Source organism: Paenibacillus tepidiphilus (genome assembly GCF_008635795.1).
In the GTDB taxonomy this organism is placed as follows: Bacteria; Bacillota; Bacilli; order Paenibacillales; family Paenibacillaceae; genus Paenibacillus_AQ; species Paenibacillus_AQ tepidiphilus.
The window spans coordinates 1-57671 of record NZ_VWRQ01000008.1 but is presented as its reverse complement, the minus strand read 5'-3'; the positions used below and the strand labels follow the sequence as shown (position 1 = coordinate 57671).

The following is a 57671-nucleotide window of genomic DNA, read 5'->3' as shown; positions in this document are numbered from 1 at the left end:
GAAATAGGAATGGAAGATCAGCTGATTGGCTTTGGACATAATGGATTCAACATGCGTATGCAGTAATTCCCCGCGCGAGTAGCCCATCATATCCAGAAATGTCTGATTGACACTGGTCATTATTCCTTCGTGGGTCAGGGAAAAATACCCGCACGGGGCATAATCCAACCGTTCATCCATACTGCCGATACCTCTCAATACTAATAATCATCCGGATATTCCTTATTGCAAAAACTCGCAGATCAGCGAAACCGTCTCCTCCGGATGGCTGATATGCGGATAGTGGCCCTTCGCCTTCATCAGGCGGAGTGTGCTGTTCTTCAGCTGCCGGTGCAGATACTCGCCCACCTCCATCGGCACAATGCTGTCATCGGAGCATTGCATGATCAGCGTGGGAATGGCCGCGTTCGGCAGCTCCTGCCGGTGATCCGACAGGAAGGTGACCTCGGCGAATTCCCGCGCAATCGCCGGATCGGCGGCAATAAAGCTCCGCTCCAGCTCCTGCGTCAAATGGGGAAGCTCCGGATTGTTCATGGCCAGCGGCGCCATGAAGCTGGCCCAGCCGCTGAAGTTCATCTCCATCATCTCCAGCAGCTCCAGAATATCACTGCGCTCGAACCCGCCGTAATAATCCCCATCATTCAAGTATCGCGGCGACGGGCCGATCATGACCAGCTTGTGGAACAGCTCCGGCCGTTCTATGGAAGCCAGCATCCCGATCATCGAGCTGACGGAATGACCGACGAAGATCATATCGGTCAGGTCCACCGCGTCCGCAATATCGAACACATCCTGCACATAGCCGCGGAACGTGCCGTACTTCTCCAGACTGTATGCAGTCAGGTCCGAGCCGCCCGAGCCTACGTAATCAAACAGCACCAGACGGTAGTCCTTCATAAAGGCAGGTGTGATCATGCTCCACATGGTTTGATCGCAGCCGAACCCATGGGCGAACATCATCACACGACTGCCTTCCCCTATTACCTTAACCTTGTTCCTTGCCAATACATCGCTCATTCTCTTATACTCCCTTACTTACGTATCCTAACAATTCTGAGTGTTTCCCTGAAAAATAGCAAGGAAATCGCTATAGCAATCCCCTTGTTCATTCCAGAATCGTGTCAACTTGCAGGCAGGCGGGGCCCCCGGCTGGAAGGCCTGGGGTACGCTTCGTCGGCTACAGCTTTTGTGCGTATTCATTCAGCTTTCCGGACATTTGCCGGATCTCCTCAATGAACGCGGAGATCTCCTGGGAGGACGCCGCCTGGCTCTGGACGATGGCGGCAATGCGCTCAATGGACTCCCCCATTTGCGCCGTGGCCTCCCGGAACGTAACCAGGGTGCCCTGGATGACCTTGGTGGAGTCCACCGTTTCACTGGACAGCTTACGGATCTCACCCGCCACGACGCCGAATCCTCTGCCCTTGTCTCCGGCATGGGCAGCTTCAATTGCTGCGTTGATGCCGAGCAGGTTCGTCTGGCTTGCCACATTCTTGATAATGGACACCACCTGGTCGGTCTCCTTCACCTGCTCCCCCGTGCGCTGCGCCAGCGCCAACAGCCGGCCGGTAAAATCGGCCAGCTCGCCGGAGCCGCCGGCGACTTCCGCCAGTCTTTCACTGGCGGAGGCCAGTGAGCTGGTAATTTGGTCGGAGATGGACCGCAGCTCACTTTGCCGTCTCAGTTGTACTGCAATGCCGCCGATAACCCGGCCCTCTGCATCGTGCAGCGGTGTGGCCGTCCCCGTAAATTCGAACCCGTAGAACTCGGCAGGCACCTCCGCCTTCAAGGCTGCATTGGTGCGGATCGCCTGGGTCAGCGGCTCCTCCGGATGCAGGAGCTGCCCCTTGCGGATATCAAGCTGTATATTTTCACCCGGCCAGTAAGCAATGAACTTTTCCAGATCGCATACGGCGATGGACAGGTCTGCTGGAACCGCCGCCTTAAGTACCGGAATTGCGGCGATAATATTCTCTAGCGATCCGACATGATTCATCTGGTTTCCCCCTATGCGCGTTGACGCTTCTGCTTCAATTCTGTATTCTTGCACGGCTGCTTCCCGCAGCCGTTAATTTATCTATAGTTAATATATCGAATTTTCATTGATAAATTTTTAATTGTGCCGGCGACTATATCAGTTGAACTTAAGATTGGGCTGGATAAGGCCGGAAAATGAATTCGATAAAGCTATGGACTTCCGTCCGCTGCCCGTTCCCCGATATCCGGATAAATAACGCTAATTGCTGTGGAATTTGCTGGAAGCTGGCTCTGTATGGTTATGATGAACGCAATACAATCCCTGTTTGCAGACTGTAGTTGGAAAATCGCCACTTAATTTGTCCTGTATGGTGGATGATTACAGACTTAGTTGGATATTCGCCACTTAATATAGGCGAAAAATAGTAATTCCCTCTATATCGACCAATTTAAGTGGCGATAATCTAATTAGATGGCTGAAATTCGTAAAACAGGCTGAAATAGAGTGCGAAAATCAAACTAATGGCAGTGAACGATCTTCTTTTCAGCATTATAACGATGACAGCTCGCGCTTTGGCTATCAGCTTTACAGAGGAAAGCAATCAGGCGGAGGCCGGAACCGCATCTAGTGGTATGAATCAAGAAATCTGTGGAAGGGAAGCGACCGGAAGTCCAAATATTCTCTGGCGTCACGGCTACTCCCAGCACAGAATCTTTAGTTCAATCTATATAGCTTATTCTCCCTTGCCGCTGGCCGGAGGTAAAGACGCTCACCCGCACAGGTTTAAGGCAAAAACCCGCGTGGTAATATATTGGGAAGTGCGGATGTAACGTAAATTCGTTTAGGAGGGTACCGGTTATGCATGATTCCGATCTGCCTGATTCCGAGATACCGAATAGATCTGCTCTGTCCGCAGCAGACTCTGCTGCGGTCTGCGGACCGTCCGGATTGGCTGCCCAGGGAGTGGACGCCATTGAACGATTATCCGGGGTTCACCCGGGTCACCGCCGGGCGCATGCCAGAGGCATCTGCTGCCGCGCCGTCTTCCGCCCGAACGGCCTTGCCTCAGCCTTCACCGGGGCGCCCCATCTGCAGACGCAGGAGACTGAAGCGGTGGTTCGCTTCTCCGGCAGCTCTACCGATCCGGCGCTGGCCGATCTGCTGTCCCCGGCGAAAGGGATGGGCGTGCAATTCATGCTGCCGGATGGAACGAAGCCGAGTCTGGTGGGAACGACGGTGCCGGTCTTTTTTGCCCGTACACCGGAATCCTTCATTGACATCATCGGCGCCGTGCATCGGGCGCGTTCGGGCAATCTCGGCCCAATCGACCTGGTCAAGGAGGTCATCAGCCATTTCTCCGAGAGCAGAGAAAGCCTGATGGCCGCCAAACGGCTGAAGCCCCCGGCCAGTTATGCCGAGAGCCATTATTTCTGTATTCATGCTTATTACCTTGTCGATGCAGCGGGACAATCCCGTCCAGTGAAATTCGAATGGGTACCGGATACCGGAGTGCGTACATTGGCTGCAGACGCGGCGGCGCAGCAGCCGGATGATTATCTGGAGGAAGAGCTGAAGCTGCGGCTGCAGGCAGAGGAGGCCGTATTCCAGCTGGTGGCTGTGTTTGGCGAGGATGGTGATCCTACCGATGACCCTACCCGCGCCTGGCCGGAAGACCGGCGGCGGATTGATTTCGGGCGGCTGCATCTGACGGAGATCATGCCCGAGCCCGAAGGACTGCTGATGGACCCGGCGGCCATTACCAGAGGGATGGCTCTGACGGAGGACCCGATTCTGCACTACCGCAGCGCCGCCTATGCAGAATCGTACCAACGGCGCCGGAAGGAGCTTTGACAGGTAATAGCTCTCCGCACAGCTTAAATAGGCAGGTTGCCCGCTCCAGGGGCATCCTGCCTTACACCTCTATGTCTGCAGCTTACGGAGCAGCATGATTTGCCCGATATGGTAAGCATTGTGCGTGGTTACGTTGCTGATAATCTCCCACCACGCCGCCGGTTCAGGGAAGCCGCCGACACTCTCCTCCAGGCGTTCTTCCGCCAGCAGCTCCTGCCAATGCAGCAGCACCTCCTCCAGCTCTGCACGTAACCCGGCAAAGGAGGACTCCGCCGGAACCGCAAAACTGAGGTCATTGTCGCCAATCGGCGGCACGGCATCCACATGCCCCTTACGGTACCTGGCTTGCCAGGTCTTATTCCAGTATATTAAGTGCCAGGTTAACTCGGCGATGCTGTTCATGGCAGCACCCGGCTTCCAGCAAGCCTGCTTCTCCGTAATCCCCTCAGTCGCCTGAAGGAAAGGGATATACCAGCTCGGATCATTGGCATTGGCCAGAAGCTGATTGCCAAGCACCTCTTTGGCCTGAATCATCCATCATCACTTCCAATCTCTTATTAATAGGTAAACACAGGAGGAATCTGTCCATGCAGCTCGCGATGATTATCGTAAATCCCTCTTCCGGGAAAGAGGAAGCGCCAAGGTACGCCGGTGCAGCGGAAGCCTCCCTGAAGGCCGCTGGTTATACCGTCACCGTACAGGAGACGGCAGGGGAGGGCGATGCAACCGAATACTGCAAAACAGCCTGCGAGAACGGGTATCACCTGGTCGTATCCATCGGCGGTGACGGCACGCTGCACGAAGTGATCAACGGACTGGAGCATCAGCCGCACCGTCCGCAGCTGGGCATCGTGCCGCTGGGAACGGTCAATGATTTCGCCCGGGCGCTGCGGATTCCGCTGGACCCGGAGCAGGCGGTTGCCGCTCTGACCTCATCTACCGCCCATAAGGTCGATGTCGGCCGGCTCAATAGCCGCCTGTTCATCAACGTCGTCGCCGCAGGCCCCCTGGCGGAATCGTTATCCGGGGTCACTGCGGAAGACAAGACCAGGCTGGGTGCACTCGCCTACCTTAAAGAAGGGGTCACTGCACTCACCGGTAATGCCCGCTCCGCCCATCCCTTGTCCATCGCTTACGACGGGCAGGTATGGGAGGGACATGCCCCGCTGTTCGTCGCTGCGCTGACGAACTCCGTCGGCGGCTTTGAGAAGCTGGCGCCGGAAGCTGCTGTGGACGACGGCCTGCTGCACTGCTATATCTTTCAGGATCTTACGCTGTTCAGCACACTCACCGCCGGCCTGTCGCTGCTGCTAGGCAACTTGCAGAACCATAAGGATGTCATATACTTCAAGGCAAAGCAGGTCAGCCTCTCCTCGCTGGATACGGTAAGGACCAATGTGGACGGCGAAGAGGGGCCGCCGCTGCCTGTCACCCTCAGCACTATTCCCCGTTATATTGAAATTATTGTACCGGATGACAGCAGCGATGTCCTCTGAAACTATAATTTATAGCTGTTCTATGCTTGTATGAACAAAGAAGCAGCGCGTCTTCCGTATACCGGAAACGCGCTGCTTCATGCTGCTTATTGTTACGTTATTCGTTTAGCGCAAATGGCTTACATTGTGCTTTCGCCGGTGCTGCCGGAGGTGCCGGTGCTTCCTGTACCGCCGGTGCTGCCAGTGCTTCCCGTACCGCCAGTACTGCCGGTACTGCCAGTGCCGCCTTGCGTACCGCGTCCCGGCCGGCCGCCTCCGCCACCCATACCGCCGCCCATGCCGCGTCCGGTATTGGCTGTGGTTACTCCGGATTCATTCACCCACGTCGTCACGCTCTCCTGCTCGAAGGTTACAACCTCAGTGCCGCCGCTGTATGCACCGCCGGTGTAACCCCCATCCTTCGCTGTACCTGTTGATGCACCGCCGGTAGAGAGGGTGTAAGAAGCGCCCTTCTGAATATCGGGCGAGCTGATGACAACGAACCGGAAGTCCTTGTCCGGTGCAAAGGCTGCAATTGTATTGCCCTCGCTGTCCTGCAGATGGACCAGCGTGCCTGCTGCCTGCGAATCGGTAAAGGTCATGTTGACCGAAGCCTGTGCGGAGCTATCCGACGGGCCTTGGGCCATGCCGGCGCTTCCTGCCGCAAGCAGCACACCGCCGCTCAGGTCGAAGGTACCGTCGTAATCCAGTGTACCGTTGCCGTCCCCCGTCGGGCCATTCACGATGACTGTACCGCCGCTCATCGTCACGGAACCGTTGGAATCGAGTCCGTCACCGCCCGCATCCACATAGAGGTAGCCGCCGCTGATGGTAAGCAGATGATTGCCGGAGCTGCTGAACTGATCCTGCTGCGCTGTACCAGCCGCCGCATTGCTGTCGTTGCCGCCGGCCACATTCACGCCGTCATCGGAAGCAACCACATGGATCTCGCCGCCGGATATAGTAATATTGCCGCCCTCCACGCCTTCATAGCTCTTCGTAATGTTGATGGTACCGCCTGAGATGGAGGTCAGCGCGTCGGCATGAACGCCATCGTCGCCTGCCGCAATCTCCAGCTCGCCGCCGGTAACCGACACATTGCTGTTGCTGTGCAGCGCATCATCCATCGTGTCCAGTATATAGGTGCCGCCACCCACGGTCAGATCACCGCCGGCCTTAAGCCCCTTGGCGCTCACCGACTCGGTTTCTTCCGCGCTCGTGCCTGCTGCGGCATCGGCTGCTGCCGTGCTTTCCGCAGCTTTCCCGCCGTTCGCAGCTGCCGTGCCGGTGCTGTTGCCCGCAGCCGTGCCTGCAGCTCCCGGCGCTTGGCCTGCGGCAGCCCCGTCCGGCAATGCCGGCGGTGCTTCTCCCGCAACCGCCCCGTCCGGCAGCGCCGGAGGCTCCTCTCCTGCAACCGCCCCGTCCGGCAGCGCCGGTGGTGCTTCTCCCGCAGCCATGCCATCCGGCAGCGCCGGTGGTCCATCCTGCGTCGTGCCGTCCGCCGATGTCTGGCCATCGGCTGACCACCCTCCCCGGCCTCCGCCGCCGAACATTCCGCCGCCTCCAAAGTCATCGCCGGTCTTTACTTCGGCACTTTCGCTGCCGCCGCCGGTCACAATGGTGTAGGTGCCGCTGTCGGTAACCAGCTGTGTCTCCGCCTGGATGCCGTCATTTCCGGCTACAATATCGAACGTGCCTGCCGCAATGGCGATGAAGCCCTTCTCGGCATCCTCATCATTGGTCGATTTCAGGCCGTCTCCTTCGGCGTTAATAGAGAAGCTGCCGTCAGCGATAGCAATCAGATCCTTGCCGACAATGCCGTCATCCGCCGCCTGCACTTCAAGCGTGCCGGAGACAATCTTCACGTCATCCTTGCCCGTGATGCCGTCCTTGTAGCTGGCGGTCACCGACAGCTTGCCGGTGCCGTTAATGGTCAAGTCGGCCTTGCTGAAGATGGCCGCACTCGGTTCATCGGTCGTCTCATCGGCATAGACGTAGGTATTACCGTCGGTAACGGTATTCTCCGTCCCTTTCTGCAGCGTCATAATGACCTTGCCCGCTTCTTTGATATAGACAGGTGCGCTGGTGCTGCTCGACAGCTCCACTCCGTTCAGCACCAGGTGCACATTGCTGTCGTCCTGAACATCAACGACGATCTGTCCTTCGCTGAGGCTTCCGCTCAGCACATAGGTCCCGCCGGCGGTAATATTTACGGTGCCGCCAGAAGCGGTGGCGCCTGTGCCTGTAACGGTGGCCGCCGTGCCGCTGAGGGCGATCATCGTTGCGCTGTCCGCGCTCCAGGCGGTATTGGTATCGTCTTCATCGAAGCTGACCAGATCAGCCGTCTTCACACTTGCCAGCTGTACAGCAGCAGTCGTGCCGCTCTGCGCCGCCGCCGTGGTCACTGCCGCGCTGCTTACGGCGGTAGAGGCGGCATTTCCTGCACCGCAGGCGGTCAGGGCCGCAGCCAGTAACAGTACAAGTCCTGCTTTACTTCCCAGTATCCATTTATTCATATAAGGTCAATCCCTTCGATTAATATTCTGTGGTGGTCGGGCTCATCGTCAGCGACAGGTCCAAATTGCCGTTGCGGGTGCGGATGGCATCCAGGAACTCTTTTTGACTCGTGCTTTCGTTCAGTCTGACCGTGTAGACCAGCTCATACAGACTGCCCAGCTCAGTAGTGCGGATCTTCTTCAGCTCATAACCGACTCCAAATCTGGCGAACACTTCGGCAAAAGCCTCTTCATATCCCAGGTTCTCGGGAATCGTCACTTTAAGCGTCTTCTCCTGCGTCTTCTTGACCCCGAACCCGGTGCGATTCAAGACAACCATGATGATGCAGAGAATAACGGTGAATAGAGCAGCGTAACCGAAGGCGCCTACGCCGCAGGCCAGCCCGGAGGCCATGGTGAACAGGACGAAGGTGATATCCTTTGGGTCGCCGGGCGCGCTGCGGAAGCGGATGATCGAGAATGCACCGGCAAGGCTGAAGGCTCTCGCGACATTGCTGCCGATCAGCAGGATGATAATGGCTACAATCACCGGCAGCAGCACCATCGTCAGCGTGAAGCTCTGCGTATATCCCGGACTGGTCTTCATGTAAGTGAAGCTGATAACTGCACCCAGCAGGAGCGCCAGCAGAATCGTTGTAACGGCGGTGCCGAAGGATAAGGTCGTATCGGTGGAAACCGCGGAAAAGATGGAATCAAGCATACAGGACACGCTCACTTTCTGTTGTCTCTATTTGACTGTTGCGGATCATTTTCTTATATTCGTTGCCGTATTTGGAGAAGCTGGTCCGGTACATCCGGTGCTCGGAGAGCATCTTCGACAGCCAGACCGGAATGGTCTTCTCGGCCTTCACTTCCATCAGCCACTGGCCGGGCTCAAGCAGCAGTTCACCGTAAGTGCCGTGCTCCATCTGCAGGTCGCATCTGCGGCTGCGGATATTGGTGTCGAAGGTGATACGGAGATCACGGTTATTTTTGCAAAAGAGCGCCTTGCGGTCATATGACAGATATACCTTCGGCTCCAGGTCATAACAGGTCAGGAAGTACTTGATTTCCTCAATCACCTGCTTGTTCATGTAGTCCCTGTACTCCGGCGGCTGGCCGGTGCGGACAAAGTCATACGCTTCATGCAGCTTGAGTGTCGTTCTGCGTTTGTTGACGAGTCCGAACACCTTTTTCTTAATTTCAAGGTAGACCTTCGTATCCTGGTTCGGCACGCCGTAAGCTCTCAGTCTGAGCTTCTCCTTATATTTCGGTTTGGAGAGGCTGTTGCGGATCAGCGAGTTATGCGGCGTATCGTAGTACAGATTGGTGATGGAGTAGAACTCATGCTGCTTGTTGTGATCATCGGGCTCCATATACTCCAGAAGCTCCGCATACAGCTTGCGGTAGGCTGCATCATCGAACACATATTTATTTTCATAACGGTTGAAGACCTCAATCGCCATGGGATCAAATCCTTTCGGGTCTAAATTTGTTCGCTCTTGCTCATGCCTGTATCTTAGCGCCCCAACCTTTAGCGAAGCTTAAATGGTTTTACACTGGCTTGATTTTTTTACATCCGGTTTACAAACGGGCCGGCGGCTTGCGTGTGCTATAGATGAAGAGACAGAGGCTGGACGGGGTTTGACCGAAATCTTTTCCGCACAAAATAGATCATTAAGGCTCATTAAAGGTAATCTTGCTATAATGGCATCAGCATAAAGAAGTCCACCAAGGAAGCAGAGGATGAACAGCCATGCGTATACTAATCGTGGAAGATGAAATTCATCTGGCCGAGGCCGTCACACAAATACTCAAGAAACACAATTATTCGGTCGATGCCGTCCATGACGGAAGCACCGGCCTTGATTACGCCCTGAGCGGGATTTATGATCTGCTGCTGCTCGATATTATGATGCCGGAGATGGATGGAATCAGCGTACTGCGGAAGCTGCGCACCAAGGGCGTGGCAACTCCCGTTATTTTCCTGACTGCCAAGGGGGAGATTACCGATATGGTGACCGGGCTCGATTACGGGGCCGACGATTACATCGCCAAGCCGTTCTCCACCGAGGAATTGCTGGCCCGGATGCGGGCGGTGCTGCGGCGCAAGGGCGAGGTACTGCCGGATGACGCGCTGAAGCTCGGGGATCTGGAGCTGAACACCACCAATTTGCGCCTGAGTGTAGGCGGCAAGGAAATGAAGCTGAACCTGAAGGAAAGCGAGCTGCTGGAGCTGCTGATGACCCGCAAGAGCGCCGCCACCTCCAAAGAGCAGATTATCGAGAAGCTTTGGGGCTTCGATTCCGAGGCCGAGCATAACAATGTGGAAGTGTACATCTCGTTTCTCCGCAAAAAGCTTACGTTCCTCGGCTCCACCGTCCGCATCAGCACCATCCGCAACGTCGGATATGTATTAGAGGTGAACGGCTGATGTTCAAGCAGCTCAGAAACCGGTTCCTGATCGTGAACCTGGCGACAACTTCGATCATTATGCTGGTCGCCTTCGCCGCGATCTACATCATTAACTACATTGATGTGCGGAGCGATATCGGCATGGATCTGCGGCGGGTCGTGGAGAACTATGAGAAGCCCGGCTTCGGGGGCGGTGGCGGCGGGGACCGCCAGCCTGGCGGAATGGGCGACGGCATAGAAGACGGAATGCCGCCCCTGCAGGACGGAGGCAGGAATACGATCGGGACGCCGCCTGAACGCTCGGTGTCCTTCATGATCCGCACGGATGCGGACTGGAACATGACCGGAACACCGGAGTCCAAGTTTACAATGGACGATGAGTTCTATGCGGAGGCGCTGCAGGAAGCAGCGGCTGAAGGCAGAACCAGCGGGCAGTTCACGCTTGACGGCAGCCACTGGATTTATGAGGTGCACTCGACCAGTGAGGGCCATATGCTGGTGTTCCTGGACATTACCGCCCGGCAGGAAATATTGACCGATCTGATCTATACCTTCACTGTCGTCGGTGTGGTGATGCTGATTATCCTGTACTTCTCCAGCCGTTATTTCGCCAACCGTTCAATCCGGCCTGTCCAGGAAGCCTTCACCAAGCAGAAGCAGTTCATCGCCGACGCCTCCCATGAGCTGAAGACGCCGCTGGCGGTGATAGGCACGAATACGGAGGTACTGCTGGGCAACCCGGACGATACCATCCGCCAGCAGTCGAAATGGCTGCATTACATCAGGTCCGAGACCCAGCGCATGGCCAAGCTGACCAGCGACCTGCTCTACCTGACCGAGATGGACGATTCACGCACCAGCATGATTCATGCTCCGTTCGATATCAGTGAAGCGGTGGAGAATATTATGCTGACCATGGAGGCTGTCATCTTCGAGAAGAATGTGGCGCTCGACTACGACATTCAGCCGCATCTGAGCGTGCACGGCAGCAGCGAGCAGATCAAGCAGGTCGTGATGATTCTGCTCGACAATGCCGTGAAGTATTCCGGCCCCGGCGGCAAGGTGACGCTGTCGCTTGATAAGCAGCATAACGAAGTGGTGCTGGCCGTGTCGAATACCGGCGAGGGCATCGCTCCCGAGCATCTTACGCGGATCTTCGACCGCTTCTACCGCACCGACACCTCCAGATCGCGCAAGCAGGGCGGGCATGGCCTGGGACTGGCGATTGCCAGGTCGATTGTCGAGCAGCACCGGGGGCGGATTTATGCGAAGAGCGTGCCGGGGGAATCAGCTACTTTTTATGTGCATCTGACTTAAATTATCAAGTAAGCCGGGGGCAGGCAGCGAGGTTATAAGGCTTAAGCTTTAATAATGGAGTAAAGACGCCCGGCATCCGCCGGGCTTTTTTATAACTCTGCCGGTTTGTATAGCGCTCGCTCCCGTCAGACTTAGTGGAATTATGCAGCATAACCTTGTTTTTTAAGCCTTTTATTTGGTTTTATACAGGATTTTTGCAGAAGATTGTAGAATGATTCAATGCGGTACATCGCAAAAGAATACATAGTAGAAAGTAGTGGTCGGAATGTCGGAGAAATTGCAGGAGTTGCAGCAGAGAAACAAACTGATGGTGTGGCTGTTCTGGGGTACGATGATCCTGGGAATTGTCCTGGCCTCGGGGCAGGTAAGGCAAACGATTGCCATGACCAGTATTCCTGTAGCTGTCTTATGCACCATCTTGGTATGGAGAAAAGTCCTGATCCCGTATACCATGTACATTGTAACGGCCGGACTGAATCTCGACGCTTTTTTCTACATATCGGAAAGCTCCGCCTTCAGCAGTATTTTATTTCTGTTCTTTGCCCTGGCTCTGGTTTCCATTTATCATGATTACCGCCCGCTCGTGCTTAGCGGAGTGCTCGGGCTTGTCATGCTGGTTTATTTCTCACAGACCAAGGAAATATTTCAGGCTGAGAAGACTATTATTTATTGCGCCTACCTTGTAATCACCCTGGCCTCTCTGATTACCCAGAGTGTGATCGGCTCACGGATGCTGAACAGGGTCGAGAGCAGCGCGGCGGAATCGGCAGCCGCCAAGATTCACACGGAGCAGGTACTGGAGAAGGTGCGGGATTCGTCGGATATTCTTGGCCATTCGGTTGCCAGCCTGCAGACGAATGCGGCGAGCACCGGCGAGATTACTGGACAGGTCGTCAGTGCCTTCAACGAAATCGCCACCGGCATTGAGACGCAGGCGGTCAGCGTCGCCGACATTTCCGAAGCGATCCACCGCGTGGATGCGCATGTCGGCGCCGCAGCGGAAACCGCCGTCCTCATGAGCGGCAAATCCAGAGCCACCACCGAGCTGACACAGCACGGCAAAGCCGGCATGGCCGAGCTGACCGGCAAGATCAATGAGATGGATTCCATTGTATCGGGAACCTCTGCAGTCATGGGCGAGGTCACCGCCGAGAATGAGAAGATCGGCAGCATCGTGGACTTCCTGCAGAACATTGCCGGCCAGACGAATTTGCTGTCCCTGAACGCTTCCATTGAAGCGGCCAAGGCCGGCGATCACGGCCGGGGCTTTGCTGTTGTCGCCACAGAGATCCGCAAGCTGGCGCAGAACGCCCAGGATGCGTCGACCAACATCTCGGCCATTCTGACGGCGATCCAGCAGAAGGTCGGCCAGGCTGCCGAGCTGGTCGAGCGCGGCCGGAACATCGCCAAGGCCGGGAAGGAATCCTCTATCATTGCAGAGCAGCTCTTTACCGAGATTCACTTGAACACCGCCGAGGTGCTGGAGCATGCCGAGCAGGTGCGCGGGGTGACCGAGAATCTGCAGGCTGCCTCGCTGACCGTAGTGCAGGAAGTATCGACCGTAGCCGCCTTCACGGAAGAATCGGCGGCCTCCGTGCAGCAGGTGCTCGCCAGCTCGCAGGAGCAGCAGCGGCATGTAGAGGACATTGCCGATTCTATCAAGCAGCTGCAACAGCTGATGGATCAGTTGGAGGAGATTGTGGCTTAGGCGGCCGGTGTTGTACGGCATACATAAGAAATGCCCTGAATGGATCATTCCATCCAGGGCATTGTTATATTACCGTATTACCGGGCTATCCATTCCCGGCAGATTTGCAGGTTGATTTACCCGCTCGAATTAAGATATGCGAAGGAGCAGGCCATTTATGAAGAAGGTTATTTATGTAGTCGTTGATCTCTGCATATTAGGTCTCTATTCACTAGTCACTCTATTCTGGGTCAGGATAGAACGAGTTGATGCTTCGTCCTATTACCCGGGCGATATCACTGACTCTGGCAAGCTGGACAGACTGCTGGCATATCCGGCTGTTTTGATCATCGTACTGGTTTTGTTTCTCGCTTCTATGATCAGACATCAACCCCACTGGATTAGATGGGTCGTTATTACGGTGCTGATCAATTTGCTGGTGTACATCCCGCTCTTATATCATTCGTTATATTTGTTTTGATGATTATAGAGATTTAACCGGCAATATCGTGTTCCGCCGGAAGTGCGGCGCCGCTGCTGTCCCTCTCCCCGGCGAACCGCAGTGTCACCACCGTACCCTTCCCCACGGTGCTCTCCAGGGTAACCGAGCCGCCGTAGCGCTCCATCAGCGCCTTGACGATCGCCAGGCCAAGTCCGGAGCCGCCCCCGGCGCGGTTGCGGGAGCCCTCCGCCCGGTAGAAGCGGTCGAAGATATGCGGCAGATGTGCAGGCGGAATGCCGATGCCCGTATCGGCAACGACCACCTCAACCTGCCCGCCGTCCGCATGCAGGTCAACGCTGACCTTTCCGCCGTCCGGCGTATACTTCAGCGCATTCTCGATAATATTGCGCAGCACACGGCGGCAGGCTGCTTCGTTCATCTGTACCGGCAGCGCGGCCGTCTGCGCTCCAGGCTCCGCCTGCAGGGTTACGCCGGGATTGATCCGGGCCAGCTGCGGCAGCAGCTCCGCCAGGATTTCATCCGGGAAGCAGTACCCGGCGCCCGTCTCGGGCAGCGCCTGCTCCGCTTCTGCCAGCAGCAGCAGCTGGGAGATCAGCTCCTTCATCCTGCCGGTCTCCTCCGTCATGAAGCCAAGCGATTCCGCCAGCACCTCCGGGGAGCTTCTCCCCCAGCGCTGGATCATATTCGCATGCCCTTCGATGATGGCCAGCGGTGTCTTCAGCTCGTGGGACGCATCGGCGATGAATCGGCGCTGCTGCTCGAAGGACACCTCCAGCCGCTGCAGCAGCCCATTGAAGGTCTCCGCGAGCTGATGCAGCTCGTCTTCCGCCGCCGGCACCTGCAGCCGCTGCGACAGATTACCCGCACCGATGCCGCGCGCTTCCCCGATCATGCTGCGGATCGGCCGCAAGGCCGAGCGGGCGACCAGCCAGCCCGTAGCAATCGCCACTACGGCGGCGAGGATTAGCCCGAATAACAAGATGCGGCCGATCTCGCCAGCGGCGGCGGCATTGGCGGAGGTCCCGCTGTCGGTAAGCCGCAGGGTGACATTGCCGAACACCAGCAGCGAGAACTCCCGCTCGGCCTGATGGACAATGTTCTGCGGGTCCGCTTCCGCAGCTCCCGTCTTGGCCAGCACCCTGCCGCCGCTATCGAGCAACTGCAGCGTCTGCCCGTCTTCAAGCTCAGCGGACAGCACCGACAGGTCGGGATTGAATACCGCTGCCGCCCCTTTGCCCTTCCCCAGACCCGGTGTTAGCAGAGAAGGCAGGAACCCGACCTCCTTGATCCGCAGCTCAAACTGCTTCAGCTTGGCGTCCAGCAGGTCCGTCTGCTGCCGGTCGCTCCAGTGCCGGAAGGTAATATAGACGAAGCCGCTGAGCACCAGCGCAACGATCAGGGAAGAGAGCGCAATGCTGGCGCTGACCTTCCGGGAGAATGTCCAGCTCTTCATAGATCCTCCACCCTCAGTCCTTCAAGATATAGCCGCTGCCGCGGATCGTATGAATCAGCTTCTCGTCAAACCCTTCATCCACCTTCATCCGCACATAGCGGATATACACATCAACTACGTTCGTCTCGCCGGCATACGAATAGCCCCAGACAAGATTCAGCAGCGCCTCGCGGTTCATCAGCCGGTTCTTATGGGTCAGCAGGCAGTGCAGCAGCTCATATTCCCGCTGCGACAGCTCAATCTCCCGGCCGCCGCGGCTGACCTGATGCGATGCCGTGTTCAGCGTCAGGTCCCTGGCGGACAGCACCTCCCCCGCTTCCGGCGCCTGCAGCCTGCGCCGCAGGGAACGCATGCGGGCCAGCAGCTCTTCAATGGCAAAGGGCTTCGGCACGTAATCATCCGCGCCGGTGTCGAGTCCGCGTACCCGGTCGCTGACCGTATCGCGGGCAGTCAGCATAATGATCGGCGTCTGCTTGGATGCACGGATTCTTTTGCACACTTCAATACCGTTGATGCCGGGCAGATTCAGATCCAGCAATATAAGATCATAGCTCTCCCCGAGAGCCATGGCCGCGCCCTCCAGTCCATCGCGGGCCACCGCAGTTTCATATCCCTCGTAGGCAAGCTCCAGCTCAAGCAGCCGGATCATGGCTATCTCGTCTTCAATGATCAAGACGCGTTCCTTCAATGCCCTCGTCACCTCTCTGCTGTTCAGTCCATCTTCATTAATGATAACCCGGCCATCGACGCCGCATCTATAAGATAGGTCCCTTTCCCCAGCTTCCCGGAAATCCGGTTAAGGCTGACCGTCAGCGGCAGGTCCGTCTTCGGCTTGGCAAACATCGTCTTCCCGTCCACCTGCACATTGGCCTTCTCCGGCAGTGCCAGATCGACATTGCCCACGGTTGTGGACACCTTCCAGTCTCCGCCGACCTTGGCGCTTTCCACCTCCACATTACCTGTAACCGTATGAGCTTCAATCGAGGATGCGGCTTCTTCAACGGACAAATTGCCGTTGGTCGCCTCCAGCTCAAGGGCTCCTCCGATCCGCCCGGCTTCAATATTTCCGTTCACCAGACTGGCGCGAACAGCGCCCTTGGCCTCCGACACGCTGATCTCACCGTTATTCGTCTCCAGTGTGACCGCGCCGTCCACCTGCTGCACGTTGACGTTTCCGTTCACCGTCTCCAGCTCAATCGGCCCGGTTCCCGTCACCTTGCTCAAATCAATATTGCCGTTCGTCAGCTTCGCCTCCAAACGGCTGCTCAGTCCCTTGGGAAGCGTGACCGTCAGATGAATGCTCGGATTGCCGTGCATAGCCCCTGCGGTATAGGGCTCACTGTAAGCTTCCAGGTCCAGCACCTTACCTTCCTCCACGTTCAGTCCGGCTTGTTCGGCTACAGCCTTGGCTTCCTCCTTGCCTAAATTTTTGACGATCACCTCCGTATGTACTTCAAGCTCCCTCCCGCCGCCCTGCTTAATGTCGATCGTTCCGTTCACATTGGCAATCCTGACGGTCTGCGTGCCGCTTCCCGGCTTGATCCGGGTCGTCCCCAAGTCAAAAGAAATCCCCGCCGCTGTAGCTACACCTTCACCAAGCACCGGCTCTGCAGCGACAGCGTCCGATTCGATCAGATGCCGCGCCTGCGCCGGCCCCGCATTACCACAGCCCGCAGCCACCACCCCGGCCACCAGACCTACCCCCGCCAGCACAACCTTCAGCTTGTTCTTCATGTTTTGCTCCTCCTCTATACCTGTGATTGATGTTCATGGTATAGCAGAAGCGATGAGAAAGACTTTGGAACGGGATTAGAGTTTAATGAGAAGGGGTTTATACTGGGTCACTACTTTCTCCCGGCAGCCCGCCGCTCCATTTCATAACGATAAAAATCATAGATTTGCCTATTCTCAATATTCTGCCCTACAAAAAATCGCAAGCCTGGATCACCTACAGGAGATGCATAAGCATTATAGGTCCGGTGCATCAGATCAAAATCCACTTTACCAACCTTGAAGTCTATATCATATTTCTCCTCCAGATACACCTCGAATTCCTTCCTGCAGGCGACAGACTTCCAAGGAAGACCGAAGAGTAAAGAGTATAACCCCCCAAGAATGATGAGCAAAAGCATCAAATAAATCGTTTTTTTGCATCTGGCATGCCACATTATCCATAGCTCCTTACGGTTTGGAGGGATACCCTGACCCTCCTGATGATATGTCCATGGAACCTGTAATCCCTTTTATTGTATCTTATCACGGACTGCTAACAGCCATTACCAGAGGGATCTACAATAAAGAAAATTTATTATAACAACCTGCCCGGACATTCCCGGCAGCACAAATAAAGAAGCCGCATAAACGCAGCTTCTTTAGGAAATAACGCAGTGGTATGTGTATAAGTTGAACTAAGGATTTCACGCTCTCTATAGTTACAATGAACGAAAAGCAGCCCCTGCTCGCACACCGTAGTTGGAAAATCACCACTTAATTTCACCTGCATGGAGGATAATCACAAACCTAGTTGGAAAATCGCCACTTAATATGAACGAAAACGAATAATTACACCATTTTCGTCCAAATTAAGTGGCGATAATCGAATTAGATTCCTGAAATTCGTAAAAGGAGCAGAATTAGTGTGCGATAATCGAACTATTGGCAAGTGCAGGTTTGAGTTGCAGATGAGCCTTTCCCTGAATGTCCTGAGCATCTACTTTCAGCCGCTGCAAACGGTGACAGCTCATGCTTCCTGGTATCAGCTTTCTTACGGATAACGTTCAGGCGACGCTGCTCCTCCCAGTCAAGCTTCCCCCTGCAACCGCACCTTTTTGTGTTGTTCTTTCGTTCAACTTATGTAGAAAGCCTGCCTCTGCCTGCTCCTTCTATCAGTCTACTCGTCCTCCGCCTCTTCATCCTCAACGTCATTCTTAGGCGATGGAGATTCTGCCGCCGCCTGCCGGCTCCACTCCAGGAAGGTAATGGTATCCTCATCCTCCGGGTCCATCTCATGCGCCACCTCAAAGGCGGCAACCGCTTCCTCATTCTGGTCCAGATAATAATGGGCAAAGCCTACCCGGAAATGCCACAGCGGATCGTTGCGCCCTTCCTCGCCGATCTTGTTGAACCACTTGAGCGCCTCTTTGTAGCGTTCCAGGTTATTCAGGGCCCGTCCCAGATGGCTGGCCAGCTCATCATCGATGAACATCGTCGGCACTTCCTTGATGCGGTCCACAATCTCTTCATATTCATCCGCTTCATGCCAGTCGTTAAGCTGCTGGATCAGTTCTTCTCTTGTCATGGGTCACGCCTCCGGTTATCGTTAGAAATCGTTTCCTTATCTTTTACTTTACCATGTCCAGAGCGTGTTTCCCAATCTTTCCGCCATCCCTCGGCAAAAAGAACAGAAACCGCTCCTGCAGCGTGAGCGGCTGCAGGAACGGCTCCTGTCTCACATCCATCCCGGCTATTGCGTAATCCTGTGCAGCAGCTTTCTTACGCTTCTGCAGCCCCAGCCGCAATCATCCCCCGGGCCAGCTCCATCACCGCTTCTTCCCCGCTCAGCAGGGCGAACTTGGCCACCAGGACCGGATAAGCGGCCCACCGCTCCGCAATGTGCTCGTACATCCGCGGCCAGGTCTGCCCTCCGGCTTGTTCATACCGTTCTAACAGCCGCCGCAGCCCGGCCTCGCCGAAGAGGCCGAACAGAATAACAAAGTCTGTACCGGGATCGGCAATCACCGCTTCGGTCCAATCAATTACCCCGGTGACCCGTTGCGACCGGTCCACGAGAATATGCGGAGGATGCATATCGCCGTGGATGAACGCTGAATGCTCCGGCCAATACGAATCCGTATCAAGCCAGGCTTTCCAGCGCGCATACAGTACCTCCGGCACCGGAAAGCTTTGCCGGATCTCTTCCATATCTGCGGCATACTCCGCGCGCACTTCCTGCGGCGTCTTTCTGTGGATTCCCGCCTGCACCGCCTCTTCCTGGCCGATGTTATGCAGCGCAGCCAAAGCTTCCGCCAGCGAGCCATAGAAGATATCGGTCAATTCCTCCTGGGGGAACTGCCACAGATAGCCGCCCCCAGCCGGGTCAACAGCTGCTACCGGCTCACCCTCCAGCAGCGGGTATGCGATCAGCCCGGGAGTGAATATGCGCCAGTCCGGCACGGCCACCGGCAAATGCCCGGAGACCACAGCCAGCACCTTGCGTTCATTCACCGCCCGTTCCCAGACATCCGGCCGTCTCGGCACACGCAGCACCCAGTCCTGTCCGTCCTCATCCTCTACAAAAGCTACACGGAAATCCATCCCCGTATCATTAAGTCTTATACTCTCCTGGCGGAGCGAAAGGCCGTTCTCCCTGGCAAGTTCCATCCATTGTTCTGTTGTCATTTGGCATACCCCTTCTCACAGAAAATAAAAAACACAGACATCCTATGTCTGTGCAGCCGCAATCCGGGAAAATACCTGTATCTGCAAATGAAAACAAACTAATCCGCCATTAGAAGCGTATAAGGGAGCGTCAACAGACCCCTCAGGCATGAGAGAGTCTATACGGTAGCGGATTACGTGTTAGAGGCAGACTGATCCCGGGTTACTCTGCACCAAGACAGAGGAGAAGCAACAATGGCAAATTAGTTGCATTGCTTTCTCAAACGGGAATAGTCAATCACACGTAACCCTCCAGTCGCTTTAGATACCCCTATATTACCAGTTCTGTAACCATGAAGTCCACCTATCGCCGAGGCATTTCCAGATCATCTCGCGGATCGCCCGCTGCCAGGGTATTCATACCCTCAGTGAAGAACTATGCGAGCAGCAGTACGGCTGGCTGATGCGGTGGAGGGAGCTCTGTGCCCGTAAGCGGCCCTACGTTTAAGCAGAGCCGGAAGGATTACGTGGTCTGAATTATGCATATGCCCATCCTTCCGGCAGCTTCGTTCCGTGCATGAAATGATCCGTACCGGAGCTGTTGCAAGCTCTACTTCCGCCTTACCGGAATCCACACCTCGCTGACGGCCTCGCCCTGCTCCTCATCCGTCCAATAATACTTCTCGAGGCACGGGCCTTCCACTTGCTCGAAGTTAGAAGAAGGGAACCATTCCGCATAAATCCGTCTCCAGATGTTCAGAATTACCGCCTCCTTCTCCACATCCTCCCGAATCCGCTCGCTGTCGTCGAACACCGCGTACACCTGCGCGGGAATATGCAGTACTGTAAAGTCTTGCGGAATCACCTTGCCTGCGGGTAGATCCATTCCCATCAAATAGCGCCTGCTTCCGTCCTCGGCGTAATCATAATGATACCCGTACAGCAGGGAGCCTGCGGGCCTGCCCAGCAGTTCGTTAATCCGGTCATGCGTCCCGTCGTTCCAGATCGTCTCTGTAAAGACGGGAACCTCGTTATACGCATCCTTATGGATAACCGTTTCCTTGCCGACCACAGTTACTGCAGCTTCTTCCACCAGTCGATAGTTCATTTCCGTTTCCCCTTTAAGCTGAATTTGAAAAGAGATTCGCGGAAAGGCCTTCAGCTTCACATTGGCCTTGCGGGCAGAGAGCGGTGTCACGCCGTGCATACGCTGAAACGCCTTGGCGAAGGCCTCCGGGCTCTCGTAGCCGTATTTCAGCGCAATCTCGATTACCTTATGGTCGGTTGCGGCAAGCTCCTCGGCTGCCAGTGTCAGCCGCCGGTTGCGCACATATTCCGTCACCGTAAAGCCGGTCAGCGCATGGAACATCCGCTGAAAATGGTACTTGGACGTCATCGCTGCCTGCGCAATATCTTCAATCTCAATCTGCGACTGCAGATGCTCCTCCACGTAGTCAATGGCCTGGCGAAGCAGTCTAAGTGCCTCCATCCCCTCATCTCCTTTCATGTTCAGTTTAAAGGAGTCCCCCGGTAGCTTCCTGTCCGGGGATGCTTTGATTTGTCCGTTTAAACCTGCTTTCACAGACCATTAGTCTAATTTAAGCGGTCATATTCTACTTTATCTATACCGAGTTGCTTTTTTAAAATTCTTCAAAATAACCCTTTACCGATCTCACCTGTTCCTTTGGAGACAGCTGTGCGCCGAATTGTTCCATCCGGCTCAGTCTTTTCATAAATCTTATCCCGCCCGGTATCCCTGACTTTTGCCCATCCATTCTTCTTTAGCCAATTCTCATAATCTTTCCAGCTTGGCATGTTAGTCCCGAATAAGTTCCGCAACCGATTCTATATTGTTTTCAAGCATTACACGCAGCATATAGGGTGCATGATTCCGGGTATTGGGGGCGGACGAATACCTCGAATAATCAGCGAAATAATCTTGGGCATATTCCATCAACTGCCGGGCAAGCTCCATTCTTAAATCCTGCAGACTCTCTCCCTCTGCCACAATGTTATCCACTTCTTCAATACTGCCTGCATAAAGGCCGTCTTCATCCTGCTCATATTCAAGAGTTAAGTGATACACAGACAAATAAAACTTCATTTGATCCATTGAAGCAGCTACAATAACATCCCGATTGCGGCGTATAGCGAGTGGCTTTTCACGGACGACAGTATCAATGAACTCACTCATGTTGGCTCTAACCTGAGTAGCTAAAAGCGTCTCCATTATCATTCCTCCATTCCCCCTTACTGTATCATATGAAAAAAACGTACACAATGTACATTATGTACAAAGTGTACGTTTTGGAGTCCTGCAAAAGGCTTAATTTCCCATCACTCCACCCCCAGCTTCCCCTTGCGCTGCGCAAGGATCTCCGGGATGTGTAGCTCGCGCAGCACCGGGACAATCTCCTGGACGCTCGCCTTGCCGAACTTCTTCAGAATGCTGTTGATCTGCGATTTCAGCGTCGACTGCTCCACATGCCGCAGCTGGCATATCTCCTGGCGCGTATAGTCCTTCATCAGCAGCTCCAGCACCTCAAGCTCGGTCGGCGTCAGCTGGGTGATGATGTAGAAATTATGCAGCAGGCTGTCCTCGGTCTTCCTGATGCGTTTGAATTCGCGGCGGATTTTGCCGGCGATATTGGAGTGCAGGGAGGAACGGTCGTAATAGGCGTCCTTTACCGCCTCTACAATGGCATCCGCGGGCATATTTTTCAGCAGATAGTTAACGGCCCCCAGCTCGAAAGCGCGGAACACGGTATCATCGGTCTCGCACACCGTCAGCATGACGACCTTGATCTCGGGCATGTAGCTGAGAATCTCGGCGGTGGCGCGCAGGCCAGCCTCCTTATCCTCCAGCTCCACATCCATCAGCACGATATCCGGCTTGTTCAATGCGGCAAGCATTGTGCCCTCATAACCGCTGGAGGCGCTGCCCACACACTCGAGCTCCTCATCCTTGCCCAGAATCATCTGATAACGCTTGGCGATGAGCGGCTCATCCTCGACGATAAGCACTTTAATTGGCTGTGTACTCATGCTGTTTCACTCCTTTAGTGGGCATGGGCGGAGAGCAAAGGCATGATGATATGGAAGGCGCTGCCTTCACCCACCTTGCTCTCGGCATTGATCTTGCCGCCGTGGGCCGCAATAATCGTATGGCAGATGGATAATCCCATGCCCCAATTGCTTGCGGTCGGCTTGGAGGAATAGAACGGCTGAAAGATATTCTTCAAATGCTCCTCCGCAATGCCCGCCCCGTTGTCGGCGATGACAAGCTCCACCCATTTATTCCTCACGATCACTTCAATCGAGAGCCTCCGCGATTTCTCCGGCACGAACTCCAGCGCATCCACCGCATTGGCGATAATATTCTCCAAGGCCTGCGCAAAATAGTACGGATCGGCCATAATAACAATCTGCCGGCCCGGCGGCGTATAGTCGAGCTGTGAATGCTTCAGCTCGGTCTGCATCTCCTGCAGCAGCTTATCCGTCAGCTCATTGAGCACCACCGGCTCAAGCTCGACCTTCGATTTCAGTGTCCGCTGATGAATCGCATCAAGACGCTCGTAGATATTGCGGCACCGCTGCTCAATCACGCGGATCTCCTCCACCAGCTCCGGTGATTTCTCCGCCATGCTCTCGATAATCTCGCTCTGCGCCATCAGGGCCAGCAGCTCGTTCTTAATGTAATGGCTAAAGACGCGGGAGGTGAAGAGGGCGGAGTCGATATTTTTCGAGATTACCGATTCCTGGTTCTTGATGCTGTTCTGAATCCGCGTGTAGCGGTAGATGCTGTACAGACTGACCAGCAGACAGAAGCCTGTAATATACGGCAGAAGAGCATAGATCGAAGGGTTACCCACGAGATTAATCGGTTTGTAACGGATAAAGCCGATCGCCTTGGACACCTTGATCATTACATCGGGAGCCCAGTAATTCACATAATAATAGGTTACCTGTACTGAGATATAGGAAATCAGAATCATAATGATATTGCTTTGAATCTGCCGGACCTTCGGTGCATTTACGAGCGCATACACCAGCAGGACACAGCCTGCGGCATTGTACAGAGAGTTCACAAGGAACGTCACCGCATGCAGCTGCTCATAAGCAGCGACGAAGGCTTGCGAGCTGACTACACCAGGATAGAGCCAGTAATATAGCCTGGTATATACGGCAGGGTCATAGGCGATGATCTGCAGGAGACACGGAACCGCAAGCACGGTAAGCAGCAGCACGCCCCGTCTGAACTGCACATTGAAGGCAAAATAGATGGCCGAGCAGAGGCCCGTATAGATGAACATCATCGAGAACACGTTCAATAAGCGGATCAGGGTAAACCGCGTCACCGGCAGGAACATCAGCTTGTTCAGCATGCTCTGCTTCAGCCCGAAGAAGTCTTTGAGGCTGTAATAATAATAGGCATCCTTCGACATGTAAATAATGATGCAGGAGATAACGATCAGATACGAGAAGCCCATCAGCAGCATAAACAAGGTAGCTTTCGTATACTTGCGCTGTACCAGAAAGAAGACCGAGATGGCAATGAACAGGATAAATACCAGGAAGATAAACATAGGAGCAATCCTTTCCCTTTGGTCCTTTCCCCTTAATTATAATGGAATCTGTCTCCTGTGAAGGTTGAAGTTTTATACACCCGGAGGATAAAAGATCAACCTTACCGCCGTCCCCGAACCGGAATACACTTAAGCTACACCACAGAAACAGGAGGGGTTCACGAATGAATATCAAGAAAAGCAGCAGTATTGCTCTCTTGTCCGCCATCGCACTGGCTGTGGCAGGCTGCAGCTCCGGCAATAATGACAGCGCTAGCAATGACACCGGCGGTAAGGACAAAGTCGTCCTCGAATATTACACCTGGACCGATGAACAGGATTACATGCAAAAGGTTGTAGACGCATTCAATGCGCAGAGCACTACAGCCGAAGTCCATATGAACACCATCAGCAACAACGCCGACGAATACAACACCAAGATTATGAACAATCTCTCCGGCGGCTCCAAAATGGATATCTACAGCATCAACGGCACCAGCAGCCTTGGACTCTACTCTTCCAAGGGCCAGCTGCTCGACATTACGGAGCGGATCAAGGAAGACAATCTGGATGTCGGCTCCTACGGCCCAAGCTTTCAGGATATTACCGAGGTGCTGACGGAAGGCAAATACTACGCGCTTCCTTACCGGACTTCGCAGTACGCATTATTCTACAACAAGGCGCTTTTTAGTCAGGAAGGCATCGAGGTGCCAGGCCAATTGACCTGGGATCAATACGCTGAACTGGCGAAGCAGCTGACCAAGGGTGACGGGGCATCCAAACAGTGGGGCGGCTACTACGCAGACTGGATCACTGCCCCGCTGGGTGCCTTGCAAGAGGGAGCGACCATTCTGGACGACAGCCTCGATCCGGTGGCCAACTGGCTCGATTATCTCGACCGCCTCTATTACAAGGACGGCTCTCATATGAGCTACAAGCAGATGAAGGCGGAGAGCGTGGACTGGATCAAGCAGTTTGAGAGCGGCAATGTCGCAATGATGATTAACGGCGAATGGACGATCAACATGCTGAAGGCCGATATCGCCGCAGGCAAGACCGATATCGACTTCGATATGGCCCCGATGCCCCTTCCGGAAGGCATCAATGATCCGACAACCGTGGGGGGCGTCAGCACCTTTATCGGCGTGAACCCGCAGAGCAAGAATACCGATGCGGCACTGGAATTCGTACAATTCGTCGCCGGTGAGGAAGGCAGCTCCATCATCGCCGAAGCCAGTGTCCTGCCGGCCTTCGCCAGCGACAAGACCAAGGAAGCCTATCTGAACGCCACAGGCATTCAGGGCAGCGGCTACTTCTTCGAAGCCGGAACTGTAGTCGAGAACCAGCCGGTTGCCGACATCGAGAAGATCAACACCGTATGGAATGAACAGCGCGACCTGTTCCTGTTCCAGGAGCAAGACTCCGGGACGGCGATCCAGAATTTCTTAAAGCAGCGCTAATATAAACCAAGTAATCGGCTTCCGCTGCGAACGTTGACGGAAGCCGAGCTTATTTCTGCGCCCAAGACCCTTCCAGAGGAGGTTACACCATGAGCAGCAAACGACTGCTGAACTTGAGGTCCTACATCCCGGGAACCTTATTCATTCTTCCCGCCTTCGCTTTGTTCGCCGTCTTCATCTTCATCCCGCTGGTATACGGGATTTACATGAGCTTTACCGATTACGGCGGCTTTAACGTCAAGGCGAATTTTATCGGCCTGGATAACTATATCAGCCTGTTTAAGGACGATTACTTCCTGGTGTCGCTCAAGAATAACCTGATCTACACCGTATTGTTCGTGCCGCTAACGATGCTGCTGGCGCTGCTGGCGGCCGTGGCCCTGAACGGCGTACGGCATCTGCGCAAATTTTTCCGGATGTCCTTCTACTTTCCATATATCACTTCCATGGTCTCCATTGCCATCGTCTGGGGGCTGCTGTTCAATCCCCTCTCCGGCCCGGTCAACCAGATCCTGAAGGCTGTCGGCATCGCGAATCCGCCGGAGTGGCTGATGTCCTCGAAATGGGCGCTGCTGGCGATTGTCATCGTGGCGGTGTGGAAGAGCTTCGGCTACTACATGATCATTCTGCTGGCGGGCATTCAGGGGATTCCGGAGCATCTGTACGAATCGGCCAAGCTTGACGGCGCGAACAAATTCCAGCAATTCATCTATATCACGCTGCCGAGCCTCTCTCCGACCCTGTTCATGGTGCTGATCCTGACGATCATCAACTCGTTCCAGGTGTTCGATCTCGTCTCCGTCATGACGGACGGCGGTCCGGGGCGCTCTACCAACGTGCTGGTATTCCGCATTTATCAGGAGGCGTTCATTAACTATCAAATGGGCTATGCCGCAGCCATGTCGACCGTGCTGTTCATCATCATCATGGTGATCTCCCTGATCCAGTTCAGGCTGGAGAAGAAATGGGTCACTTACTAACAAGGAGGAGAGCCACTTATGCCGGAATCATTCACTTTATCCAAAAGCAATAAGCTCCTCTACTACATTCTGCTTATCGCTTTAATCGCTTTCTCAGTCGCCACGCTGTTTCCGTTTCTGTGGATGATCTCCACCTCGCTGCGGACGGATGTCGATCTGTTCAAGAATCCGAGCAACTGGTTTCCGACCAGTCTGTATCTGGAGAATTACAAGCAGGTGTGGACGGCGATTCCGTTCGCCCAATATTTCTTCAATACGCTGAAGCTGTCCGTCATCATTACCGTGCTGCAGGTTGTGATCTGCTGTATGTCGGCCTACGCTTTTGCCAAATTGAAGATTCCGTTCAAGAATGTCGTCTTCATTCTGTTCATGGCCAATCTGATGATGCCCTGGCATTCCATCATGGTGCCGCAGTTCTCGGTGGTCAGCAATCTCGGTCTATATAACACACACACCGGCTATATTCTGATTCAGCTGTTCAGCGGCTTCGGCATCTTCCTGATGCGCCAGTTCTTCATGAGCCTGCCCGATGAGCTGAACGAGGCGGCGCGCGTCGACGGCTTTAATGAGTGGCAGATTTTCTGGCGAATTATGATTCCGCTGGCTTCGGCGGGCATTTCCACACTGGCGATCTTCACCTTCACTTATATGTGGAACGACTATCTGGCGCCGCTCATTTATCTGAATGACGACGGACTGAAGACGCTGCAGCTGGGGCTCAAGGCGTTCCAGACCGAGCACACGATGGATTACGGCCTGCTGATGGCCGGTACGGTGCTGGCCACCATTCCGATGGTGATTGTCTTCCTGATCGGCGAACGTTTCTTTATTCAAAGCGTGGCCACAACTGGCATGAAGAACTAATTTGATAACAAGAGGTGCTTAGAGATGACAACTAACTTTGTACAGGTAAAGGGCGAGGATTTCGTCGTTAACGGGGACAAGATTGTGTTCCGGGGCTTCGGGCTCGGCACCTGGATGAACCTGGAGCATTTCATGATCGGGCTCCCGGGTACGGATACCCAGATTAAGCAGGCTTTTGCCGAGGTGTACGGGGAAGCGCGCAGCAGACAGTTCTTCGACCGGTTCCTGCTGGAGTTCGTGGATGAGAAGGATTTCGAGTTCCTGCGGAAGATCGGCGTCAACCACCTGCGCCTGCCGTTCAACTATAAATATTTCATCGACGACCAGAATCCGCATCAATACAAAGAAGAAGGCTTCAAATACCTGGACCATATCGTCAATCTGTGTGCGAAGTATGAGATTTACGCCATTCTTGATCTGCATTCCGTTCCCGGCGGCCAGAACCCGGACTGGCACTGTGACACCTACTCCGGCCTGCCGCTCTTCTGGGAGTATGGCGCGCTGCGCGATACGGTCATCGGGCTGTGGGGCTACATTGCCGAGTATTACAAGGACCAGCCTTGGATTGCCGCTTACGACATCGTGAATGAGCCTTCCATGGTCAAGGATGCCAAGGTGTTCAATGAATTCTACAGCAAGATCATTGCCGAAATCCGCAAGCACGACAAGGACCATATCATCTTCATCGAGGGCAATGCCTTCACGACCGATTTCTCGATGATTGATCCGATCGACGATCCGCAGGTGGCCTACGAATTCCACTTCTACCCCTTCGTCGCCGATCCGGCTGTGCTGACGCATGAAATGCCGCGGGCACGCCGCAAGGAGATCTTCGCCGAAGCCTTTCAGGAGCTGCTGGCCATCCGCGACAAATACAAGCGTCCGGTATGGTGCGGCGAATTGGGTCTCGTATTTGAGCAGGAGGATATCGTCTTCCAGATGGAGATTATCGAAGACATGCTCGACCTGTGTGAGCAGAACGATGTCTCCTGGGCGCTGTGGACCTATAAGGACGCCGCGGTGATGGGGATTGTCTATCCGCGTGAGGATACGCCGTGGCGCAAGCTGACCGGGGATATCAAGCAGGTGTGGAACCAGCACAAGGAGCAGGAAAAGGGCGAAGCACTGGTTGACTACATGGCAGAAACCTATTTCCAGCCCATCTCCAAGGAAGAACGGTATCCGCTGCAATTCCGCATGCGTACGCTGATGCAGGTTATCACCGTCGAGCAGATTCTGAAGCCTCGCCTCAAGCAGCTGTCCTGGGAGGAGATGTACGAGCTGCCGAAGTCGTTCCACTGGGAGAACTGTGAGCACTGGGATGAGCTGGAATCCTTGGTTGTGAAATATACGAAGGCTTAAGCAAACCTTAACAATTTTATCGGAAATACTCCCTCACCTGTAATAATATGTTATATACTGGTGGAAAGGAGTTGATCATCATGTCTGATCCGTTCAACCCGTTCCCTCCAGCTGCCAATTCGACCGACCCCGGTGGCCATATGGCCAAGCATGATACCGACATGCAGAAGCTTCAGCGGGAAGGGGCTCCCGGCTTGTGGCGCCAAATCTCCGATTTATTGATTGTGGTTGCAATATTCGCAGTGATCTTTATCGTCTTTCGCTGGGTTATCTGAATAAGATAAATGAATAGCGGCACCCGGGCCTGAAGCTTCTCAAGCCTTGGGTGCCGCTATTTGTGATGGCGCATGGGCCGGCGAATCCAGGACATAATTACACTTGTACACTTTTTACCCATTGTTCAAACTTTCTACACAATCATTAAGGCGGCAACGGGGTAATTTATTGGTGTAGCTATGAATACTTGTTAATATCCCCCAGGCCGCTAGGTTATGAATCTGGTTGAGCGAACGGATTTCTATGCGCCGGGCACCTGTGTATGGGAAGTCTTTTCCCCGTCCATATTAGTGTTGTAACGCCCGCCTCTTGAACGACTTGTGAATTTCATAACCTGCGCTTGACAAATAATAATATCTAGATGATAATAATTATCAATAAAGAACTGCTACACAATAGTGGCTTCAGAAGTCAGCTCTTGTGCAGAAAACAACCTTAGGAGGAAAATGAATATGTCACTGATTGGAAAAGAAGTCCTGCCGTTTAAAGCATCCGCCTACCACAATGGAAAGTTTATCGATGTGTCCGAAGCTGACTTCAAAGGCAAATGGAGCGTAGTTTGCTTCTACCCTGCAGATTTCACGTTCGTATGTCCTACTGAGCTGGAAGACCTGCAGAACGAATACGAAACCTTGAAGAGCCTGGGTGTAGAAGTATACTCCGTTTCCACAGACACCCACTTTACTCATAAAGCATGGCATGACAGCTCCGAAGCCATCGGCAAAATCACATACATCATGATCGGTGACCCATCCCATACGATCTCCCGCAACTTCGATGTTCTGATTGAAGAAGCCGGCATGGCCGACCGCGGTACGTTCATCATCGATCCAGACGGCGTAATTCAGGCTGTAGAAATCAACGCCGACGGTATCGGCCGCGATGCCAGCATTCTGGTCAACAAGATCAAGGCTGCACAATATGTGCGCAACAACCCAGGCGAAGTGTGCCCGGCCAAATGGCAGGAAGGCAGCACAACCCTGAAGCCAAGTCTTGATCTCGTAGGCAAAATCTAAGGAGCGGATGAAAGATGGCGCTTGATGCGGATATCAAAGCACAATTAGCGCAGTACCTTCAGCTCATGGAGGGCGAGGTACTGCTGAAAGTCAGCGCCGGAGACGACAGCGTTTCGCAAGAAACGCTGTCTCTGGTGAATGAACTGGCCAGCATGTCGGCCAGCATCAAAGTAGAACATACCACACTCCCGCGTACACCAAGCTTCAGTGTGAACCGTCCGGGCGAAGACACCGGCGTTACCTTCGCCGGCGTGCCGCTGGGCCACGAGTTCACCTCGCTGGTACTCGCCCTGCTGCAAGTGAGCGGCAGAGCACCGAAGGCTGAGCAGGAGACCATTGACCAGATCAAGGGTCTCAAGGGCGAATTCCACTTCGAAACCTATATCAGCCTGTCTTGCCACAACTGTCCGGATGTAGTGCAGGCGCTCAATTTGATGAGCGTGCTCAACCCGGGCATTACGCACACCATGATTGACGGCGCCGCCTTCAAGAGTGAAGTGGAGAGCAAGGACGTCATGGCTGTGCCATCCGTCTACCTGAACGGCGAATTCTTCGGCAGCGGCCGGATGACCACGGAAGAAATTCTTGCCAAGCTCGGCACCGGACCGGATGCTTCGGAACTGTCCGACAAGGCTCCGTTTGATGTGCTGGTAGTCGGTGGCGGTCCTGCCGGCGCAAGCGCGGCGATCTATGCCGCCCGCAAAGGCATCCGCACCGGCATCGTTGCCGAACGCTTCGGCGGTCAGGTGATGGAGACGATGGGCATCGAGAACTTCATCGGTACGAAGTACACCGAAGGTCCGAAGCTGGCTGCAAGTCTCGAAGAGCATGTGAAGGAATATGATATCGATGTGATGAAGACTCTGCGCGCCAAGCGTCTGGAGAAGAAGGACCTCATCGAGATCGAGCTGGAGAACGGCGCCGTGTTGAAGAGCAAGACGGTCATTCTCTCCACTGGCGCCCGCTGGCGCAATGTGGGCGTTCCCGGCGAAGCGGAGTTCAAGAACAAGGGCGTGGCGTACTGCCCGCACTGTGACGGACCGCTCTTCGCCGGCAAGCATGTCGCCGTTATCGGCGGCGGCAACTCCGGTATTGAAGCAGCCATTGACCTGGCTGGCATCGTCAGCCACGTAACCGTGCTGGAATTCATGCCGGAGCTGAAGGCAGATTCCGTCCTTCAGAAACGTCTGTACAGCCTGCCTAACGTAACTGTGCACAAGAACGTTCAAACCAAGGAAATTACCGGCACCGACAAGGTAAACGGCATTACCTACATTGAACGTGACACGGGTACAGAACAGCATGTGGAGCTGGAAGGCGTGTTCGTGCAAATCGGCCTCGTGCCGAACACCGACTGGCTGGCCGAGACGCTGGAACGTACCCGCTTCGGCGAGATCGTCGTCGACCGCCATGGCGCAACCAGCATTCCGGGTGTCTTCGCCGCAGGCGACTGCACCAACAGCCCTTACAAGCAGATCATCATCTCCATGGGCTCCGGCGCTACCGCCGCCCTGGGTGCATTCGATTATCTGATCCGCAATTAATCATCTTTGTTATGTTAAAGAAGCCGGTTCTGCTGTCTACCCCCATGGACAGCGGAACCGGTTTTTTATTGTCGTCTTTTTCATATATATTAGAATAAGAACGTGAATTTCATCTTTCGAGAAAAGGCGGGCCCCCATATGATCGGACAGAAGCTGCGGATAAAGTGGATGATTCTAGCCGGACTAACCATATGTATAATGAGCTGGGGTGCTTCCGTCTATAGAGCAGAGCATGCTAAACAGGTGAGGATCTCTTTTCCATACATCAATGTAGACAATATTGACCCCGACAAGGTATCAGAGGAAATCGCGAAAGCCCTGGGTTATCCTCATCTTGTTCCGACAGTGACGAAAGAAGGCCGGTTCTGGGGAGTGTTGGTTAGCCATCCGCAGCAATCAGATGATATGAAGATACAGAGCTTGCATTCCTCGTTTATAGTACATGTACCTGATCAAAATAAAGAGCGTATACTATCCTGCGAATTTTATATTTCTGGCGGCGAGCTTGTAATTACATACCGTAAAGAAATGGATAACGGTCGTAGAAGGGATGAAGAACCCCACCTGATTCATGGTTATGCATTAAGTAACTTACTCAGTGCGCTAAAGGACTTCCCGGTAGATTCATATCGTGAACGCACAGAATTCGGATATGAACATGCTGACTTGTACGAGATACGCTTGAATTCCGAAGCACCAATAGCCGGAGAGGATTTTTCATACAATAGAGACGGATATATAGAGAACGACGAGGAAGGAATCCCCTTTATCTTGTCTCATCTCCAGTGGGGCCGGGTAAAAAATGCATCTCTGTCTTACAACGACCCTCTGCGCTATTATAGTTACGGAGGAGAAGGGAAGGCTAATCTGTTCTATCGGCCAGAGAATTATTGAACTTTATGTTCAGAATCTTGGAGCAAGCAAGCTCTTACTCTTACCCGCACCAGCGCAAGCAGCGCCTCCAGATTGATTACTGCCTGGTCTGCTCTTCCCTCACCCTGCCAGTACGCGGTGAAGATTATCTGAATACCGCACATCGTATAAAACAGGCAGTCACGTTCCGCTTCCGTCAGCCGATCATCGCGTTCATACCCACGAAGAATCTCCCTTACAAGCATGAGCCAGTCTTGCCGCTTCTGTTCGTCCGGACATTTCATCTCACATCCTTTCAAGTGATCAACCGCTTTCCAGCTGTCCTTAATGCATTCGGAAGCGCCAAATTAGAATAAACTGGATTTTAGTCAGAACCTTATACGATTAATTCAGAGTAAACTTATAGGTCATGCTTATTTCTCCACTACTAGGAGGTCAAATAATGCTTCTTTCCGAAATTTTGCCCGTTGTTGCCGCAATGAACCCCCATCATGTGGTGATTCAATCCCCAAGTATAACCCTAACCTACGGAGAATTGCTCTCCCGGGTCAGCAGCGTTGCCCACGGACTCCAGCAGCTATCGATTGAACCTGGTGACCGGATTGCCCTATTGGGTAACCCCTCTCCGGATCTGGTTATCGCTGAATGTGCTGCAATCGCAATTGGGGCTATTCCGGTAACCCTGTTCCCTTCTTTGACCACCGCCGAAAAGGTGCAGATACTGCAGGATGCCGATCCCGCAGTCATCGTCTATGACGCTGCGGCTGCCGATATGGATACGATTGCCGTACAGCTGTCTCAGGCACTGCTAGTATCCTGTGATCCCGGATATACGCCTAATTCCATTGCAGAGTTCATCTCTTATTATCCGCCTCTGACCTCATGGTTTCATGCTGAACCTGATGACATAGCGCTCATAATCTACACCGGGGGCACAACCGGCCGTGCGAAAGGCGTCATGCACTCTCACCGCAGTATCAGCCATTGGTCGTTTATGAATCCGGCCAGAGGCGGAGGACACAACCCGGCCAAAAAGTCCCTTGTCTTCAATCAAGCCCATTTGACCGGACAATTTATTCTCTGGAGCACATTGTATGAAGGCGGGAGGCTTATCTATCCGGATGCCTATCCGCTTGAAATCGAGGACATAGCCCGTATCGTTGAACACGAAGAGATCACATTTCTGGGTACTGTAGGCTCGCAGTTTAAAGAACTTGTCCAGCTTAAAACCAAGAACGCAACGCGCATACCCTCGCTTCAAGGCATCACCTGCGGCGGTGCACCCATTAGTGCCGGAACCTTCCATCAGGCAATACAGGTATTTCCGGGCGTTCAGATTCTGGAGGTATATTCTCAGACCGAAAGCGGCCAGTTTATAAGCTTCTTAGCTATTAATCAATGCATCCGTGAAGGCAAGCTGCATCGTCTCTTGTCAGTCGGCAAGCCCGCTGACCTGGCTTTATGGGGCCAGCATCCGTACAGCGTGCGCATTATTGACGAGAACGGCAATGATGCCGCCCCGGGGGAGACAGGAGAGATTATCTGCAGTGGTGGACAAATGATGCTGGGCTACTGGAGAAATTCCGCAGATACTGAAGCCTCTCTGCGAAACGGTTGGTTACACACCGGAGATATCGGCAGATTGGATGAGGACGGCTTTCTTTATCTTCTGGACCGGAAGAAGGACATGATTATTGTGGATGGACTCAATGTGTTCTGCGCTGAGGTCGAGGCGATCTTAGGCTGGCATCCCGCTGTACTGGAGGTTGCCGTAATAGGGACTCCTCTAACAGATGAAGGAGAACAGGTTACTGCTGTCATTGTGCCGCAGCAAGGTGAGATGATTACCCTTCTTGAGCTGCAGGAGTTCTGCACAAATAAACTGGCTGCTTTCAAAATCCCTAAGCGATTAGAGATTATGGACTCCCTCCCCAAAACAGCCGTCGGAAAAATCAATAAACCGGAAATCCGCAAGCCATTTTGGCGTGGACGGTTACGCCAAATTAATTAATGCCCGGCTGCCTGCCGCTGCTTTTCCAAATTTCTGATCTCAGCAATGAGATTCTCCAGCGTCTTGCCGTTCGTGCGTAGATCAAAGTCTTGCCGTTTCTCCGTTTCACCTTCGTAGGCGGTTAATACATAATCGCCCTCTACCACATAATAGGTGCTGTACCGGGTGAAGGAATAGCTGTCTTCCGGCTGGTTGCCTGAGCCTTCCATCACGGCGGTTACAATTTTCATGCCGGGCTTCAGCGGTGTCTCAATGTTTTGAAACTCAGCATTATAGAAGAGGTTAATCTCATCGGCTACCTTCGCGCCTGTAATTACCCGCTGCACTTTGGCTTGATAGGATACACACTCGATGGATGTAACTGCTCCGAACCCGGCCGCCTCCTGCTTTTCCTTAAGCTTGGTCTCGGGCGCCCCGGGCGCAAACGGCAAATCCACCGTATAATTCGGCATTTGCCGGATGACTTCGGCTATAATGACCGCATCGGTATGCTCCATAATATCTTCAAAGCTCACCTCTACCATATCAATCAGTGCCGGATAACCCGTCGCTAAGGGGTATTGCTGCCGCAGCTCCGTGAATTGTTCAGAGGTAAGGCCGGCGGTTGACCGCTCCTGCCCAGAACATCCCGTTACCATTATAGAGACCAGGACAGCAACAATAACCGCATATATCCGCCATTCTCTTCCCATCCCGCTCCCCCTATTCAGCAGCCTGATGCAGCGCGCTTAAAGCATCCTCCCGGCTCGCCGCGAAGAACACCAGCTTGCCTTGATTGCATTCGTAGATGAAATCGTTCAGGCTTTTGCTATGATAGCGGCTAAAATCGCCGACAATAGCCAGCTTGAAGTGATAGTTGGTATACTTTTGCAGAATCTCCCCTGCCAGCTTCGTGCGCAGTTCATAAAAATCATCCGGCAGATTCGACTGCTGAAGCAGCAGCTTACCGCAATCATAAACATGCCTCACCGTAGCCATCAGATCTAGCGCATCTTGAACGTCAGAAATAACGATATCGGCGCTGTTCAGGACGGCAACCTTGGAATCCCCTTGCTGATCAATAGTGATTTCCATTTCCATTTCAATCCACCTTTAACTTTATCGAAAAAATGTTTACCCTCACTGTATCATAGGCCGCATAAGTTTCAATGTTGAAGAACAAAATACCGGCTCTGCGCTCCAACGGGCAAGCGGCAGAGCCGGCAGCTGGTTAAACTGGTATCATAACAGCAAAGTAGTCCCGAGTCCGGCTTAATTCAACAGCTCAACGCAGTCATAAACCCATCCGGCGCTCAGCCATGGGCCCAGATCGCTGGAGCCGCTGATCGGAGTGATGGACAATGTGTTGGTGCCCGATATTAGATAGGAGGAAGGGATGCTCCAGGAGAATCTGGTATTGTTGCCCCGGTAAGTCCCGATGGTGAAGCTGCGCGAATCCGGCTGCGACGACGCGGAAGGATTACTTAAGGCATGACCATTTATAGTTACACTGGGCCGTCCGTTATTATAGGCCGTTGTAATGCCAATGTTAAGCGTGTGAGCAGAAGCAGCCTGCGTGGAATTCAGGCTGAAGGTGACCGTCGTCGGCGAATTCTGCGCCCGGAACTGTACCGCCGGGAATTTGTTCGTAGCACTGCCTACCGCATACGCAACCGGCCCCCAGCCCGGATTGCGGCTGTCGGATGGATGCCGCACCTGAATCGTCTGCCCGTTCAGCAGTTCCCGGGGAGTGCCGTCCCAATTGCCGATACGCCAGATCGCGGACGCGGCGGAAGGGTCACCTGTAATCGTGCGGGTATTCAGTGTTGTTGTCGTTCCTGCGTTCACTGTCACAGTTTCGGTATACACACCCAGTTCACCCTTGTATACCGTCATAGTATAGGTTCCCGGAATCATGCCCTGCCTGACTGCCGAGCCGGTAGAAGTGGCCGCCGTCCAGTATTGGGCTGTGCTGTTTGCGAACCCGATCGTGTAGGCACTGCCGGAGTCCATACCGGACAGCCCGTTCAGCACCACATTGCCCCGGCTGGACACCCAGCCCTGCAGATTCAGACCGGACATCCAGCTGAAGTCCGGTACACTCGGCGTTCCGCCGGTCGTAAAGATGAGTGCATACGGTCCGTGCAGACCCATCCGCCAATTCTCGGTTTGGGCATGTCCCGAGTTCATATAGTTATAGACCTCGGTGTCCCCGCCGCTCTGGAACTGGATATCGCGGAAAAAGGGACCGCCCGAGCTCTTCTCGCGGTTGCCATAAGCCATGAATACTCCGACACCGTTGCCCGTAACCCCACGGACCGTCAGGTCCTTCGCCTGATCATTGCCATAATATTTCGAAGTCGTGTAGCCGTTGGAATAGCCGTACACATCAGAGCTCTCAATCGCCCCTGTCGAGCCCCTGTTGCTGGAACCCGCCGGAACACCTGTCAGTACATTGCCGTTCCCCCGGAAAATATACCGCAATTCCCCCACAGACGGCTCAGCGGTCACATAGGTCGCCATATAGATGGTGTTCTCTCCTCCGCGTGAGGAATAATAGTGCGTCAGCGTATCGGTGGAGACGGTAATAAGCAGCGTCGATCCCGACGGCGAGGTACTCCAAGTGACATTAGTCGCAGATCCCAGGCCGGAGGCAATATGCGAGCCTTTACCGCCGGAGCTGCTCAGCTCTGTTCCGTTCAGCTTGCAGGAGGTGATATCCCCGTTATCTTTGTTCACAGTGTAGACAAGCCCGGCACCTGTATTCACGACAAGAGAGGTTCCGTTGTCTGTCACATAAATAGTTGCAGCATACCCCTTGGGAGCAGGAATGAGAATGGCGGCAGCAAATAAAATAACTGCCATTACAATACCGATAGCTTTGCGGACTAAGCGTATTTTCACAGATAAGCCCTCCTTATTATAATGAATGCGCTTTCATGTTAACCGGGAAAATGACGGGTATATTTTAATGCTATTTAAAATAAATATTCCGTCTTGCTGGCAATGAAATTAAGTTCATTGAGCAGAGTTCCAGTGTGGTAGGCATATGAGGAATGCGAGGAAATAAGTAGAATTCTCCGTTATTCAACCTCCTCCTTAAAGGTTTAATTCATATCTTGAAGACAAGCGATTCCACTTGTAAGATACCATATAATTACACTTTTAGGCAACGTTTTTCAGTTATTAAATTTATGTTTATCTGAAAAAGTTCACACTTCCTCTATGTCTATTTTGAATTATCCGGCTTCATCCAAAACGTATTCAGGAATACCGTTCTAAATCCGGTTCTCTCCATATTCGAGTGACTAGCCGAACCAAATTCCACGTCAGTGTACACTTCGGTCAGTCCCCGTTCAGCCGCATCGTGCAGCCTCTGCCTCAGCAGCCGTGTCTGCAGACCTCTGCCCCGGAACGCCGGGAACGTATAGTCGTTGGCGATGTATCCCTCTTGCCCGTACATGAACAGCGAGCCCATCGCGGCCGGGGCGCCGTCTATGAGAATCATATAATTAAGAAAGTCCTCACGGTAAAAATAGTCTCTGGAACGCTCCAGCATCTCCGCACTGATCTCCTTGCCGCCCATCGAATCGGCAATCCAGGAGATGTACTCCTCCACATTGCCAGCGGTGACACGCTCCACCGTAATCTGCTGCTCTGGCGGAGATGCCGGAGGCTCTGCCCCGGGACCCGGCTGCACCTGCATGAATACCAGCTGCCCCGCTGGAATGAAGCCTCTGCGGCTCAGCTCCGAAGCCACTTCCTCGGTCATATGATCAGGAGTCAGATCGAAGCAAGGCGGCGTATCCGGATAATACTCCAGCACCTCATCAAGACGATGCAGATCATCGGGGCCCAGGCCTTTGACCCGGTTATAATAACCGGATGCCGGATCGGTCAGATCGCGCAGCAGGGTGCACTGTCCCAGCGTCCGAATCTCCAGCTGTCTGGGCTTCTCCACCAGCGACCGTGCCGCATTTAATCGGGTCAGCTCGACCTCAACCCGTTCAATTTGAGTAACGTATTGCAATGGCTTCATGCAGATTCTCCTTTTTCGGCCGTTTGGCGTAACTATTTCCTGATCTACCCGTCTAATTATAGTGTAAAAAAAAGGAAGGGGCGACAGGATGAAAAACTTAAAGCTTAAGTTTACCGTTCTTTTACTGATGGCGGCAAGCCTCTCATTTGCTCCCAAAGTCTCATTGGCGGCAACTGATGGTTTACCTGCGGCGCTGCTGGAAAGAAACAGCCCTGTCTATCAGCTTGACCACACCACAAGCGTCGCCGTCACCTCCGACGGGGCCTACCTTATTAACCTGAACCAGAATGGAGCCACCAAGAAGTTGGGGCAGCAGCAGGCGCTTGATGTGCATGTACTGAATAGTCCGGCCAAAGTAGTCGTACTGACAGCAGGGCCCACCAATCAGTTGGAGAAGCATGTCTACAATGCGGACGGGCTGGAGTTGAGCATCACTAAGTTTCCCCTTAAAGCGCCTGCCCAAGGTAAGGTGAAATGGGTCGCTCCTGCAGCGGCGGCGAAAGAGCGCATCATGGTTCAAGAGGGCAACCAGTTCACCCTTTACAGCAACGCAGGTAAGCCTATAGCTAAATACACTGCACAGGCTGAAGACTTAAAGGATATGTACATGGGTGTAGGTGTAGTGGATTGGGACTTCACCGCTTATCCTAATCTTGCAATTAAGTACTCGGGGGAACGGATTATGGCCTGGGATTATTTTGTGCGTATCGTTAATCTGTACAGTAAAACAGTAACCAGCATACCCAGGCTGGAGATTGATCAGCAGCTGCAAATCAACAGCCAGGGCCAATTAAACGTGTGGTCCTCCTATTCCTTCGAGGGAATCACGCCCCCCAGTGCAGTGCAGCCTGATCAGGTCGCAGCCCAATCCTTCCATGCCCTGTACAGCCTCAGCAACGGCAAGCCGCTTGTCGATCATCAGCGGGTATTTGAACAGCTAAGCGGGGAGAAACCCGGGGGCTGGAATACACAAGTCGTCGGGAGTACCGTATTTGTGCAGGACCTGGCAACAGAGCAATGGAGCTTGTACCCTGTGAGCAGTCCGGCGGCCATTGCCAAGGATCTTACCGGAGTGGCTAAAGGCTCCAAGTTTCTGGGCTATGACAGTTCGTCGGGAACAGCCTTTTTTGTGACAGCAGCTGAAGGTTCTGCCCCAACGTTCAACAAAGTTAAAGTGAAATAGCCGGACTGCCGCAACAAAGGGAGCGCCTGCATGCCATGTGCAGGCCTTTCTTATCCATTGTTGTGGCTTCATGGAGGGAATACAAATGAGGTTAAGGCTCATTCTATCTATAATAGCCGCTCTTATGTTGTCAGGCTGTAGCCGCCAGACAGCTGCACTTGAAGTCAATGATACAGAGCTTCCCGCCCTGACCGCATCCGCGGCATCCGTTGTACCCGCAACCCCGCCTGTATCGCCAGATACGTATACTCCCGTGCCTCCGTCTGACGATACAAGTCCGCAGAACGTGAGTTACTTGCGATATTCCCTTGCTGAAGGTGAAGGCTGGCGAATGGAAGTGGCTGGACAGGGGATGTTCAGTGCAGATAACAACCTGTACAAGACTAACGATGACGGAGCAACCTGGCAGATAATCGCCGATACCGCATCCGGCATTCTGCCCAGCGAAGCGGTATCCGGAATGCTGTTCACATCAGTCAGCGACGGCTGGATTACAGTTGATAGTCCGCGAGGCGGGTACAGCGGTCTGTTCCGCACGGATAACGGCGGAGCAGGCTGGTCGCTGGTCCAGTTGGAGGGAACTCCTGATTCACTTTACTCAGTGGAGCTGCCCGTATTTTTCTCGGGCACGACGTACGGCTTATTGCTGGCCAAGGAGATTGCCGGGGAAGAGGCGGTGTTCTGGGTTACCTGCGATGAAGGAGACAGCTGGACGGCGGTTGCAGACAAGCCATCGGGCGTATGGAAGGAAATGAACTGGACGTTCACCAGGGAGGAAGGCAAGACACTCTGGGAGATCCGGATCGGCGGTAAGAGTTGGACCTACGACGGGGTACAGTGGAGCGGATAACAGTGGTCTGGTGAACACAAAGAGAAGAGGCTGGGGCTCCAGCCTCTTCTTCTATATAAAATCATTATAATGGATCAGCTTAAGCCGCCGGGCGGCCACCACCGCTTCGGCACGGGAACGGACGCCCAGCTTCTCAAAAATCCGGGTGAGGTTGTATTCCACTGTCCGCTGGCTCATCAGCATTCTGGACGCGATATCCTTGTTGCTGCTACCGCTCGCCACCTCCTGCAGAATCTCCTGCTCGCGTTCATTGATCGACACTTCATCCAGCGCCTTCTCTTCCCGCGATTCATTGATGCGGATATCGCGGCGCCGCAGCTGCCGCAGCAGGGAGACCGGAATAATCGCTTCACCGCGGAGCGCACAGCGGATCGCATTGAGAAGATGCTCGCGGGTCACCGTCTTGCTCACGAAGCCGGATACACCGGAGTCGATCAGCAGATTGAAGTTGGGGCTGATCTCATATCCGGTATAGATAAGCACCCGGCTCTCAGGCTGAACGGCAATCATCCGTTTGGTCAGCTCCAGACCGCTGATCGCCGGCATGTTCAGGTCGAACAGCATCACATCGAAGCTCTCGCTCTTGACCAGCTCCAGCGCCTCCATCGGCGAGAGAATGACCGTAACCTTCATTTCCGGGTCCTGCTCAATCATATTTTTAGTTCCTTCGCCTACGGAAGGATGGTCGTCAACCAGCAAGATTTTTATCATTCCAATCCTCCCTCCCTTCTATACTCATACTTTCCGGCTCCAGCGGCAGCGTAATGCAGACCTCCAGCCCTTCACCCACCGCTGAGTGGAAGTCAATGTCGCCCTCCAGACTGCGGACTCTCTCCTTAATTCCGGACAGCCCCATATGCTGATAGGAATCATTCAGCTCGTCCAGTTCCATGCCCACCCCGTTGTCCTTATACTGCAGCCGGATCGCATTCCGTTCCTGTTCCAATCCGATCTCCACCACCGTGGCTTTGGCATGCTTGCTCGCGTTGCGCAGCAGCTCCTGTACGATACGGAACAGCGCCAGGGTCTGTTCATCATTCAACTCCGAAACATGCCGGCTTGTCTGAAAATCAATCACATAATTGGAGCGGATCTGCGCCTGCTCGAACAGCTGGCCCAGCGCCTCCACAATGCCCATTTCCTTCAGCAGCGGCGGCCGCATCTCATTGCAGGTCTCGCGGATCTGGTGGATGACATCCAGCAGGCCTTCGCGGACACTCTCCAGCTCGCGGTATAAATCGGGCGCCATCGTATGATCGAGCATAATCGTCTCCAGCTTGCGGTACCAGATGAGCTGGTCCTGCAGCGCCGAGTCGTGCAAATCGGCGGCCAGCCGTCGCCGCTCCGTCTCCGAGAGATTGAAGATCAGGCGCATCACCCAGGGTGAAGCTCCCTTCTGCTTCTGAAATTCCTGTTCGAGATCTTCAATCAGATTCTCGATCAGATAGAGATTCTCATATACGATGGCACTGTAATTGGCCAGGGTCTTCAGCCAGCCCAGTTCATCCAGGTTATACTTGGTACGGTTCTCCTTGTCCGCCAGCCAAAGCACGTGGAACGTTGAACCCTTCTGGCCCATAGTGACACATAACCCGGAGGGGACATTCACCAGCTCTCCGACGGTCAGTTTATGAACAGCCCCGCGCAGCGCAGTGAGTACAGATACAGGCACGTCGCCTGTAGCCCGTTTTCGCCCACCCAGCAAGCCCGCTTCTCTGTCAATTTCCAGAAAGGCCACCTTCTTGACCGGAAGGATGGAGACAATTTCCTGCTCCAGCACCCGCTCCAGATCGGCCCGCTTCATCACCCGCGAGATGCGCGTGGAGAACCGGTCCAGGCTGCCCTGAAAGCTGTAGAGATTCTTGTTAAAGCTGGGTCTTAACCGGAAATCGGCATACTCTTTAATAAATAGCAGGATCGTTACAATAAAATACACCATCAGAAATAACTGTACCCATTTCACCCACGAGTAGTTGTTGTGCTGGGTAATCAGAAATCCGAAGGCGGTAATTAGCGAAGTTGGGATGAAGGCAATAATCAGATGATAAAGAAAGCGGCTCAGGACAAAATCAACATCGAACAATTGTCTTGTCGTGAACATATACAGGTACACCACAGGAATAGCCAGCAGAAAGATGGAGGATACCTGCGGAGTCACCAGCGTAATGCCGAACAGGCTCGGTAAACCAAACAACAGGATAAAGGGCATAAACCCTAGCATATGTCCGAACAGCGTCAGCTTGAACAAGCTTCGCAGCGGACCGCGGCGGTGCATGACAAACTTCTGGATTAATTTAAAGATGGTATAGAGATTCATGAAGATAAAGAAAGGTAATGTAGGATGCACAGGAATAAAGTAAAGCAAGTTGTAGCCACTAAAGATCTTGATTAGGGTTACAGCCACAATGGCGGCGCTGATACTATAGAACCCGGCGAACCCGCCTCTGGGAACCAACGGCTCCGAATACTGCTTCAGATACTGGTCGAGAAACTGCAGGAAGAATACCGGCACCAGTATAAATGAGGCGTTGAACAGCATGTTGCCCAGGATATCCGCGCGTCCCGAGGAAGAAGCGCTGAAATAGGCAAAGCCTGTCGACAGGAAGAACAGAATGAGGTAAACCGCCGCCCGGTCACATTTCTTGCGCCGGTATACAAACAGCGAGAAACCGGCGAACAGCAGCAGGGATCCAAAAGGCAGGATGTATTCCAGCAGCAGATTGTCGGTCCCGATCCCTCTGGCTACAGCCAGCGTTATTCTCTCCTGTCCGCCATCAGACAGCGTGCGGACCAAAGTAATGGTGGAAGCCCCTTCTATTCTGTTAAAGGCCTTTATCGAATGAAACGCCGAGGAGGAGCTTCCATTAATCTCTTCAATGATATCTCCCGGAAGGATTTTTCCGTATCCCCAGTAACCGGGAGGGGTGTCTGTTGCCACATAGCGTCCCTGGCTGTCCTTCTCGACATCCGTACCAATCATCCGGTGCTGCAGGATACTCAGCGACAGATAGACGGCAAGGAGGATAACAATGCTAGTGAATGCGGCAACTTGTATTCTTCTTCTGGACAATCCGGTTTCCCCCAAATACTGCTGGATTATGCGGTCCAATACATGGCCATACGGGGTTCTGACTTGCCTGCTCTGCAGTTCATTACGTCAGCAAATGCGCGTTGCTCCGTTTCGCTAAGCCCCGTTAATTGAAGCTCGCCCGATTCCAATTGAGCCATTGCACCTTGATCTGCCATCAATTTCTGAACGGTTTCCTTCAACATTGTTCATTCCCCCATTCGGTTTATAAGAGGTGTTCCTCTTGATTTCACTATATCAATTCCTGCTAGAACTGGAAACGATAATCCTGCTAGTAATTCCCGCAAATCTATTTGCGGGTCATTGCGGACCGCTGCGGCACCCGTTTGCGGGCTTACGGGAGCGCGCCGGAGCTCAGTCTGCCATAGCCAGGATTTGCTCCTTCCATTCGGGAGCGAGGCTGATTTTGCCTACCAGATCAAGATAATTATAGTAATGGGTTCTCATCCGGACGGAAGAGTAGAGAAGCGTGCCCGACTCTTCCATAATCCGCTCGATCTCCTCTTTGCGGTTCACCACGTCCGCAAGCTGCAGGCGCTCCGCAAAATAGTCGGCGATCCAGCGCTGCTCGTCCGAGATGGACTGCAGCAGGTATAACGTCGGCAACGTCTTCTTCCGGTTCCAGAAATCATTCTTGTTATCCCAGTTCAGAACGTCGCGGATGTCATTCTTCATCTGCGCCGCAATTCCGAGCTCTTCCGCGTATGTTCTGACCTCGGAGAGAGGTTCTCCGGTGGCCAGCAGCGTACCGGTCAGGCAGGCCGCCGCAAGCAGGCCGGCGGATTTCAGCCTGATCATCTCCATGTATTCCTCTTCGCTTTCGATATTGTTCAATAAATCGACGGTTTGGCCGTTAATAGCGGCAAGCACCTGTTCATTCATCAGCCGGGCAGCACTGCCGGACCGCTCATGCGGGAAATCGGCCGTAAGCAGCAGGTGCTGTGACAGCGTCAGCATCCCAAGGGCGATATTCAGGGCGATATCCGGACTCAGCCGGCCCCATACTGTCTCCTGGTTGTCCTTATCCTGAAGATCATCAATAATATCCAGGCTAAGAATCATGAACTCCACTGCGGCTGCAGCCCGGTAGATCCCCGCTCCGGTACCGCCGAAAGCCCGGTAATGCAGCACAGTCAGCCTGCCGAAGAGCAGCGCTTCCCGCAGCTTCTCCTCCAGGCAGGCCATTCCCTGGTCCAGTAAATACGGCACGGTAAAGAACGCCCGCAACCCGGCTCTCATTTCCTGTTCGATCTTCCCGGTACAGCCATCCATCCTTCGAACCCCCCATTTGAATCTTTCCCGACGCTACATGAAATACTGTGCTGTGCGTCCAACAGATTTCCTACTGGAGGGTATTCTATAATCTCATAGTATTTCCTTCTTCTGGATGTTTCAGAAATCGGAACAATTCCCAGACATACTCCGGCTATCTTACACTGGCCAGCACCTTCTGCAGAACCTCCTGCATTTCCTCTGCAGAGAACTGTGAATTCCGCCCGATTTCCGCCGCTTCACGGAATGCATTGTAGAGCTGCTGTTCCGATCGTTCCCGGATCGTGGATTCCTGCCGGCAGCAGACAAAGGTGCCTACGCCTCTGCGCGGGACCAGCAGCCCTTCCTGCTCCAATTCAAGGTAGACCCGGCGGATAATAACTTCGCTGCAGCATAAATGGCCAGCCAATTGCCTTATGGAAGGCAAGCGCAGACCGTGGGGCAGTCTTCCGCTAAGGATGAGCTGCCGCAGCTGCTCACGCAATTGTTTGGCCGTGGGCCCGGCGGCTTTTGAAGAGGTTAATAATTCTTCCAGCATTAAGCATCCCTTCCTTGCAAGGTTGTACATATTGCAGTGGTGTTCATTGGCCGGCCCGCCTTACTGCCTTGTTAGCCGCGTGCACGGCGTCGGTTGCCCTGTTAGCCAGCGGGTGCCCGGATAATTCGAACAACTGTTCAAGCATCTTCATCCGCGAACGGGTCAGCATTTCAAGTCGTGGATGCAGGGGAGCCTCGGCGGGGGCCACAGACGCCAGCCGTTCATTGTCCGGCGCATTAGCCGGCTGGGGGGCAGAAATTCGGTTCTGCATTGTGATCACATCCTTATGGATTTAGTCAACATGGAGTCTCAGGCACGAAAAAGGATGCGGATACTCATTCAGTATGGTAATCATAATTTAAATCTCCGGCTTTTTCACCGAAAAGCATGCTACGTCATTCCACAAACCGTTTGCGGCAACCGGACTGCGTAACGCCAAAAAAGCCGCCTGGAAGGCGGCTGGGCGGCGCTGATCATTTGATTCTGGCGACGATTTTCCCCTGGACATGCCGTTCAGAGAGGCGGATTAACGCCTGTGGGACCTCCTCCAGCGTAATCACCTCTTGTAACTGGGAGGACAGCTTGCCCTGCTCCATCAGCGCCAGCATGGCATCTCCGATAACAGCAAGATCATGCTCCGCCCGCGGATCACCGGACCCATGCGCAGCTCCCAAAGCAATCTCATGATAGGATACCACCTTGGAGAACGTCTTGATCCGCGTAAAATCAGGCGGTCCGGCAATATAGACGAGGTGGCCCATAAAGGCCAGCAAATCCAAAGACTCGCTGGCGCTCGTGCGGCTGACCGCATCCACCACGGCATCGACGCCGCGGCCGCCCGTAAGCGCCATTACTCTCTCGTAAATGTTCTCTGTACGGTAGTCGATGACCTCATCGGCTCCAAGCGACCGCACATACTCATGATTGTGGGCTGAAGCGGTGGAGATCACCCGTTTCCCGGCCAGCTTCGCAAGCTGCACTCCGAAGCCGCCCACGCCGCCGGCTCCCCCGTGAATCAGAATCGTCTCCACCCGTTCCAGCGGCAGCTTCCGGTGCAGGGCCTGATACGCCGTGTAGCCTGCGGTCGGAAGGGCTGCGGCAGCCTCAAACGTTACGCCATCCGGAATCCGCGACACCCTGTCTGCATATGCGACGCCATATTCCGCGAAGCCGCCAGGTTTCGTCAGGTCGCCATGGTAAACGACGCGGTCCCCTTTTTCCCATTGAGATACCCCTTCTCCCGTCTCCGCTACTACTCCGGCCACGTCCAGTCCGAGAATATGCGGGTAGGTCCAGCGCGGATTACCGCCTGTGGCAGTCTTGTAATCGACTGGATTGAGGCCCGCCGCATGCACCTCCACAAGAATCTCGCCTGCTCCGCAGCTTGGGGCTTCAGCGTCCCCGATCTGCATCTCTTTCCAGAGACCCTTATCTTGCAGCAACAATGCTTTCACCTGACCCTACTCCCCTTCTTAATGATTTCATTACTCTGTATTACCCGGGATTTGGCTCTAACAAGGCTCTAATCGCGGGTAAAGATTCCGCACGGACCCATCCACGCAGTACCTGCTCCCCCGCTTGTACCTCCAGAATTTGGCGGCCCCCGGCTGTGCCTGAATCCTTCAGCTCGTAACTGCTGATCTGCTTCATAGGAATAACTGTATGGTCCGTAAAGATCCCCCGGCTGTCGATAATCATCACAACCCGTTCATGATTAACCGCAACAGGCAGGACCAGTGGATAAACATGGGAGAACCAGTGTCCCGTGATCCAGTCGCTGAGTCCGAGGAGGCAGAGCACCCACAGCACGGTAACCAGCGTCACATAAAGGGTGATTACCGCAAGAAGCCCGGTGTGCGGGATGATCCGGGCCGGATCGTATACGCATTCCGCATCTGTACCCTTCTTCTTAAGCCTGCGCTGTTGATAGACATAGTACAGAAACCAAAGCCCAATCGCGTAAAAAGCTATATTCAATATCTTGACAACAAGGGATTCGATGGTCATTGTATCGCTGCCTTTCGTAGTAATCCCCCTTCAAATAGGGGCTATTGCAGTATTCGACCACCGACAATCATTTCCTTTTTCAAATACATCAAAATCAAAAAACGCCCTGTCTCCAAACGGAACAGGACGCTGCGAGGCTATACAGTTACTGGACCGACGAATTCCGGATCGTAACCTGCAGTCCCGACTCCTCCATATATTCCTTGCCCCATTCGTACATGAGATCAAGGATGGGAATCAGGCTCTGGCCGCGCGATGTCAGGCTATACTCAACCTTGGGCGGCACTACGGCGTAGACCTTCCGGTCGACGATGCCGTCCTCTTCCAGCTCACGAAGCTGGGTGGTCAGCATCCGCTGCGTAATATCGGGTATCAGCGCCTTCAGCTCACTGAAGCGTTTGGTGCCTTCCTTGCCGAGATGCCACATAATAATCATTTTCCATTTGCCGCCGATGATGGAGAGGGTCAGCTCTTTCTCACAGTTAAAAACTCTTTCTTCGTTCCGTGACATATGTGTGGACACTCCCTTCCGCCCTACAGCGGTACAATAGTATACTTTTCAACACTATATAATAAAATAGTGCCTACTTTCAAGAAGGGTACTATTGTATTTATAATCTAGACACGGCCGTGGAATGATAAGCAGGACATAACGGAGACATAGATTACTTCATATACCAAACCTGAGGAGGATTTTATCATCATGAAACTTCAACTTGCACTTGATCTGGTCAATATCCCTGAAGCCAAAGCGGTTGTAGCCGAGGTACAGGAGTTCATTGATATCGTAGAAATTGGAACACCGGTTGTCATCAATGAAGGACTGCACGCTGTTAAGGCCATCAAGGACAGCTTCCCTCATCTTGCCGTCCTGGCTGATCTGAAGGTAATGGACGCTGGAGGCTATGAAGTGATGAAGGCTTCCGAGGCAGGAGCGGATCTCATTACTGTTCTGGGCGCAACGGATGATTCCACCATTAAGGGCGCAGTGGAAGAAGCCCGCAAGCATGGCAAGCAGATTCTGATCGATATGATCAATGTGAAAAATCTTGAGCAGCGCACACGCGAAGTCGACGCTCTGGGCGTTGATTATATCTGCGTGCATACCGGCTATGACCTGCAGGCTGAAGGCGAGAACTCCTTCGAACAGCTCCGCGTCATCAAGAGCGTCGTTAAGAACGCCAAGACAGCAGTGGCCGGCGGTATCAAGCTCGAAACGCTGCCGGAAGTAATCGCCGCATCCCCTGACCTGATTATCGTAGGCGGCGGCATTACAGGACAAGCTGACAAGCGCGCTGCGGCCGCCGAGATGAAACGGCTGATCGGAGCACAATAAGATGTCTCTGCCAGTGAGTCAACAGTTCAGGCAGATTCTGCAGGAGCTGGAGCGCGCTGCGGCACTCCTGCCGGAGCCTGCGGATGACCGTCTGACGCAGGCGATCCTGGGCGCGGACAAGATCTTCGTGGCCGGCGCCGGCCGCTCCGGGCTGATGATGAAGGCTTTCGCGATGCGTCTGATGCATCTGGGCTTCCAGGCGCATGTGGTCGGCGAGACCGTCACTCCCGGCATTGGCGAGGGCGATCTGCTCCTCATCGGCTCCGGCTCGGGCGAGACCCGCACCCTGACCGGGATGCTGGAGAAGGCGCAGGGGCTGCAGGCTACCGTCGCTGCGCTGACGATCCAGCCGGAGTCAACCATCGGCTCCGCAGCCGATATCACCGTGACGCTGCCCGGTGCGCCCAAGGATCAAGCCTCGGGCACAGAGCTTACGGTGCAGCCGATGGGCTCCTTGTTCGAGCAGACACTGCTGCTCTATCTGGACGCGGTGATCCTGCGGCTGATGGACGAGCAGGCACAGAGCTCCGGGACCATGTATGGCAAGCACGCGAACCTGGAATAGCTGATTCTTCTTATAATATAGAATAGCCCGGTAGGCTGCGCTCTGCGGTTAACCGGGCTATTGTTTTTAATACAAAGTCAGCTCTAAATAGCTATAACGGATGGAAGGCAGCCCCCTATTCGCACACCGCAGTTGGAAAATCGCCACTTAATTTCACCTATATGGAGGTAGATCCCAACTCTAGATGGATAATCGCAACCTAATATGGTGGTAAATCAGCTATCACACCCATATCGCCCAGATTAAGTGGCGATAATCAAACAAGATGGCTGAAATCCATAAAAAGGACAAAATTAGTGTGCGATTATCAAACTATTTTCAGTGACCGACTAAGTTTAATCCGAGGGTTGGCCCGGCTAAAGCAGAGGTTTAGACATTCGGCCACAATCCGGCCCTGAATTTCTTAATTTCTCTACTCTCAGCAACTAGTAACTGTGACAGCGCTTGTTTCTCAGAGTTCAACTCGGCCAATAGCCCAACAGCAGCACCAGCAGTTTAATTTCCTGACCAGATTACGCTCATTATTGTGCCGAATGCTCCCATAAAAGTAAAGAACGCTGTGGTTGCGTCGCCCAGACACGCCTGCCCATCGGCCAAGCAGCAAAAAGAGGCCCTGTCTTAAAGACAGAGCCCCTCTTGCATAGAATTACCCTTATTACAATCCGTCAATCAACGCCTTGACCGAGCTGTCGCTCTGCAGTGCGCGGATGATCAGCGCCACAGCTTCGGCGCGGGTCGCGTTGTTCTTCGGGGCGAAGGCGGAAGCCGATACGCCCTGTATCAGATTAGCGGCGGAGGCCTGCTGGATGGCGGCGGCAGCCCAGTAATCCCCGCTCACATCCGTGAAGCCTGCGGCGGAGCCGTTCTGCAGCGCGGCCAGATTCAGTACCCGGCCGATGATCGTCACCATTTCGGCACGGGTGATGGCCGCAGCCGGCTTAAAGCTGCCGTCCGCATAGCCGGTGATAACCCCCTTCTCAGACAGTGCGTCGATATAACCGGCGGCCCAATTCGAGCCGGTGTCGGAGAAGCCGCCCGCGGCAGTACGCTCAGCCAGCCCGAAAGCGCGGGCAATCATCGCTGCGAATTCCGCCCGGGTCACCGTAGCGTTCGGACGGAAGGAGCCGTCCGCATAGCCGTCAACAATCTGCAGCTTCACCGCTGCTCCAATAGTGCTACTGCCCCAATGTCCGGCAGTGTCGCTGAACGTCTTGCTCTGGTTCTGCGTGGCGGCGATGGCATCATTCACACTCTTCAGCACATCATCGCGGCTGACAACGCCCGCCTGGAACGGGTTCACTTCAGGCGCCGGGGTAGCTGTTCCCGGCTGCCCTGTTGGTGCCGGAGTCGCCGATGGCGTTGGTGTCGGAGTCGGCGTAGCTGTGCCGCCGGTAGTGCCGCCAGAGTTGGAACCGCCCGAATTCGATCCGCCGGAGTTCGAGCTACCGTTGTTGGTCGTATCGTCGATCACCAATGCGATCCGGTTGTTCTGATAGTCAATATGCGCGGTGTGCGTGCTTGGCAGACCGTTGACCTCGACGGAGCCGAATTGGCCGCTGCGCTGTCCATCGCCATGGGTGATCAGCGTCAGTACGCCCTCAGCCGGCACATAGTTGTTTACGATGTTCACCTCGAGTTTCCCTCCGGCCTTCACTGCGCCTTTAACCTCCAGCACATCGCCCTCGCCGGTCAGATTCAGCTCAAGGCTACCTTCGGCAGCTTGTTCGAAGTCGCCGCCGACTGTCAATTTGCCGTAGACGTTCTCCACGACGGAGCCGCGGTTGTTCACCACATCGCCGCTGCCGAACGCCGTAGCCGAATCGCCTTCCAGCGTACCGGCATTGATCTCCGTACCGCCGGAATACGTATTGCTGCCAGTCAGGGTCAAGGTGCCCGTGCCTTCCTTGGTCAGCTCGCCGGAGCCGGAGATATCGTTGCGCCAGCGGTCTGCCGCATGGAATCCGCCCTTAGCGGCATCCATGGTTACCGTCACGTCGGAAGTCAAGGCGCCGTACCCATCCGCTGCTGCGAACAGATTCAGCCGTCCCCAGCCTTCCGGATCATCCAGCAGCGGGTAGCCGGATGCAATGCCGGTGGTCGCCAGCACTGCGCGGCGCTGCTCCGCGCTCAGATAAGGCAGGCGGGTCTCCAGCAGCACTTCCGCTCCCTTAGGTACAACCATCGGCTGCGTCACGGAGTTAATCTGCGGGAAATTATAAGTCAGGCGCTGCGTGAACTGAGCTTTATTCTTGGCATAATCGCTGAACCGGTCTTCCGCTGTGCCGGTCTGCTTCAGGAGCACCTCATGCGCCTGGTCGTAAGCTTCCTGCTTGAGTGCAGCATTATCCGGGTCGGCCAGCGTGGCTGCGGCCAGCGCCGTCGCCATCATGCGTCCGCCCATGACATCGAACGGCGAATGCATCCCGGCCACAATCCGGTTGTTGCCCATTTCCGAGGCGCGGGTCAGCAGCTCCTGGAACCGTTCAGGCACCGCGTAAGCAAGCGACAGTGCGGCGAGATAAGAAGCATTCGTGTGTCCGCTCGGAAAGCCGCCGTCCGTAGCCGGCGTGCTGCTCTTCGCCGGAACCAGGGTCGGCACGATGACCGAGGTGTCCTTCCAGCGGAATGGGCGCATGTAGCTGTAGAAGGCTTTTGCCGGATTGGTTGAAGCATAGTTGCCGCGGATCGTTCCGATCAGATCGACCATGGCGCCCAGCTCGGAATCGGAGTTGCCGCCCTTGTTCGTGCCGTTGCCGTCGGTGTACTTCACTGTAGTGGCATCCGCCGGAATATCGGTAATGGTAGTATAGGTTCCGGTGATCTGGCGGTACACCCCGGACAGCGATCCAAGCCCATCAATAGCACCATAAGTCTGGTTGCGCCGGTCATCGTAATAAGCCATATCTTCTTCGGCTTTGGTACGCGTAGCTGCAATGTCTGCTACATATTGAATGTTGGCGTCCAGGATGGCGCTGTTCAGCTTCGTTCCATTATCCCAGGAGGTGCCAGGTGTCCACAGCTCAAGGAATCCGGAGAGGATGCCGATGGCCGGGTTGGCGTATACCGCCAGATTCACCGATGTGTTGTTCTTGTAGTTGTCGACGAAATGCCCCCATCCCGGGGCAGCCGGCAGCTCTATGGAAGAACCGGAACCGACGGCACCTGCAGGAGGTACTGCAACAGCATTCGCGAGAATAGCGAGACCCGCAGCGACAGATAACAGCTTTTTGGTAGACTTCGTGTTCAAGTGATTTAGCTCCCATCCTATTTGGTTTCGGTTTGAATCGGTCCGAGTGTAGCATCCGGCCCGGCCGGGCATCAATAAGACGATTTCGCAATTCTGTCGCTTTGGGAGCATTTCGGGCGAAATCTGCAATTTAATATTCTTTTTACATAAATCATGAATAGGTGTGCCGGAGGGTAGTGTATAATCCGCCTGGGAGGAGAGTACGCCTTGAAAAAATGGAACTCAGCATTCACCAGTCTCGCAATTTCATACGTGTCTATTGTTCTTGTCATCGTTCTCTCGCTCTGTTCTGTCTTCTATGTATTATTCTCCAGCCATTATAAGGAAGAGCTGCGGAGCCGGAATCAGCTGATTCTTAACAATACAGCGGGAACCATTGAAGCCTCCGTGCTTCAGCGGATTCAGCAGATTTATCTGGAGGTCTCGCTCCATCAGACGGCAGCGCTGCGCCTGTTGACCGAGGATGCTTTGGGGACTAGTCTGAGCAGAATCAGCCAGCTCCAGGACATGCTCAAAGCTCAGGTAGCAAGCAATCCCGATGTGGTGCAGGCAGTGCATCTGTATGCCCCGCGGCAGCAGGTTATGCTCTCCTCACTCTATGGGCTGAAATATAATGTCCATCAGGGAGAGAGCGCAGCGGTGTGGGATAACTGGACCCTCAGGATGGCGCAGAATCCGCGCAGCAGCCTATGGACGGAAGCGCGGTGGGTGCCGGAGGATATCGTCTCCAGTGTGCCCGGGGGGAGCGGCAACCGGCTGATTACCTACGCACACAGCTATCCTTTTCAGGCTTCGGGTGCCGACAGCGATCTGGTTATCGCCATTGACGTCAAGGAAAGCGCGATTAACGCGATTATCGGAAATATGCTGCCTGCGGAATACCAGAGCAGCTTCATTGTAGATCCATCCGGCACTATTATCGCGGGGATGGCGGGCCGGGAGCAGGAGACGGCTGTCCAGGCTGCCCCCTTCGCCTCCAGCATTAAGGACGTCCTGTCCGGCCCCGCTGCAGCCGGAAGCTTCGGCGAGAAGATTGAGGGCACTTCCTATATGATCTCCTATGAGGCCTTGCCGTCCACCGGCTGGACCCTATTCAGCGCTGCACCGGCGGACCTGTTCTATGCGAATTGGATGCTGATCCGCAATCTGATCGTTGCCGTCTGCCTGCTCGTTCTCTTGCTGGGCCTCGGCATGTCCGGGGTTCTCGCCAAAGTCAGCTACCGCCCGCTCAAGCGGGTTGTCGGGAGGATTAAGGACCTCTCCGGAACTGCATCCGGACAAGCGCTGAATGAATTCAGGCTGATTGACTCCGCCTTTGACCAGTTAAGCGATAAAGTCAGCAATCTGGAAGAGTCGCTGCAGGCCAGCAGCCCGATCCTCAAGCAGCGCGCGGTCCTGAATCTCCTCCAAGGCATCTATACCCGCGAGGAGCTCGCAGACAAGCTGCAATGCCTGGGTGAACTCCCGGAATACGGCTATTACTGCTGCCTGCTGATTCATTCCAGGGCAGCCTCAGCGCAGCTCAGCCCGGCGGATATCCAGCGCATGATGCACGGCATCATTGATCAGCTGGAGCGCCTGCCGCTGCCGGGAAGCCGAATTATCGCCGCAGAGCTTCCGGACAAGCGGGTAGCAGCGATTATCTGCGCCGGTGAAGCATCGGCAACGCTGCCGGAGCAGCTCGCACACCGGGTAGCGGCTGAGGGCCGGCGGCAGCTCGGCCTGGAGGTGCAGCTTGCCCGGGGCGGCTGGGTGCAGGAGCTGACCGCGCTGCATCTCAGCTACTCTGAAGCGCAGACGCTGCTGAAGTACGCCTACTTCCTGCCGGAAGTGCCTCTGCTTCAGGACCCGCAGCTTCTGGAACGGGAGAACAGTGCGGAGGAACTGCCGCAATCCGTGCTCGTGAAATTCAAAGAGAAGCTGCAGGCCCGCCAGCTGGATGAGCTGGTTGCCGCTGCCCTGCAGCTCACGGCTGCGCTGCAGGAAGGCCGCTACTCCGCCGATTATTGCCATTTTGTGCTGGCCAATACCGTGTTCATCTACTCCGATTATCTAAAGAGCATCCGTTATAAGCCTTCCATCGGCGGCCATACGGATTTGTATAACGAGTATATTGCGCTGCCCAACATTCGGCATGTTCAGGAATGGCTGGTCGCTTCGCTGACCACCTTCATCACCGGAACGGAGAAACGCAACAGCGACCGGGCGCTGTCCACGATTGAGACGGCCAAGCTGTATATTGAACGCGATCTGGCTGGCGATTTGTCCCTGGATGCCGTGTCCACACAGGTGTTCATCAGCCCGAAATATCTCAGCAAGCTCTTTAAGGAAGAACTCGGTGTCACCTACACCGATTACGTCACCGGACGGCGGATGGAACGGGCCCGGCTGCTGATCGAGGGCAATAAGATGACAGTGGATCAGATTGCGGCTGCGGTCGGCTACGGCACGACGGCTTACTTCATCAAACGGTTCAAGGAGTTGTACGGCTGTACTCCGGGGAACTACTTGCGGACCGTCCATGAGGCGCAGCCGCTGCAGGCGTAGGTCAGTCTGTGATCAGGGAGGGGGCTTCTATGGGCAACAAATCATTCCGGCGTTTGTCGGCCTTCATTGCCGTTCCTGTTTGTTGGCTGGTTCTAGGTCTTATGAGCGGCTGCGATATGCAGGGCAGGCTGTCCGCAGCGCAAGAGCCGCCGCAAGGCGCATCCACACCCGCTGCTGATGCGCCAGACTACACCATCTCCTGGACTATGCATCAGAACCTGCCGGTGCCGGAGGATGCGGTGCTGGTTCGGCAGTTAGAGGAGAAATTCCATGTCGATCTCGACATCTGGAACCTGGAGAACATTAAATACGAGTCGCTGCTTAATCTGAAGCTGGTCCAAGGCTCGGTGCCGGACCTGTTCCGGGTCAGACAGACACAGGATCTGCTGAAATACCAGCAGCAAGGACTGTTGGCCGAGATTCCTGAGGAGATGCTGAACACATACGCACCCAATATCATGAAGGCACTCCGGGAGAATGCGCCCGCTTATCAGAATTACGGCAGAATCGGCGGCGCTATCTACGGCATCCCTGTCGTCAATCCCACCAACATCTACCACGTACCCGTGGTTTACCGCCAGGATTGGCTCGACAAGCTGGGCCTGCCGGTGCCGGATTCATTGGCCGATTTCGAGAAGGTCATCTATGCCTTTGCGAACGGCGACCCCGACGGTAACGGCATCAAGGACACCTATGGCCTGTCCCTGGAAGGGATGAACGTCGTCTTCGGCGCTTTCGGACAGCTGGTCTTCACCGACCAGCTCTATTTCAGTGAGAAGGACGGGCAGCTGGTTATCGGTGCTTTGCAGCCGGAGATGCTGGAAGCCCTGCACTATCTCCGCAAGTGGTACAAGGACGGAGTAATCGATCCGGAATTCATCACCGGAGAGAACACCGGCGGCTACAAGCATCTGTCCCATGCCTTTATCGATGGACGGATCGGCATGACTTCCATGGGTAATTATTATCACTGGATTCAGGACGGCGACTATATGACCTGGAGCTACGATGACGGGAGGAAGCTTGAAGAGGTACCGGTGGCAGCCACGTTTAACGCGAAGGAGCTGACGGCCAAGAACCCGCAGGCGAAGATCGTGTTCGGCCGGCCGGTCAGCGGCCCGGAGGGCAAACGCGGTGCCAAAGCCTACGACATGCTGATGAGCTTCACCGCTATCGGCGCGGACGCCGCGAAGGAGCCGGGCAAGCTTGCAGCCATTCTGCAGATACTCGATTACGTCAGCGCCAATCCCGATCCGGACACCGACGCTGCCATGAAGAACGGCATTCAGGGCACGCACTGGGAATGGGCAGATGCCGCGAAGCAGGATATTGTCCCGCTGCCTCCCTATGACCAGATGTTCAGCTACACGAATACAATCGGCGCAGGAATCGGCATGACGGTGCCGATGATGCCCACCAGCCGCCGGGAGCAGTGGGCAGCAAACCTGGGGCTGGACCGGGACGGTATCTACAACGCTCTAGAGATCGCCACGCCCTCCCTGGTCAAGAACGGCCCCGAGCTGATCAAGCTGCGGAACCAGGCCTACATCGCCTTCATCACCGGCGAACGGCCGCTGGAGGAGTTCGGCGAGTTCGTGCAGGAGTTCCTCACGGCCGGCGGGGCTGAGGTACTGCGGGAGGCGAATGCGCGGGGGGAGCAGGGGCAGGGAGAGTAAGCGATAGGCCCGGAGACCATCGAAATTCACCAAACAAGCCGCTCTTCGGAAAGAGCGGCTTGTTTAAGTGTGCAGCACGATTGCTGGAAGCTCCATCCCGTTCAGCCACGGCAACTGATGGACATTAAAAAAAGCCGCCCTCGTGCGGCGACTTTAGAAGGCAGCTTTTAACTATTTAACTCGAACATAAGATTAAGCCGGATAAGGCCGGTAAGTGACTTCAGTGAAATTATGGATTTCCAGCGCTACCCGTTCCCCGATTTCCGGATGATTACCGCTATTTGCTGTTAAAATCTGCTGGCAGTCCCTGTTCACAGCCTAGTTGGAAAATCGCCACTTAATTTCACCTATATGGGGGTTGATCACAAGCCTAATTGGATTTCCGCCACTTAATTTAGGTGAAATAAAGTAAATACAGGTAGCGTCAAGAAGTTTGTGTAAAAGAGTAAAAGTATTCTTCTGGGACATCGGTGAGATGGTTCTCTTGGTGGGGGAGGCCTCCCCCACCAAGAGTTATTCAGCAGACTGTGTAGGATACCGTTCTTCAAACATCTCATTTAACTTTACCTTCACATCTTTGTCTCCAAAGCCGCGAATGACGCGTTCTGCAAATCGCTCGTTGTAGTCAATGACGTCGAGGTAGATGACCTTTTCAGCTGCATCCATGTTCGTTAGACTGTTCATCGGCTTCAGTCGCTTGCGGATCTCCTTGTTCATTCGCTCTATCGGATTTGAGGTGTAGATGGCTTCCTTAATAAGTGCCGGGTACTTGTAGAACGTCAACAAAGTGGGGAGTTGCTCTTCCCAGGACCGCATTTCTTTGGCGTACAGCTTGCTCCATTTCGCTTTCACGGTGTCAAAAGCCGCACGGGCCAACTCTTC

52 protein-coding genes (1 of these 52 running past the window's edge) are annotated in these 57671 nt (G+C 54.3%); 20 read left to right on the top strand and 32 right to left on the bottom strand.

Annotation, left to right across the window (positions count from 1 at the left end; genetic code table 11):
- From F1379_RS12215 to F1379_RS12205, 3 genes are all read right to left on the bottom strand, one after another.
- Positions 1 to 180, bottom strand: the 5' end (the start) of a protein-coding gene (locus tag F1379_RS12215; RefSeq protein ID WP_150269920.1) for a sensor domain-containing diguanylate cyclase. Its footprint begins 840 nt before the window's first position; 180 of the gene's 1020 nt are visible here — the first part of the coding sequence; the start codon lies at positions 178 to 180; the stop codon falls past the left edge of the window.
- A 42-nt stretch (positions 181 to 222) separates the two neighbouring features.
- Positions 223 to 1017 carry an alpha/beta fold hydrolase gene (locus F1379_RS12210; RefSeq protein WP_150269918.1) on the bottom strand — a complete coding sequence of 265 codons (795 nt, stop codon included), beginning with the start codon at positions 1015 to 1017 and terminating at the stop codon, positions 223 to 225.
- A gap of 160 nt (positions 1018 to 1177) precedes the next feature.
- Positions 1178 to 1996, bottom strand: a complete 819-nt coding sequence (locus F1379_RS12205) for a methyl-accepting chemotaxis protein (RefSeq protein WP_150269916.1) — start codon at positions 1994 to 1996, stop codon at positions 1178 to 1180.
- Positions 1997 to 2836: 840 nt separating this feature from the next.
- Here F1379_RS12205 and F1379_RS12200 point away from each other — a divergent pair.
- A complete protein-coding gene (locus F1379_RS12200; RefSeq protein WP_150269914.1) occupies positions 2837 to 3829 on the top strand; it encodes a catalase in 993 nt (330 codons plus the stop codon).
- A 69-nt stretch (positions 3830 to 3898) separates the two neighbouring features.
- Here the strand turns inward: F1379_RS12200 and F1379_RS12195 are convergent, their stop codons facing one another.
- Positions 3899 to 4363 carry a DinB family protein gene (locus F1379_RS12195; protein ID WP_150269912.1) on the bottom strand — a complete coding sequence of 155 codons (465 nt, stop codon included), beginning with the start codon at positions 4361 to 4363 and terminating at the stop codon, positions 3899 to 3901.
- 53 nt (positions 4364 to 4416) lie between these two features.
- Here F1379_RS12195 and F1379_RS12190 point away from each other — a divergent pair, with 53 nt between their 5' ends.
- On the top strand, positions 4417 to 5325 hold the full coding sequence (locus F1379_RS12190; RefSeq protein ID WP_150269909.1) for a diacylglycerol/lipid kinase family protein: 909 nt from the start codon (positions 4417 to 4419) through the stop codon (positions 5323 to 5325).
- A 119-nt stretch (positions 5326 to 5444) separates the two neighbouring features.
- Here the strand turns inward: F1379_RS12190 and F1379_RS12185 are convergent, their stop codons facing one another.
- Genes F1379_RS12185 through F1379_RS12175 form a run of 3 tightly spaced genes read right to left on the bottom strand, consistent with a single transcriptional unit; the run spans position 5445 to position 9265 of the window.
- A complete protein-coding gene (locus tag F1379_RS12185) occupies positions 5445 to 7820 on the bottom strand; it encodes a carbohydrate-binding domain-containing protein (protein ID WP_150269907.1) in 2376 nt (791 codons plus the stop codon).
- Between the two features lie 19 nt (positions 7821 to 7839).
- On the bottom strand, positions 7840 to 8520 hold the full coding sequence (locus tag F1379_RS12180; protein ID WP_150269904.1) for a DUF4956 domain-containing protein: 681 nt from the start codon (positions 8518 to 8520) through the stop codon (positions 7840 to 7842).
- Positions 8513 to 9265, bottom strand: coding sequence for a polyphosphate polymerase domain-containing protein (locus F1379_RS12175; protein ID WP_150269902.1), 753 nt, complete (start codon positions 9263 to 9265; stop codon positions 8513 to 8515). Before F1379_RS12175 ends, F1379_RS12180 begins: the two co-directional genes overlap by 8 nt.
- A 290-nt stretch (positions 9266 to 9555) precedes the next feature.
- Here F1379_RS12175 and F1379_RS12170 point away from each other — a divergent pair, with 290 nt between their 5' ends.
- The 3 genes from F1379_RS12170 (at position 9556) to F1379_RS12160 (ending at position 13239) form a co-directional block, all read left to right on the top strand.
- Positions 9556 to 10233: a response regulator transcription factor gene (locus tag F1379_RS12170; protein WP_150269900.1), complete on the top strand. Its 678-nt coding sequence runs from the start codon at positions 9556 to 9558 to the stop codon at positions 10231 to 10233.
- On the top strand, positions 10233 to 11531 hold the full coding sequence (locus F1379_RS12165) for a sensor histidine kinase (RefSeq protein WP_150269898.1): 1299 nt from the start codon (positions 10233 to 10235) through the stop codon (positions 11529 to 11531). The genes F1379_RS12170 and F1379_RS12165 overlap by 1 nt, the downstream gene beginning before the upstream one ends.
- 286 nt (positions 11532 to 11817) lie before the next feature.
- The gene (locus F1379_RS12160) at positions 11818 to 13239 is read left to right on the top strand and encodes a methyl-accepting chemotaxis protein (protein ID WP_162551139.1); all 1422 of its coding nucleotides are present in this window, start codon (positions 11818 to 11820) and stop codon (positions 13237 to 13239) included.
- Between the two features lie 473 nt (positions 13240 to 13712).
- Here F1379_RS12160 and F1379_RS12155 read toward each other — a convergent pair whose 3' ends face one another.
- From F1379_RS12155 to F1379_RS12105, 10 genes are all read right to left on the bottom strand, one after another.
- Positions 13713 to 15134, bottom strand: coding sequence for a sensor histidine kinase (locus F1379_RS12155; RefSeq protein WP_150269895.1), 1422 nt, complete (start codon positions 15132 to 15134; stop codon positions 13713 to 13715).
- A gap of 13 nt (positions 15135 to 15147) precedes the next feature.
- Positions 15148 to 15822, bottom strand: coding sequence for a response regulator transcription factor (locus F1379_RS12150; RefSeq protein WP_150269892.1), 675 nt, complete (start codon positions 15820 to 15822; stop codon positions 15148 to 15150).
- Between the two features lie 23 nt (positions 15823 to 15845).
- Positions 15846 to 16868 carry a DUF4097 family beta strand repeat-containing protein gene (locus F1379_RS12145; RefSeq protein WP_150269890.1) on the bottom strand — a complete coding sequence of 341 codons (1023 nt, stop codon included), beginning with the start codon at positions 16866 to 16868 and terminating at the stop codon, positions 15846 to 15848.
- A 110-nt stretch (positions 16869 to 16978) separates the two neighbouring features.
- Positions 16979 to 17302 carry a hypothetical protein gene (locus tag F1379_RS12140; RefSeq protein ID WP_150269888.1) on the bottom strand — a complete coding sequence of 108 codons (324 nt, stop codon included), beginning with the start codon at positions 17300 to 17302 and terminating at the stop codon, positions 16979 to 16981.
- A gap of 722 nt (positions 17303 to 18024) precedes the next feature.
- The gene (locus F1379_RS12135; RefSeq protein WP_150269885.1) at positions 18025 to 18432 is read right to left on the bottom strand and encodes a tetratricopeptide repeat protein; all 408 of its coding nucleotides are present in this window, start codon (positions 18430 to 18432) and stop codon (positions 18025 to 18027) included.
- A gap of 194 nt (positions 18433 to 18626) precedes the next feature.
- Positions 18627 to 19532: a macrolide 2'-phosphotransferase gene (locus F1379_RS12130; protein WP_150269882.1), complete on the bottom strand. Its 906-nt coding sequence runs from the start codon at positions 19530 to 19532 to the stop codon at positions 18627 to 18629.
- Between the two features lie 589 nt (positions 19533 to 20121).
- Positions 20122 to 21000 carry an AraC family transcriptional regulator gene (locus F1379_RS12125; RefSeq protein WP_150269879.1) on the bottom strand — a complete coding sequence of 293 codons (879 nt, stop codon included), beginning with the start codon at positions 20998 to 21000 and terminating at the stop codon, positions 20122 to 20124.
- Between the two features lie 327 nt (positions 21001 to 21327).
- Entirely contained in the window at positions 21328 to 21741 is a 414-nt protein-coding gene (locus F1379_RS12115; RefSeq protein WP_239004648.1) for a hypothetical protein, read from the bottom strand.
- 107 nt (positions 21742 to 21848) lie between these two features.
- On the bottom strand, positions 21849 to 22556 hold the full coding sequence (locus F1379_RS12110) for a response regulator transcription factor (RefSeq protein ID WP_150269873.1): 708 nt from the start codon (positions 22554 to 22556) through the stop codon (positions 21849 to 21851).
- A 14-nt stretch (positions 22557 to 22570) separates the two neighbouring features.
- Positions 22571 to 24097 carry a sensor histidine kinase gene (locus F1379_RS12105; RefSeq protein WP_150269871.1) on the bottom strand — a complete coding sequence of 509 codons (1527 nt, stop codon included), beginning with the start codon at positions 24095 to 24097 and terminating at the stop codon, positions 22571 to 22573.
- 164 nt (positions 24098 to 24261) lie between these two features.
- Here F1379_RS12105 and F1379_RS12100 point away from each other — a divergent pair, with 164 nt between their 5' ends.
- The 8 genes from F1379_RS12100 (at position 24262) to F1379_RS12065 (ending at position 32472) form a co-directional block, all read left to right on the top strand.
- The gene (locus F1379_RS12100; RefSeq protein ID WP_150269869.1) at positions 24262 to 25536 is read left to right on the top strand and encodes an ABC transporter substrate-binding protein; all 1275 of its coding nucleotides are present in this window, start codon (positions 24262 to 24264) and stop codon (positions 25534 to 25536) included.
- Positions 25537 to 25625: 89 nt separating this feature from the next.
- Complete coding sequence (locus F1379_RS12095; protein WP_150269867.1) at positions 25626 to 26516, top strand: carbohydrate ABC transporter permease; 891 nt, start codon at positions 25626 to 25628, stop codon at positions 26514 to 26516.
- A gap of 18 nt (positions 26517 to 26534) precedes the next feature.
- Complete coding sequence (locus F1379_RS12090; protein WP_150269865.1) at positions 26535 to 27380, top strand: carbohydrate ABC transporter permease; 846 nt, start codon at positions 26535 to 26537, stop codon at positions 27378 to 27380.
- 24 nt (positions 27381 to 27404) lie between these two features.
- Positions 27405 to 28742 (top strand): glycoside hydrolase family 5 protein, encoded by a 1338-nt coding sequence (locus F1379_RS12085; RefSeq protein ID WP_150269863.1) that lies wholly within the window; start codon positions 27405 to 27407, stop codon positions 28740 to 28742.
- An 80-nt stretch (positions 28743 to 28822) separates the two neighbouring features.
- Entirely contained in the window at positions 28823 to 29017 is a 195-nt protein-coding gene (locus tag F1379_RS12080; RefSeq protein WP_150269860.1) for a hypothetical protein, read from the top strand.
- Positions 29018 to 29470: 453 nt separating this feature from the next.
- Positions 29471 to 30034 carry an alkyl hydroperoxide reductase subunit C gene (ahpC, locus tag F1379_RS12075; RefSeq protein WP_150269858.1) on the top strand — a complete coding sequence of 188 codons (564 nt, stop codon included), beginning with the start codon at positions 29471 to 29473 and terminating at the stop codon, positions 30032 to 30034.
- Positions 30035 to 30048: 14 nt separating this feature from the next.
- A complete protein-coding gene (gene ahpF / locus F1379_RS12070) occupies positions 30049 to 31578 on the top strand; it encodes an alkyl hydroperoxide reductase subunit F (protein WP_150269856.1) in 1530 nt (509 codons plus the stop codon).
- 138 nt (positions 31579 to 31716) lie between these two features.
- On the top strand, positions 31717 to 32472 hold the full coding sequence (locus tag F1379_RS12065; RefSeq protein ID WP_150269854.1) for a hypothetical protein: 756 nt from the start codon (positions 31717 to 31719) through the stop codon (positions 32470 to 32472).
- Here F1379_RS12065 and F1379_RS12060 read toward each other — a convergent pair.
- Positions 32466 to 32735, bottom strand: coding sequence for a hypothetical protein (locus F1379_RS12060; RefSeq protein ID WP_150269852.1), 270 nt, complete (start codon positions 32733 to 32735; stop codon positions 32466 to 32468). The genes F1379_RS12065 and F1379_RS12060 overlap by 7 nt on opposite strands.
- 125 nt (positions 32736 to 32860) lie before the next feature.
- On the opposite strand from F1379_RS12060, the gene F1379_RS12055 reads away from it, so the two are divergent.
- Complete coding sequence (locus tag F1379_RS12055; RefSeq protein WP_150269850.1) at positions 32861 to 34462, top strand: class I adenylate-forming enzyme family protein; 1602 nt, start codon at positions 32861 to 32863, stop codon at positions 34460 to 34462.
- Here F1379_RS12055 and F1379_RS12050 read toward each other — a convergent pair.
- The 4 genes from F1379_RS12050 to F1379_RS12035 form a co-directional block, all read right to left on the bottom strand.
- A complete protein-coding gene (locus F1379_RS12050; RefSeq protein WP_150269848.1) occupies positions 34459 to 35154 on the bottom strand; it encodes a hypothetical protein in 696 nt (231 codons plus the stop codon). The genes F1379_RS12055 and F1379_RS12050 overlap by 4 nt on opposite strands.
- 10 nt (positions 35155 to 35164) lie before the next feature.
- Complete coding sequence (locus tag F1379_RS12045) at positions 35165 to 35536, bottom strand: DUF4180 domain-containing protein (protein ID WP_150270284.1); 372 nt, start codon at positions 35534 to 35536, stop codon at positions 35165 to 35167.
- Positions 35537 to 35713: 177 nt separating this feature from the next.
- Positions 35714 to 37345: a rhamnogalacturonan lyase B N-terminal domain-containing protein gene (locus F1379_RS12040; RefSeq protein ID WP_150269846.1), complete on the bottom strand. Its 1632-nt coding sequence runs from the start codon at positions 37343 to 37345 to the stop codon at positions 35714 to 35716.
- Between the two features lie 325 nt (positions 37346 to 37670).
- Entirely contained in the window at positions 37671 to 38480 is an 810-nt protein-coding gene (locus tag F1379_RS12035; protein ID WP_150269844.1) for a GNAT family N-acetyltransferase, read from the bottom strand.
- An 88-nt stretch (positions 38481 to 38568) separates the two neighbouring features.
- On the opposite strand from F1379_RS12035, the gene F1379_RS12030 reads away from it, so the two are divergent.
- A complete protein-coding gene (locus F1379_RS12030; RefSeq protein WP_150269842.1) occupies positions 38569 to 39663 on the top strand; it encodes a hypothetical protein in 1095 nt (364 codons plus the stop codon).
- Positions 39664 to 39994: 331 nt separating this feature from the next.
- Positions 39995 to 40513 (top strand): beta propeller repeat protein, encoded by a 519-nt coding sequence (locus F1379_RS12025; protein WP_150269840.1) that lies wholly within the window; start codon positions 39995 to 39997, stop codon positions 40511 to 40513.
- Between the two features lie 51 nt (positions 40514 to 40564).
- Here the strand turns inward: F1379_RS12025 and F1379_RS12020 are convergent, their stop codons facing one another.
- The 8 genes from F1379_RS12020 to F1379_RS11990 form a co-directional block, all read right to left on the bottom strand.
- Positions 40565 to 41224: a response regulator transcription factor gene (locus tag F1379_RS12020; RefSeq protein WP_150269838.1), complete on the bottom strand. Its 660-nt coding sequence runs from the start codon at positions 41222 to 41224 to the stop codon at positions 40565 to 40567.
- Positions 41202 to 43583, bottom strand: coding sequence for an ATP-binding protein (locus tag F1379_RS12015; protein WP_150269835.1), 2382 nt, complete (start codon positions 43581 to 43583; stop codon positions 41202 to 41204). The genes F1379_RS12020 and F1379_RS12015 overlap by 23 nt, the downstream gene beginning before the upstream one ends.
- Before the next feature lie 26 nt (positions 43584 to 43609).
- Entirely contained in the window at positions 43610 to 43786 is a 177-nt protein-coding gene (gene comX / locus F1379_RS29745; protein ID WP_162551138.1) for a competence pheromone ComX, read from the bottom strand.
- A 169-nt stretch (positions 43787 to 43955) separates the two neighbouring features.
- Entirely contained in the window at positions 43956 to 44873 is a 918-nt protein-coding gene (locus tag F1379_RS12010; protein ID WP_150269834.1) for a polyprenyl synthetase family protein, read from the bottom strand.
- Between the two features lie 154 nt (positions 44874 to 45027).
- On the bottom strand, positions 45028 to 45411 hold the full coding sequence (locus F1379_RS12005) for a GntR family transcriptional regulator (RefSeq protein ID WP_162551137.1): 384 nt from the start codon (positions 45409 to 45411) through the stop codon (positions 45028 to 45030).
- A 473-nt stretch (positions 45412 to 45884) separates the two neighbouring features.
- The gene (locus F1379_RS12000; protein WP_150269830.1) at positions 45885 to 46865 is read right to left on the bottom strand and encodes a zinc-binding dehydrogenase; all 981 of its coding nucleotides are present in this window, start codon (positions 46863 to 46865) and stop codon (positions 45885 to 45887) included.
- A 40-nt stretch (positions 46866 to 46905) separates the two neighbouring features.
- Positions 46906 to 47418 carry a hypothetical protein gene (locus F1379_RS11995; RefSeq protein ID WP_150269828.1) on the bottom strand — a complete coding sequence of 171 codons (513 nt, stop codon included), beginning with the start codon at positions 47416 to 47418 and terminating at the stop codon, positions 46906 to 46908.
- Between the two features lie 145 nt (positions 47419 to 47563).
- Positions 47564 to 47929 (bottom strand): winged helix-turn-helix transcriptional regulator, encoded by a 366-nt coding sequence (locus tag F1379_RS11990; RefSeq protein ID WP_150269825.1) that lies wholly within the window; start codon positions 47927 to 47929, stop codon positions 47564 to 47566.
- Between the two features lie 192 nt (positions 47930 to 48121).
- Between F1379_RS11990 and hxlA the strand changes: the two genes are divergently transcribed.
- A complete protein-coding gene (hxlA, locus tag F1379_RS11985; RefSeq protein ID WP_150269823.1) occupies positions 48122 to 48754 on the top strand; it encodes a 3-hexulose-6-phosphate synthase in 633 nt (210 codons plus the stop codon).
- Positions 48755 to 48761: 7 nt separating this feature from the next.
- A complete protein-coding gene (gene hxlB / locus F1379_RS11980) occupies positions 48762 to 49319 on the top strand; it encodes a 6-phospho-3-hexuloisomerase (protein WP_420850494.1) in 558 nt (185 codons plus the stop codon).
- Between the two features lie 655 nt (positions 49320 to 49974).
- Here the strand turns inward: hxlB and F1379_RS11975 are convergent.
- Entirely contained in the window at positions 49975 to 52566 is a 2592-nt protein-coding gene (locus F1379_RS11975; protein ID WP_239004647.1) for an S-layer homology domain-containing protein, read from the bottom strand.
- A gap of 207 nt (positions 52567 to 52773) precedes the next feature.
- Between F1379_RS11975 and F1379_RS11970 the strand changes: the two genes are divergently transcribed.
- Both F1379_RS11970 and F1379_RS11965 read left to right on the top strand, forming a co-directional pair.
- Positions 52774 to 55113, top strand: coding sequence for an AraC family transcriptional regulator (locus F1379_RS11970; RefSeq protein WP_150269819.1), 2340 nt, complete (start codon positions 52774 to 52776; stop codon positions 55111 to 55113).
- Between the two features lie 29 nt (positions 55114 to 55142).
- A complete protein-coding gene (locus tag F1379_RS11965; RefSeq protein ID WP_150269817.1) occupies positions 55143 to 56789 on the top strand; it encodes a type 2 periplasmic-binding domain-containing protein in 1647 nt (548 codons plus the stop codon).
- A gap of 513 nt (positions 56790 to 57302) precedes the next feature.
- Here the strand turns inward: F1379_RS11965 and F1379_RS11960 are convergent.
- A partial coding sequence (locus F1379_RS11960; RefSeq protein WP_150269815.1) for a transposase occupies positions 57303 to 57671 on the bottom strand: 369 nt, incomplete at its 5' end.

What these genes read in the sequence shown, in the direction of transcription:
- F1379_RS11995 (WP_150269828.1), bottom strand. Translation starts at nt 47,418, where the DNA reads ATGACCATCGAATCCCTTGTTGTCAAGATATTGAATATAGCTTTTTAC.
- F1379_RS12185 (WP_150269907.1), bottom strand. Translation starts at nt 7,820, where the DNA reads ATGAATAAATGGATACTGGGAAGTAAAGCAGGACTTGTACTGTTACTG.
- comX (WP_162551138.1), bottom strand. Translation starts at nt 43,786, where the DNA reads ATGTTGAAGGAAACCGTTCAGAAATTGATGGCAGATCAAGGTGCAATG.
- ahpF (WP_150269856.1), top strand. Translation starts at nt 30,049, where the DNA reads ATGGCGCTTGATGCGGATATCAAAGCACAATTAGCGCAGTACCTTCAG.
- F1379_RS12085 (WP_150269863.1), top strand. Translation starts at nt 27,405, where the DNA reads ATGACAACTAACTTTGTACAGGTAAAGGGCGAGGATTTCGTCGTTAAC.
- F1379_RS12025 (WP_150269840.1), top strand. Translation starts at nt 39,995, where the DNA reads ATGGAAGTGGCTGGACAGGGGATGTTCAGTGCAGATAACAACCTGTAC.
- F1379_RS12130 (WP_150269882.1), bottom strand. Translation starts at nt 19,532, where the DNA reads ATGACAACAGAACAATGGATGGAACTTGCCAGGGAGAACGGCCTTTCG.
- F1379_RS12095 (WP_150269867.1), top strand. Translation starts at nt 25,626, where the DNA reads ATGAGCAGCAAACGACTGCTGAACTTGAGGTCCTACATCCCGGGAACC.
- F1379_RS11990 (WP_150269825.1), bottom strand. Translation starts at nt 47,929, where the DNA reads ATGTCACGGAACGAAGAAAGAGTTTTTAACTGTGAGAAAGAGCTGACC.
- F1379_RS12210 (WP_150269918.1), bottom strand. Translation starts at nt 1,017, where the DNA reads ATGAGCGATGTATTGGCAAGGAACAAGGTTAAGGTAATAGGGGAAGGC.
- F1379_RS12045 (WP_150270284.1), bottom strand. Translation starts at nt 35,536, where the DNA reads ATGGAAATCACTATTGATCAGCAAGGGGATTCCAAGGTTGCCGTCCTG.
- F1379_RS12080 (WP_150269860.1), top strand. Translation starts at nt 28,823, where the DNA reads ATGTCTGATCCGTTCAACCCGTTCCCTCCAGCTGCCAATTCGACCGAC.
- F1379_RS12180 (WP_150269904.1), bottom strand. Translation starts at nt 8,520, where the DNA reads ATGCTTGATTCCATCTTTTCCGCGGTTTCCACCGATACGACCTTATCC.
- F1379_RS12195 (WP_150269912.1), bottom strand. Translation starts at nt 4,363, where the DNA reads ATGATTCAGGCCAAAGAGGTGCTTGGCAATCAGCTTCTGGCCAATGCC.
- hxlA (WP_150269823.1), top strand. Translation starts at nt 48,122, where the DNA reads ATGAAACTTCAACTTGCACTTGATCTGGTCAATATCCCTGAAGCCAAA.
- F1379_RS12135 (WP_150269885.1), bottom strand. Translation starts at nt 18,432, where the DNA reads ATGACAAGAGAAGAACTGATCCAGCAGCTTAACGACTGGCATGAAGCG.
- F1379_RS12030 (WP_150269842.1), top strand. Translation starts at nt 38,569, where the DNA reads ATGAAAAACTTAAAGCTTAAGTTTACCGTTCTTTTACTGATGGCGGCA.
- F1379_RS12200 (WP_150269914.1), top strand. Translation starts at nt 2,837, where the DNA reads ATGCATGATTCCGATCTGCCTGATTCCGAGATACCGAATAGATCTGCT.
- F1379_RS12205 (WP_150269916.1), bottom strand. Translation starts at nt 1,996, where the DNA reads ATGAATCATGTCGGATCGCTAGAGAATATTATCGCCGCAATTCCGGTA.
- F1379_RS12065 (WP_150269854.1), top strand. Translation starts at nt 31,717, where the DNA reads ATGATCGGACAGAAGCTGCGGATAAAGTGGATGATTCTAGCCGGACTA.
- F1379_RS12140 (WP_150269888.1), bottom strand. Translation starts at nt 17,302, where the DNA reads ATGTGGCATGCCAGATGCAAAAAAACGATTTATTTGATGCTTTTGCTC.
- F1379_RS12090 (WP_150269865.1), top strand. Translation starts at nt 26,535, where the DNA reads ATGCCGGAATCATTCACTTTATCCAAAAGCAATAAGCTCCTCTACTAC.
- F1379_RS12155 (WP_150269895.1), bottom strand. Translation starts at nt 15,134, where the DNA reads ATGAAGAGCTGGACATTCTCCCGGAAGGTCAGCGCCAGCATTGCGCTC.
- F1379_RS12190 (WP_150269909.1), top strand. Translation starts at nt 4,417, where the DNA reads ATGCAGCTCGCGATGATTATCGTAAATCCCTCTTCCGGGAAAGAGGAA.
- F1379_RS12100 (WP_150269869.1), top strand. Translation starts at nt 24,262, where the DNA reads ATGAATATCAAGAAAAGCAGCAGTATTGCTCTCTTGTCCGCCATCGCA.
- F1379_RS12115 (WP_239004648.1), bottom strand. Translation starts at nt 21,741, where the DNA reads ATGGAGACGCTTTTAGCTACTCAGGTTAGAGCCAACATGAGTGAGTTC.
- F1379_RS12170 (WP_150269900.1), top strand. Translation starts at nt 9,556, where the DNA reads ATGCGTATACTAATCGTGGAAGATGAAATTCATCTGGCCGAGGCCGTC.
- F1379_RS12165 (WP_150269898.1), top strand. Translation starts at nt 10,233, where the DNA reads ATGTTCAAGCAGCTCAGAAACCGGTTCCTGATCGTGAACCTGGCGACA.
- F1379_RS12050 (WP_150269848.1), bottom strand. Translation starts at nt 35,154, where the DNA reads ATGGGAAGAGAATGGCGGATATATGCGGTTATTGTTGCTGTCCTGGTC.
- ahpC (WP_150269858.1), top strand. Translation starts at nt 29,471, where the DNA reads ATGTCACTGATTGGAAAAGAAGTCCTGCCGTTTAAAGCATCCGCCTAC.
- F1379_RS12105 (WP_150269871.1), bottom strand. Translation starts at nt 24,097, where the DNA reads ATGTTTATCTTCCTGGTATTTATCCTGTTCATTGCCATCTCGGTCTTC.
- F1379_RS12060 (WP_150269852.1), bottom strand. Translation starts at nt 32,735, where the DNA reads ATGAAATGTCCGGACGAACAGAAGCGGCAAGACTGGCTCATGCTTGTA.
- F1379_RS12035 (WP_150269844.1), bottom strand. Translation starts at nt 38,480, where the DNA reads ATGAAGCCATTGCAATACGTTACTCAAATTGAACGGGTTGAGGTCGAG.
- F1379_RS12110 (WP_150269873.1), bottom strand. Translation starts at nt 22,556, where the DNA reads ATGAGTACACAGCCAATTAAAGTGCTTATCGTCGAGGATGAGCCGCTC.
- F1379_RS12055 (WP_150269850.1), top strand. Translation starts at nt 32,861, where the DNA reads ATGCTTATTTCTCCACTACTAGGAGGTCAAATAATGCTTCTTTCCGAA.
- F1379_RS12010 (WP_150269834.1), bottom strand. Translation starts at nt 44,873, where the DNA reads ATGGATGGCTGTACCGGGAAGATCGAACAGGAAATGAGAGCCGGGTTG.
- F1379_RS12005 (WP_162551137.1), bottom strand. Translation starts at nt 45,411, where the DNA reads ATGCTGGAAGAATTATTAACCTCTTCAAAAGCCGCCGGGCCCACGGCC.
- F1379_RS12175 (WP_150269902.1), bottom strand. Translation starts at nt 9,265, where the DNA reads ATGGCGATTGAGGTCTTCAACCGTTATGAAAATAAATATGTGTTCGAT.
- F1379_RS12020 (WP_150269838.1), bottom strand. Translation starts at nt 41,224, where the DNA reads ATGATAAAAATCTTGCTGGTTGACGACCATCCTTCCGTAGGCGAAGGA.
- F1379_RS12145 (WP_150269890.1), bottom strand. Translation starts at nt 16,868, where the DNA reads ATGAAGAACAAGCTGAAGGTTGTGCTGGCGGGGGTAGGTCTGGTGGCC.
- F1379_RS12125 (WP_150269879.1), bottom strand. Translation starts at nt 21,000, where the DNA reads ATGGAGGCACTTAGACTGCTTCGCCAGGCCATTGACTACGTGGAGGAG.
- F1379_RS11965 (WP_150269817.1), top strand. Translation starts at nt 55,143, where the DNA reads ATGGGCAACAAATCATTCCGGCGTTTGTCGGCCTTCATTGCCGTTCCT.